At 53.2% G+C, this 57,671-nt stretch carries 53 protein-coding genes (1 of these 53 cut by a window edge); 24 read left to right on the top strand and 29 right to left on the bottom strand.

Annotated features, from left to right (window positions below):
• Window positions 1-227: 227 nt before the first annotated feature.
• The 8 genes from OEL83_03080 to OEL83_03045 all read right to left on the bottom strand — a co-directional run bounded on the left by OEL83_03080 (window position 228) and on the right by OEL83_03045 (window position 8,517).
• Entirely contained in the window at window positions 228-1,358 is a 1,131-nt protein-coding gene (locus OEL83_03080) for a cache domain-containing protein (GenBank protein MDK9706013.1), read from the bottom strand.
• A gap of 142 nt (window positions 1,359-1,500) precedes the next feature.
• Complete coding sequence (locus tag OEL83_03075) at window positions 1,501-1,896, bottom strand: H-NS histone family protein (GenBank protein ID MDK9706012.1); 396 nt, start codon at window positions 1,894-1,896, stop codon at window positions 1,501-1,503.
• Between the two features lie 494 nt (window positions 1,897-2,390).
• On the bottom strand, window positions 2,391-3,605 hold the full coding sequence (gene nrfD, locus OEL83_03070) for a polysulfide reductase NrfD (protein ID MDK9706011.1): 1,215 nt from the start codon (window positions 3,603-3,605) through the stop codon (window positions 2,391-2,393).
• Window positions 3,606-3,623: 18 nt separating this feature from the next.
• Complete coding sequence (locus OEL83_03065; GenBank protein ID MDK9706010.1) at window positions 3,624-4,604, bottom strand: 4Fe-4S dicluster domain-containing protein; 981 nt, start codon at window positions 4,602-4,604, stop codon at window positions 3,624-3,626.
• Between the two features lie 11 nt (window positions 4,605-4,615).
• Window positions 4,616-5,227 carry a hypothetical protein gene (locus OEL83_03060; protein ID MDK9706009.1) on the bottom strand — a complete coding sequence of 204 codons (612 nt, stop codon included), beginning with the start codon at window positions 5,225-5,227 and terminating at the stop codon, window positions 4,616-4,618.
• A 74-nt stretch (window positions 5,228-5,301) separates the two neighbouring features.
• Complete coding sequence (locus OEL83_03055; GenBank protein MDK9706008.1) at window positions 5,302-5,952, bottom strand: hypothetical protein; 651 nt, start codon at window positions 5,950-5,952, stop codon at window positions 5,302-5,304.
• Window positions 5,952-8,270 (bottom strand): molybdopterin-dependent oxidoreductase, encoded by a 2,319-nt coding sequence (locus OEL83_03050; GenBank protein ID MDK9706007.1) that lies wholly within the window; start codon window positions 8,268-8,270, stop codon window positions 5,952-5,954. Before OEL83_03050 ends, OEL83_03055 begins: the two co-directional genes overlap by 1 nt.
• Before the next feature lie 7 nt (window positions 8,271-8,277).
• Window positions 8,278-8,517, bottom strand: coding sequence for a hypothetical protein (locus OEL83_03045; protein ID MDK9706006.1), 240 nt, complete (start codon window positions 8,515-8,517; stop codon window positions 8,278-8,280).
• Between the two features lie 18 nt (window positions 8,518-8,535).
• Here OEL83_03045 and OEL83_03040 point away from each other — a divergent pair, with 18 nt between their 5' ends.
• On the top strand, window positions 8,536-8,793 hold the full coding sequence (locus OEL83_03040) for a hypothetical protein (protein MDK9706005.1): 258 nt from the start codon (window positions 8,536-8,538) through the stop codon (window positions 8,791-8,793).
• A gap of 5 nt (window positions 8,794-8,798) precedes the next feature.
• Here the strand turns inward: OEL83_03040 and OEL83_03035 are convergent, their stop codons facing one another.
• Window positions 8,799-9,596 (bottom strand): sulfite exporter TauE/SafE family protein, encoded by a 798-nt coding sequence (locus OEL83_03035; protein MDK9706004.1) that lies wholly within the window; start codon window positions 9,594-9,596, stop codon window positions 8,799-8,801.
• A gap of 257 nt (window positions 9,597-9,853) precedes the next feature.
• Here OEL83_03035 and OEL83_03030 point away from each other — a divergent pair, with 257 nt between their 5' ends.
• The 4 genes from OEL83_03030 (at window position 9,854) to OEL83_03015 (ending at window position 18,152) form a co-directional block, all read left to right on the top strand.
• Window positions 9,854-11,662: an ABC transporter ATP-binding protein/permease gene (locus tag OEL83_03030; GenBank protein ID MDK9706003.1), complete on the top strand. Its 1,809-nt coding sequence runs from the start codon at window positions 9,854-9,856 to the stop codon at window positions 11,660-11,662.
• Window positions 11,659-13,452 carry an ABC transporter ATP-binding protein/permease gene (locus OEL83_03025; protein ID MDK9706002.1) on the top strand — a complete coding sequence of 598 codons (1,794 nt, stop codon included), beginning with the start codon at window positions 11,659-11,661 and terminating at the stop codon, window positions 13,450-13,452. Before OEL83_03030 ends, OEL83_03025 begins: the two co-directional genes overlap by 4 nt.
• A 148-nt stretch (window positions 13,453-13,600) precedes the next feature.
• Window positions 13,601-17,059 (top strand): response regulator, encoded by a 3,459-nt coding sequence (locus tag OEL83_03020; protein ID MDK9706001.1) that lies wholly within the window; start codon window positions 13,601-13,603, stop codon window positions 17,057-17,059.
• 1 nt (window position 17,060) lies between these two features.
• Window positions 17,061-18,152, top strand: a complete 1,092-nt coding sequence (locus OEL83_03015) for a two-component system response regulator (GenBank protein MDK9706000.1) — start codon at window positions 17,061-17,063, stop codon at window positions 18,150-18,152.
• A 25-nt stretch (window positions 18,153-18,177) separates the two neighbouring features.
• On the opposite strand, the gene OEL83_03010 is transcribed toward OEL83_03015, so the two are convergent.
• The 6 genes from OEL83_03010 to OEL83_02985 form a co-directional block, all read right to left on the bottom strand.
• Entirely contained in the window at window positions 18,178-18,891 is a 714-nt protein-coding gene (locus OEL83_03010; protein MDK9705999.1) for an ABC transporter ATP-binding protein, read from the bottom strand.
• Window positions 18,888-19,682 carry an ABC transporter ATP-binding protein gene (locus OEL83_03005; protein MDK9705998.1) on the bottom strand — a complete coding sequence of 265 codons (795 nt, stop codon included), beginning with the start codon at window positions 19,680-19,682 and terminating at the stop codon, window positions 18,888-18,890. Before OEL83_03005 ends, OEL83_03010 begins: the two co-directional genes overlap by 4 nt.
• Window positions 19,683-19,698: 16 nt before the next feature.
• Window positions 19,699-21,039: a hypothetical protein gene (locus OEL83_03000; GenBank protein MDK9705997.1), complete on the bottom strand. Its 1,341-nt coding sequence runs from the start codon at window positions 21,037-21,039 to the stop codon at window positions 19,699-19,701.
• A gap of 9 nt (window positions 21,040-21,048) precedes the next feature.
• Window positions 21,049-22,224, bottom strand: a complete 1,176-nt coding sequence (locus tag OEL83_02995; GenBank protein ID MDK9705996.1) for a branched-chain amino acid ABC transporter permease — start codon at window positions 22,222-22,224, stop codon at window positions 21,049-21,051.
• A gap of 72 nt (window positions 22,225-22,296) precedes the next feature.
• A complete protein-coding gene (locus tag OEL83_02990) occupies window positions 22,297-23,493 on the bottom strand; it encodes a branched-chain amino acid ABC transporter substrate-binding protein (GenBank protein MDK9705995.1) in 1,197 nt (398 codons plus the stop codon).
• A 316-nt stretch (window positions 23,494-23,809) separates the two neighbouring features.
• Complete coding sequence (locus tag OEL83_02985; protein ID MDK9705994.1) at window positions 23,810-24,370, bottom strand: PEGA domain-containing protein; 561 nt, start codon at window positions 24,368-24,370, stop codon at window positions 23,810-23,812.
• 232 nt (window positions 24,371-24,602) lie between these two features.
• Between OEL83_02985 and OEL83_02980 the strand changes: the two genes are divergently transcribed.
• Together OEL83_02980 and OEL83_02975 are read left to right on the top strand one after the other, a co-directional pair.
• Window positions 24,603-25,007 (top strand): HEAT repeat domain-containing protein, encoded by a 405-nt coding sequence (locus tag OEL83_02980; protein MDK9705993.1) that lies wholly within the window; start codon window positions 24,603-24,605, stop codon window positions 25,005-25,007.
• A complete protein-coding gene (locus OEL83_02975; GenBank protein MDK9705992.1) occupies window positions 25,004-25,261 on the top strand; it encodes a hypothetical protein in 258 nt (85 codons plus the stop codon). Before OEL83_02980 ends, OEL83_02975 begins: the two co-directional genes overlap by 4 nt.
• Window positions 25,262-25,516: 255 nt before the next feature.
• On the opposite strand, the gene OEL83_02970 is transcribed toward OEL83_02975, so the two are convergent.
• Window positions 25,517-25,906, bottom strand: a complete 390-nt coding sequence (locus tag OEL83_02970; protein ID MDK9705991.1) for a sulfite exporter TauE/SafE family protein — start codon at window positions 25,904-25,906, stop codon at window positions 25,517-25,519.
• Window positions 25,907-25,931: 25 nt separating this feature from the next.
• Complete coding sequence (locus OEL83_02965) at window positions 25,932-27,173, bottom strand: sulfite exporter TauE/SafE family protein (GenBank protein MDK9705990.1); 1,242 nt, start codon at window positions 27,171-27,173, stop codon at window positions 25,932-25,934.
• Window positions 27,174-28,047: 874 nt separating this feature from the next.
• Here OEL83_02965 and OEL83_02960 point away from each other — a divergent pair.
• On the top strand, window positions 28,048-28,719 hold the full coding sequence (locus OEL83_02960; protein MDK9705989.1) for a hypothetical protein: 672 nt from the start codon (window positions 28,048-28,050) through the stop codon (window positions 28,717-28,719).
• Window positions 28,720-28,733: 14 nt separating this feature from the next.
• On the top strand, window positions 28,734-29,576 hold the full coding sequence (locus OEL83_02955) for a 50S ribosomal protein L11 methyltransferase (protein ID MDK9705988.1): 843 nt from the start codon (window positions 28,734-28,736) through the stop codon (window positions 29,574-29,576).
• Between the two features lie 50 nt (window positions 29,577-29,626).
• On the opposite strand, the gene OEL83_02950 is transcribed toward OEL83_02955, so the two are convergent.
• Window positions 29,627-30,025, bottom strand: a complete 399-nt coding sequence (locus OEL83_02950) for a GatB/YqeY domain-containing protein (GenBank protein ID MDK9705987.1) — start codon at window positions 30,023-30,025, stop codon at window positions 29,627-29,629.
• 242 nt (window positions 30,026-30,267) lie between these two features.
• On the opposite strand from OEL83_02950, the gene OEL83_02945 reads away from it, so the two are divergent.
• From OEL83_02945 to OEL83_02930, 4 genes are all read left to right on the top strand, one after another.
• Entirely contained in the window at window positions 30,268-30,927 is a 660-nt protein-coding gene (locus OEL83_02945) for an alpha/beta hydrolase (protein MDK9705986.1), read from the top strand.
• A gap of 42 nt (window positions 30,928-30,969) precedes the next feature.
• The gene (locus tag OEL83_02940; GenBank protein MDK9705985.1) at window positions 30,970-31,356 is read left to right on the top strand and encodes a DUF1992 domain-containing protein; all 387 of its coding nucleotides are present in this window, start codon (window positions 30,970-30,972) and stop codon (window positions 31,354-31,356) included.
• Between the two features lie 265 nt (window positions 31,357-31,621).
• Window positions 31,622-31,927 (top strand): hypothetical protein, encoded by a 306-nt coding sequence (locus tag OEL83_02935; protein MDK9705984.1) that lies wholly within the window; start codon window positions 31,622-31,624, stop codon window positions 31,925-31,927.
• Between the two features lie 71 nt (window positions 31,928-31,998).
• Window positions 31,999-32,904: a P-loop NTPase gene (locus OEL83_02930; protein MDK9705983.1), complete on the top strand. Its 906-nt coding sequence runs from the start codon at window positions 31,999-32,001 to the stop codon at window positions 32,902-32,904.
• A 35-nt stretch (window positions 32,905-32,939) separates the two neighbouring features.
• Here OEL83_02930 and OEL83_02925 read toward each other — a convergent pair whose 3' ends face one another.
• Window positions 32,940-33,647, bottom strand: a complete 708-nt coding sequence (locus OEL83_02925; GenBank protein ID MDK9705982.1) for a hypothetical protein — start codon at window positions 33,645-33,647, stop codon at window positions 32,940-32,942.
• A gap of 429 nt (window positions 33,648-34,076) precedes the next feature.
• On the opposite strand from OEL83_02925, the gene OEL83_02920 reads away from it, so the two are divergent.
• Complete coding sequence (locus OEL83_02920; GenBank protein MDK9705981.1) at window positions 34,077-35,687, top strand: YdiU family protein; 1,611 nt, start codon at window positions 34,077-34,079, stop codon at window positions 35,685-35,687.
• A 71-nt stretch (window positions 35,688-35,758) separates the two neighbouring features.
• On the opposite strand, the gene OEL83_02915 is transcribed toward OEL83_02920, so the two are convergent.
• Both OEL83_02915 and OEL83_02910 read right to left on the bottom strand, forming a co-directional pair.
• Complete coding sequence (locus tag OEL83_02915; protein ID MDK9705980.1) at window positions 35,759-35,920, bottom strand: hypothetical protein; 162 nt, start codon at window positions 35,918-35,920, stop codon at window positions 35,759-35,761.
• Between the two features lie 236 nt (window positions 35,921-36,156).
• On the bottom strand, window positions 36,157-37,071 hold the full coding sequence (locus tag OEL83_02910; protein MDK9705979.1) for an AEC family transporter: 915 nt from the start codon (window positions 37,069-37,071) through the stop codon (window positions 36,157-36,159).
• 215 nt (window positions 37,072-37,286) lie between these two features.
• On the opposite strand from OEL83_02910, the gene OEL83_02905 reads away from it, so the two are divergent.
• From OEL83_02905 to OEL83_02875, 7 genes are all read left to right on the top strand, one after another.
• Window positions 37,287-37,496, top strand: coding sequence for a SlyX family protein (locus OEL83_02905; protein ID MDK9705978.1), 210 nt, complete (start codon window positions 37,287-37,289; stop codon window positions 37,494-37,496).
• 86 nt (window positions 37,497-37,582) lie between these two features.
• A complete protein-coding gene (locus tag OEL83_02900; GenBank protein ID MDK9705977.1) occupies window positions 37,583-37,798 on the top strand; it encodes a hypothetical protein in 216 nt (71 codons plus the stop codon).
• Window positions 37,799-38,021: 223 nt separating this feature from the next.
• Window positions 38,022-39,149, top strand: coding sequence for a branched-chain amino acid ABC transporter substrate-binding protein (locus tag OEL83_02895; protein MDK9705976.1), 1,128 nt, complete (start codon window positions 38,022-38,024; stop codon window positions 39,147-39,149).
• 90 nt (window positions 39,150-39,239) lie between these two features.
• Window positions 39,240-40,142, top strand: a complete 903-nt coding sequence (locus tag OEL83_02890; GenBank protein MDK9705975.1) for a branched-chain amino acid ABC transporter permease LivH — start codon at window positions 39,240-39,242, stop codon at window positions 40,140-40,142.
• Window positions 40,143-40,155: 13 nt separating this feature from the next.
• Window positions 40,156-41,385, top strand: a complete 1,230-nt coding sequence (locus tag OEL83_02885) for a branched-chain amino acid ABC transporter permease (GenBank protein MDK9705974.1) — start codon at window positions 40,156-40,158, stop codon at window positions 41,383-41,385.
• Window positions 41,385-42,185 (top strand): ABC transporter ATP-binding protein, encoded by an 801-nt coding sequence (locus tag OEL83_02880; protein ID MDK9705973.1) that lies wholly within the window; start codon window positions 41,385-41,387, stop codon window positions 42,183-42,185. Before OEL83_02885 ends, OEL83_02880 begins: the two co-directional genes overlap by 1 nt.
• Window positions 42,178-42,885 carry an ABC transporter ATP-binding protein gene (locus OEL83_02875; protein ID MDK9705972.1) on the top strand — a complete coding sequence of 236 codons (708 nt, stop codon included), beginning with the start codon at window positions 42,178-42,180 and terminating at the stop codon, window positions 42,883-42,885. Before OEL83_02880 ends, OEL83_02875 begins: the two co-directional genes overlap by 8 nt.
• 57 nt (window positions 42,886-42,942) lie before the next feature.
• On the opposite strand, the gene OEL83_02870 is transcribed toward OEL83_02875, so the two are convergent.
• From OEL83_02870 to OEL83_02860, 3 genes are read right to left on the bottom strand one after another with little or no spacing between them, the layout of a single operon-like run.
• Complete coding sequence (locus tag OEL83_02870; protein MDK9705971.1) at window positions 42,943-45,258, bottom strand: ATP-dependent helicase; 2,316 nt, start codon at window positions 45,256-45,258, stop codon at window positions 42,943-42,945.
• 54 nt (window positions 45,259-45,312) lie between these two features.
• Entirely contained in the window at window positions 45,313-46,782 is a 1,470-nt protein-coding gene (gene lpdA / locus OEL83_02865; GenBank protein ID MDK9705970.1) for a dihydrolipoyl dehydrogenase, read from the bottom strand.
• A gap of 51 nt (window positions 46,783-46,833) precedes the next feature.
• On the bottom strand, window positions 46,834-47,355 hold the full coding sequence (locus OEL83_02860; protein ID MDK9705969.1) for a nitroreductase family protein: 522 nt from the start codon (window positions 47,353-47,355) through the stop codon (window positions 46,834-46,836).
• A 231-nt stretch (window positions 47,356-47,586) separates the two neighbouring features.
• On the opposite strand from OEL83_02860, the gene rsgA reads away from it, so the two are divergent.
• The 3 genes from rsgA (at window position 47,587) to OEL83_02845 (ending at window position 50,547) form a co-directional block, all read left to right on the top strand.
• Window positions 47,587-48,528, top strand: a complete 942-nt coding sequence (gene rsgA / locus OEL83_02855) for a ribosome small subunit-dependent GTPase A (GenBank protein ID MDK9705968.1) — start codon at window positions 47,587-47,589, stop codon at window positions 48,526-48,528.
• 1,208 nt (window positions 48,529-49,736) lie between these two features.
• A complete protein-coding gene (locus OEL83_02850; GenBank protein ID MDK9705967.1) occupies window positions 49,737-50,069 on the top strand; it encodes a hypothetical protein in 333 nt (110 codons plus the stop codon).
• Window positions 50,059-50,547, top strand: coding sequence for an acyltransferase (locus OEL83_02845; protein ID MDK9705966.1), 489 nt, complete (start codon window positions 50,059-50,061; stop codon window positions 50,545-50,547). The genes OEL83_02850 and OEL83_02845 overlap by 11 nt, the downstream gene beginning before the upstream one ends.
• On the opposite strand, the gene OEL83_02840 is transcribed toward OEL83_02845, so the two are convergent.
• The 5 genes from OEL83_02840 to OEL83_02820 form a co-directional block, all read right to left on the bottom strand.
• A complete protein-coding gene (locus tag OEL83_02840) occupies window positions 50,537-51,484 on the bottom strand; it encodes a glycosyltransferase family 2 protein (GenBank protein MDK9705965.1) in 948 nt (315 codons plus the stop codon). The two genes, OEL83_02845 and OEL83_02840, sit on opposite strands and share 11 nt — an antisense overlap.
• 78 nt (window positions 51,485-51,562) lie before the next feature.
• Window positions 51,563-53,407 (bottom strand): hypothetical protein, encoded by a 1,845-nt coding sequence (locus OEL83_02835; protein ID MDK9705964.1) that lies wholly within the window; start codon window positions 53,405-53,407, stop codon window positions 51,563-51,565.
• 115 nt (window positions 53,408-53,522) lie between these two features.
• Window positions 53,523-54,434, bottom strand: a complete 912-nt coding sequence (locus OEL83_02830) for a class I SAM-dependent methyltransferase (GenBank protein MDK9705963.1) — start codon at window positions 54,432-54,434, stop codon at window positions 53,523-53,525.
• Window positions 54,435-54,482: 48 nt separating this feature from the next.
• Complete coding sequence (locus tag OEL83_02825) at window positions 54,483-55,511, bottom strand: acyltransferase (GenBank protein MDK9705962.1); 1,029 nt, start codon at window positions 55,509-55,511, stop codon at window positions 54,483-54,485.
• A gap of 67 nt (window positions 55,512-55,578) precedes the next feature.
• A protein-coding gene (locus OEL83_02820) for a glycosyltransferase (GenBank protein ID MDK9705961.1) crosses the window boundary here: on the bottom strand, window positions 55,579-57,671 show its 3' portion. It continues 1,654 nt past the right edge of the window; the window shows 2,093 of its 3,747 coding nt (coding positions 1,655-3,747); its start codon lies beyond the right edge, outside the window — the gene reads right to left on this strand; the stop codon is at window positions 55,579-55,581.

The raw sequence follows: 57,671 nt of genomic DNA, 5'->3' as shown, positions 1-57,671 counted from the left end.
TGTCAAGACACCTGAAGGAAAGGTCAATTTTTTATCAAGATAAACAAGAAAGGCTTATAGGTGCTGCATTCATACGGAGGGAATAAATGCCTTCTCAATCAAAAAAGAACATTGGGCTTTAGAACGATGTGGAAGGAACCCCGTCTTGCCGAAAACGGCTGGGGTATTTTTCGATGCAGGATTGTCAGGTGGCTGTCTGAATTGAAGAGGAGTTTGCTCGCAAGACGTCAGGTACCATCTCCCTTTTCCACGTGATCACAATATTCGGGGAAATGTTTCTTCAGGCATTTTGGACAGATGGAATGGCTGAACTGCGCCTCGGTGTACTTTGCAACATACGATTCGACCTGGTTCCAATAGCCTTTATCATCTCGGATTTCTTTACAATAGGAACAGATGGGAACGATGCCGCGCAGAGTTTCTATCCTCTTTTGATAGGCATTAACGGAAATTTTGACGAGTACAACAACAATGCAGGTGACAACAATACAGAGGACAAGGTTAAAGAGGAGGGTTGTGAAAATCCGTCGGAGTGTTTCCTGTTCTGATTGCTCGACAACCAGATACCAGCCGAACTCCTTGATATACCGGATATTGGTGTGAATTACATGCCCATCCCGTGTCGAGATAAACGAGCTGTCAGGCAGAGGTGTTAAGGACTTTTGCAGCTGATTGGCAACCTGTAACTGGTCCGCTTGCAGTACCCCATTCTCCAGCTTTGACCCTGCCACCTTAACTACGCCGTTCTGATCGAGAAAATAAATGGTACGCCGGTATTTTTTCTGATACTCCTCAATGATTCTTTTCACGGCATTGACCGCCAAGCCAACGCCGGTGACACCGATAAACCGGCCATTATAATCAAACACCCGGTAATTGATAAAGATCGTCATCGCATCCTTATTGGCCAAATCGGGATCAACATTGATCTCGTAGTCATCGCTCATCTCCTTGACCCGAAAGTACCACCTGTCTCTCTCCTCCTCCGGTGCTACAGTTTTGAGAATCCCATCACCACGGTAATATTTCCCTGTTTTCTCTGACACCAAAAAACTGGTGAATGTGGAGTATTTCCTTTGAATTTCCTGGAGATACTGGGCTATCTGCTGCACCTCAACCTCGCCTCCAAGCAGCCAGTTTCGCAAAAAGGTATCAGTGGCCATAAAGGACGAAATAAAAATCGGCCGCAGCAGATCCCGCTGAATCTCCGAATAAATATTGTCACTGGTGAGGGGTAGCTCGTTCTCGGCGATCTCTAGCCGCAACGAGGCCCGGGAGACGAAATAACTGGCGAAACTGGTGAAAAGAAATCCAACAACAAGGAGGACACTGATAATCGGCAGGAGTTTTTTATTCACACCGTTTTCCATGACAACCAACAGATTATCTTGTCATTTATTGAAATTAGCAATGCATCGGAGTTAAAGGTTTTGTTATTAGCCCTGAGGAATTTCAAGGGGCGAAGTATCTCTCCATCCCCTTGACTTTTGGCAACAAAGACTATTCGATCAAGAAGGTATCAAGCGACTCGCCCGCTTCCACGCGTGCCTTGAAAATGTTAGGCATCCGCCCTTGACCTGTCCAGGTAATACGCTCACCGATTTCATTGTAAACTTCATATTTCGGCTTGCGGGGGGCCCGTTTTCCAGGTTTTTCAGCTGGGGTCTCGGATAATTCGCCTGGATTAATTCCATCAGCCGCCAACATTTCCCGATATTTCCGAATTTTCTCCAGCCGATCTAGATTTTCTTGCTTCTCAGCCATCTCCTCGGAAAGTCGTTCCTCAATAATCGTTTGCAATTTTTCTTTAATCTCTTCCAGTTGCTGAATACTTAATTCTTTGACGGTACTTTTCAGGCGGCGGGCGTGGGAGACAATTCTTAGAAATTCGCTCATGTTGTATTCCTCATTATATAATTACTTGAATCTAAAACGTTGCAATTAATTTCTCCGCTATTATTAGTCCAATACTTCGCCATGTCCAGTTTTTTTTTCTGCATCTAAAATCTTCAATGCAATTTTCAGTCGATTTAGCTGATCACAAACACTTGACAGTTTAATACATCTATATGATTTTTATATAGATGTTTATACAATCCAAAGGTTATTGTTAGTTAACATATTTCTCTTTCAAGCCACATCAAATACTTTCAGAGGCCTTACAAAATTCACTCTCTGGTAGAGGTGACATACATTGAAAAGTGCAAATTGGCAGAGTGAGCCGTTGTCGTATCGCTGGAAATTTTAAAACGGCTAGTTTAGGTCGTAGGCGATTTCGAGATAACGCAGGCAACAATTCAGCATGGTAACAGAGTCGAATCAATACCACGAAAGAGTCAGGCACACAACAAACCCGCGCCATTGTTATAGTTGCCTCTGCGGGAAAAAGACTATCCCTCGTAGCGTTCCTCAATAATAAGTGCCGCCCGGATCAACCATGAAACCACGGTGATTCCTAGGGCAAGAATGCCAAGGGTCACCGACAGCTCGACCCAGGTGGGGAGATAATCTACCACTTCACCAAGTGGTGAGGGGATAAGCCCTGGGACAATGAGTCCAATGCCCTTTTCCATCCAGATGGCGACAAAGAGACAGACGCAGGCAGGGAGCAGAACCTTCGGGTTGTTTTTGCCGGGATTAAAGGCGAGTACCAGGGTGGCGAGTACATTGACACAGACCGAGGTCCAGATCCACGGCACCAGCGAGGTGTGGCCGTCCATACCGAAAAACAGGTAGACGGCGGCGCTCGAATGATGGGTTGGGAAATAGAATTCCTTGAAGATCTCGGAAAACAGCATGAGCAGGTTGATGATTGCCGAAATGACGATTATCAGCCGCAGTTTATTGAAGACACTACGGTCGATCTTGTAGGAGGTGAAGCTGTGAATTACCGCCAGGATCAGGGCGATCAAGGCAGGTCCCGCGGCAAAGGCGGAGGCGAGAAAGCGCGGTCCCATCAGTGGGTTGTTCCAAAACGGCCGGGCCGGCAGCCCCTGGTACAAGAAGGCGGTGACCATGTGGATCGAGAAGGCCCAGAAGATCGACAGAAAGACAAAGGGCCGGTACAGCTTTTCGTTGGCCTTGCGCCCCATATAGTGGCTGTAGAGGATATAAGCGGGCACCAGGCCGTTCAAAAGCAGATAACCGTTCAAAACCAATACGTCCCAGGCGAGGATTGACGAAGGAAAGTTAAAAAGCCCGATACCGGGAATAAGGTGCCAGGCCTGCAACGGTCCGCCGAGATCAACAACGATAAAGGACAGGCACATGACCAGGGCCCCCACCGCCACCCCCTCGCCGATGATCACTACCCGGTGGAAATTGGGGTCATGGAAGACATAGGCGGGAAGGATGAGCATGACCGCGGCCGCCGCCACGCCAACGAGAAAGGTGAAGTTTGAGATATAAAAGCCCCAGCTGACGATATCGTTCATGCCGGTCACCGATAGGCCGAAGCGCGCCTGGAAGGAATAGGCGTAGATGCCCAGACCGATGCAGCCGAGGGTAAGCAGACGGAACAGCTGAAAGCCGATGCCGCCCCGCAGGTTCCAGCGAAAGACATCAACGATAAAGGTCTTCAGGTTTTTATTCGGATGTGTGCTCATAACCGTCCTTTTTTGCAATCAATCGATGAAATACCAGAATTTCGGCTCGGTACCGAGTTCTTCCTTCATCCGGAAGACCTTCTTGTGCTTGAGTACGTAGCGGATCTCACTGTCCGGGTCGAGGAGGTTGCCGAAGACCCGCGAACCGGTCGGGCAGGCCTCGACACAGGCCGGCAACCGGCCCTTGCGCGTCCGCTGGATACAGAAGGTGCACTTCTCCATCTTGCCGACCGGCCGCAGACGGTTGCCGAGATAGTGCTGCTTGGTGGTGATCTCGTCCCGGGGGATCTCGGGCTTGCCCCAGTTGAAGCGCCTGCCGAAATACGGACAGGCTGCCTGGCAGTAGCGGCAGCCGATGCACCAGTCGTAGTCGACGACGACGATGCCGTCCGGTTCCTTCCAGGTGGCCTTGGTCGGGCAGGCCTTGGTGCACGGGGCGTTTTCGCAGTGGAAGCACTGGGTGCCCATGTAGAACTTGTTGTCGACCGGCACCTCGTGGAAGAACTTGCCGTCACCGGTACTCGGATCGAGCTGGCCAGGTTCCATTTCAAAGATGCGGATATATTGGGTGTGGGTCTTCCTGTCGAGGTTGTTTTCCTTGATGCAGGCGGTGACGCACTCCATAAAGCCCTCGCAGCGGGTGATGTTGAAGGCATAGCCGTAGAGCACCTTTGGCAGCGGCGGCTCACTGCCGATCTGCAGATCGAGGTCGTCGTTCAAAGCCGCCAGCCGCTCCAACCGGTCGACGGTCGCGTCCTTTTCTTCCTGGGTCATCAACCGGTAATTCTTTTTGAAGAACTCTTGCCAGCGCAGGCGCATCTCACCGTTTGCCGCGGCGTCGGCACCGGGCACGCAGCCGGTCATCAGCGCCGCACCGGCCGCCGCGGCGCCGATGGAGAGGTTCTTGAGAAATGCCCGGCGGCTGCTGTCGCCCGACAGGGATTCGGCGGGACAGCTGGGATCCTTGTCGTTTTCGTGGTCGTTATCAGGTGTACGCATGGGATCCCCCGTCAATTCGTCGGCACCGAATAGGTGGCCGGAAAACGCTTGGCAAAGCGCGGTGCATGTGGGTTATGGCAGGTCGTGCAGTTGAACACCACCCGGTCCCCTGCCCAGTATTCCACCCGTTTACCATGGGCACCGCCAAGCCAGTCGCGCTTCTGGCGGAAATGGCATTGGCCGCAGAGCTGGTAGCTGTGGTCATAGTCGATCTTGTTACCCTTTTTATCTTCGAGAAAATCGCGGTCTTCCGGGTGGTGGCAGTCAACACAGGCAAGGCCGCTGCCCTCCTGGCCGTGGCGGACGACAACGTCGCCATGGGTAAGGTTGGTGGCGTTTTGTGCCAGGACCGTCTTGCCGTCGTGGCAGCTGCTGCAGACAAAACGGCCGATTTCCTGCTTACGCGCCAAAACCCGGAAAGGCCCGCTCTGCCCCTCTTCCTTGGCAAGCACCGTCGGCTGGACAACCTGCTGCACCTGCTGGACACCACGTCCGTCATACTTATCGGTCGCCGCCTTTACCGTGTCGAGAAATGTGGTGTCGCTGGCCGACCCCTGGCCGGCTATAGCCAGCATCAGGGCCACGAGCAGCACCGCAATTGTATTGTAACTCATTGTTTTCATAGTAACCCGCCTGTAGCCTCATCTCTGCGAGGCGCTGCAAACCAACAGCCCGACAAGTCCCGGGCTCCCCTGCCCTACTTCCTGGTAAACTCCCGGAAGGGCTCCTGCTGGCTGGCCGGCACGTGACACTGCCGGCAGTTGCCCCGCGACACATGCTCGACACGGATCTCCGTCACCGCCCCAGGTCCGGTGTGGCAGGCGATGCAGTTTTCGCGCAGCTGCAGAGTGTGCGGCACCGGCGGTGGTGAGCCGCCAAGGAACGTTCGGCCGAGTCGCGGTGTCTCGATCGACTGCCAGGTGCTCGCCACAAAGGGTTCATCCGTCACCTTCTGGGTATGGCACTGGTAGCACAGGGTGTTTTCCGGGTGCGGGGTCACCGGCGCGAACTTGCCGAACTCGGCGCTGTAGCCGCCCTTGCCATGGCAGGCCAGGCAGTCGCTGGCGGTGCCGCCGACGGTCAAGTCGGTCTTATGCGGGATGCGCGGCGGCGAGCCGGGATACTGGCGCAACTCGTAGAAGCCGACAAGATTGCGCCCTCCCGAATCGGCATTGGTATAGGGTTCGGGCACCGTGTTATAGGCGTTGAAGAGTTTGTCGCCCTGGTGGTCAAAATCGCCGCCCTCGTTACCCGCGGCAAAGGCCCCATTCCCGGCGAAACAGAGAGATGCCAGGCACCAGAGGGCGGCGGCACACATTCGCCGCTTTCGCTGAACATGTCTTTTCATCACGCTTTCTCCAGTCTGACCGCACATTTCTTATAGTCCGGCTGCTTGGAAATCGGGCAGAAGGCATCGAGGGTAACCTCGTTGATAAGATAGCTCTCGTCAAAGAACGGCACGAAGACCATGCCTCGCGGTGGCACGCCACGGCCATTGATTTGCGCGGGCATGACAATGCTCCCTCTGCGGGAAATGATCTTCACCTTCTCACCGTTCACCACCCCCAGTTCGGCGGCGTCCTCCGGATTGAGCTCAACATAGGACGAGGGCACGGCGTTGTGGAGCACCGGAACGCGGCGGGTCATGCTGCCGGTATGCCAGTGTTCGATGACCCGGCCGGTGTTCAGCCAGAAAGGATACTCGCCGTCCGGTGACTCGGCGGCCGGCTCGTAGGGACGGGCCCAGATCCAGGCACAGTCGTCCTTGTTGCCATAAAAATGGAAGTCCTTGCCGTTGCTGCAGGCCGGATCGTACTTGGGGTTGAAGCGCCAGCGGGTTTCCTTGCCATTGACAAAGGGCCACTGCACTCCGGAACGCTCGCGCAGCACCTTGTACGGTGCCATCTCGTGCTTCGGCCCGGCGTGGAAGCGGCGGTATTCCTCCCAAATCTTGCCGATATACTCGTCCTGTCCCCACGGAAACTGCTTTTCAAAGCCAAGCCGCCTCGCCACCTCGATCAGCTGCCAGGTATCGGACATCGCCTCTCCCGGCGGATCGACGATCTGGGCGAAATGCTGGGTGCGCCGTTCGGAATTGCCAAACATCCCCTCCTTCTCGACCCACATCGCCGCCGGCAGAATGACGTCGGCGACGTCGGTGGTCGGCGTCGGATAGACGTCCGAAACGACGACAAAGCGGTCCTCCTTCAGGGCGCCGTTGCGGTAGCGCTTGAGGTTGGGCATGGTGACCATTGGATTGGTCACCTGGATCCAGATGAATTTGATATCACCGCGGTCAAGGGCCCGGAACATCTCCACCGTGTGATAGGTTGGTTTTGGGTCGATGTTCCCCACCGGCACATTCCAGATCTCGGCGGCCATTTGCCGGTCGTGTTCGTTCATTACCGTGCCGTGCGGCAGGGCATGGGTTAAGGTGCCGACCTCGCGTACCGTGCCGCAGGCGCTCGGCTGGCCGGTCAGCGAGAACGGTCCGTTGCCCGGTGTGGAGATCTTGCCGACGAGGAGGTGAATATTGTAAACAAGGTTATTGATCCAGGTGCCGCGGGTGTGCTGGTTCATACCCATGCACCAGAAGGAGGTCACCTTCAGGGACGGGTCGCCATACAGGGAGGCAAGGTACTTGATGTCCTTGGCCGAGACCCCGGAGATCTTCTCGACCTTTTCCGGGGTATAATCGGCAAGGAATTTCTTAAACTGCTCAAAATCGATATTCTCCATCTGATCGGTGAAGGCAAAATGGTCCTCGGTGCCGTAGCCGATATTGGTCTTGCCCTTGTGGAAGGAGACGTGATCGGCAAGGAAACTGCTATTCACCCAGCCGTTGGCGATAATTTCATGACAGATGGCATTGGCCACGGCCAGATCGGTCTGCGGTTTAAAGAGGATCGACTTGTCGGCCGCCAGGCTGGTACGGGTGCGACGGGTAGCGAAGTCGATGATTCGCACACCCTTGCGGCGCTTGCGGTTGGCGATCATTCGCGAGAAGAGCACCGGATGCATCTCCGCCATGTTGTTGCCCCAGGTGACAAAGACATCGGCGTTGTCGATATCCTCATAGCAGCCCATCGGTTCGTCGATACCGAAGGAGGTCATGAAGCCGGTGACGGCACTCGACATGCACAGCCGGGCGTTGGCCTCGACGTTGTTGGTGCCGAGACAGCCCTTGAAGAGTTTCGAGGCGACGTAACCATCAGGGATGGTCCACTGCCCGGAACCGTAGACCGCCACCGAATCCTTGCCGTATTTGTCGCGGGTTTCCTTCAGTTTCTGGGCCACCAAGTCGAGGGCCTCGGCGATTGGCACCTCGACCATCTCGCCGTTTTTCCTGATCTTTGCCTTAGTGATCCGGTCGGCGCCATACAGAGCCTGGACGGAATGGTAGCCCTTCATACAGCACAGACCCTTGTTGACGCTGCAGTTCGGGTCACCCTTCACCGCCACCGCCCGGCCGTCGACGACGCCAACCAGCACGCCGCAGCCGGTGCCACAAAACCGGCAAGGCGCCTTCTTCCACGAGACAACGCCGGAATTGCCGGTAATCTTTGGCCAATCGGCAAAGCTGACTCCGGGGAAAAGCGCCCCCGCCGCCGCCATGGCACTGCTTGCCGCTGCACTGAGAACAAATTGTCGTCTGTCGAGTTTCATGATCACCTCATTTTCCCTGTTTTTCATCGTAGCCAAAGGCCAGGCTGAGAGACTGCAGGTGCTGCAGCCTCTTCAGAGCTTCCTGGAGAGCTTCTTCGGTGGTTTCGTCCGGTGTGTCGGTAACAAGAACTACTACGTCGCGGTTCGCGGCGGGAATAACATGACAATGGGCAAGAGACGCGAGTTCGGCACGAAGGGATTCCTTGGCCCCACCCACGGGGATGGCGAGATAACTGAAGATCGGCATGGCACCTCGTGTGGTTGAATGGCGAAAGAACTGCGAACCTGTCACATGTCCTCGATCCTGACACACTGCCCCGGTGAATTCCTTGACCTAGGTCAAAGAGAGACACCTGATGAACTCTTTTGCTCGTTTTCAATGAAAATCTTATTTATTTTCCTGAAAATGTTCCAGAGAATAATTGATAAAAGGCAAAAACTTTCAGCCGGCAAGGAAAGATATTTGGCGATGCAAACTGCGGAAGAAACGGGGAAACCGCGACAATCACCGCTTTCCCGGTGAGGATCCTAGAGAACGCTGACCAGCATCTTGGTGGCGACAACAAAGAGGAGAAGGGCAAATATCTTCTTCAGCTTGTCGACAGGCAGGCTGTGGGCGAGCTTCACCCCGAGCGGCGCGGTAAGGACGCTTGCCGCGGCAATGCCGACCAGGGCGGGGAGAGAAACGTAGCCAATGGAATAGGCAGGCAGTCCGGGGGCGTTCCAGCCGCCGACGATATAGCCGACGGTGCCGGCGACGGCGATCGGCAGGCCAATTGCCGCCGAGGTGCCGATGGCGTTATGGACCTTAATATTGCACCAGAGCATGAAGGGCACGGACAGGGTGCCGCCGCCGATACCGACAAAACTCGACACGGCGCCGATGATATTGCCAACGGCAAACATCCCGGCCATACCCGGCAGGTCACGGCCGCCCTTGGGTTTCTTGCCGAGAAGGATCTGGATGGCGACGAAATAGAGAAAGATAACGAAGAAGACCTTCAGAAAGTTGGAAGAAAGCGACGATGCGTAGAAGGAACCGAGGAAGGTGCCAACAAGGATGCCGACGACGATCTTCCGCACCACGTCCCAACGTACCGCGCCGCGGCGGTGGTGGGCCATAAAGCTCGACACCGAGGTGAACATGATGCTCGCCATGGAGGTTGCCAGGGCCAGATGCATGATAAGTTCCTTGGGGAAGGCATTCAGTTCAAAGACATAAACGAGCATCGGCACGATCACCAGACCGCCGCCGATTCCCAAGAGACCGGCAAGGATCCCGGCAACCCCGCCAACCAGGCAATAGAGTACAAGTGTCGTAAGCATCTTTTTTCCTTTCGAGCATATTGTTCAGGTGCCACCCCGGCGGTGGCGAAGCCGGTTACTCTACCCTCGACCCCGAAAATTTGCAAGACCCGGCCTGGGCCGCCGAAGCACCGGACGCCATCGACTTGCCGGGAAGCCTGCCGATTTCCCAGTGACTTTCCGGCAAACGGTTCTTATTATCTCCCATGGTCAAAAAACCGTAGATGGCGTACTACCTTTCTCTCAACCTTTTCGCATTTGAGCATCGGGGCGAACGTTTGAACAGCACTACCTCCAGGCCGGATCGCCGCGACAGCAGTAAACGGATGGCCTTTCCCCAAATTCGCGACCTTCTTTTCCCCTCTTTCCGCCGTCATGGTCTGCGCGTTGCCGGCGGTCTGGCGGCGCTTATCCTCGTTGACTTTCTCCAGCTGATCATTCCCCGGTTCATCAAACAGGGAGTCGACGACTTAGAAAAAATGGCCATCACCCCGGCAGGACTGCTGCGCCTGGCCGGAATCATTCTATTGATCGCCGTCGTCGTCGTCGTGCTGCGTTTTGCCTGGCGCTACCTCATTATCGGCTCTTCGCGCCTCCTTGAACAAACGGTGCGCAACCGGATCTTCAGCCACATCCTCAAGATGGATGCGCCATTTTTTGAAAAACACACCACTGGCGACCTCATGGCCCACTCGAGCAACGACCTGTCCGCCGTGCAGATGGCCTGCGGCATGGGCCTCGTCGCCGCCGTCGATGCCTTTATGATGTCGCTGGCCGCCATTGGGTTCATGGTTGCCATTCACCCCCTGCTCACCCTGCTCGCCCTGCTGCCCATGCCCTTTCTGGCGGTTGCCACCCGCATCCTTTCCAGTAAGCTGCATCGCCGTTTTGCCACGGTGCAGGAGCAGTTCTCGGCACTCACCGAATTTTCCCGGTCAAACCTCGTCTCCATCGGCCTGATCAAGGCCTATACCATGGAGGACTTTCAGACCGGCAGGTTTGACCGCCTTGGAAAGCAATACGTGCGCAGCAACCTGCGGGTCGCCACCATCCAGGGTCTGATCACCCCCCTGGCGACCCTGGTGGGCAGCGCCGGTATGCTGATGGTCCTCTACTTCGGCGGCAGCCTGGTCATCGAGGCGAAGATCACCCTCGGCGATTTCGTCGCCTTCATCACCTATCTCTACATGCTTATCTGGCCGATGATGGCCATCGGCTGGGTGGCCAATCTGGTGCAGCGCGGGCTGACCTCGCTTGACCGCATCCACGGCCTGGTCACCAGCCAGGCCCTGCTGCCCGACCCAATCCCGGAAAGTGAGCTGAAACCCTTGCCGCAGCCGGGCTTTCGCCTCAGCAATCTGACCTTCACCTATCCTTCGTCGGTGGCGCCGGCCCTCTTAGGAATCTCCCTCGACCTTGGCCCCGGCATTCACGGGGTCACCGGCCGTACCGGCTCGGGGAAATCGACCCTGTGCCGGCTGCTCACCCGGCTGTATCCGGTAGCCGACGGCATGCTCAGCCTGGGTGGCCTGGAGGTGAATCACCTGCCCCTGGCCTTTGTCCGCGCCCATATCGGCTATGTCAGCCAGGAACCCATCCTGTTCTCCGATACCATTGCCGCAAACATTGCCCTCGGCAGGCCGGAGGCGACCCGTGACGAGGTGGTTCGGGCAGCCGGCAATGCGGCGATTCACGACGATATCATGGCCCTGAAAGACGGCTACGACACCCTGATCGGCGAACGCGGGGTGAAGCTGTCCGGCGGCCAGCGCCAGCGTCTGGCCCTGGCCAGGGCCCTGCTCTGCGACCGGCCGCTGCTGATCATCGACGACGGCCTGTCAGCGGTCGATGTGGCCACCGAACATGCGGTTTTTTCCGGCTTGCGCCGACATTTCCAGGGAAAAACCGTGGTTATTGTCTCCAACCGCATAAAACTCCTGTCGATGACCGACCATATCATCATCCTCGCCGACGGCCGGGTGGAAAGTGAGGGCGACCACGACCACCTCCTCGCCGGCAACTCCCTGTATCAGGCGATGTTTGAAAAGCAGATGCACCAGGAAGCAGCTGGGGAGGTCACCCCATGATGGATTACGGCTACAGTGAAGAAGGCCGCCAGGCCTCCCTCGGCGATCTGACCCTGTGGCGGCGCATCCTGCAGTTCTCCGCACCCTACCGGATCGGCCTGATTGCCGCCGTGGTCATCTCCTTTCTCATCACCTGGGCAACGCTCGCCCTGCCCTGGCTGGTGCAGACCGCCATCGACCAGTCCATTACCGCCACCACTCTGCCGACAGCTGAGCGGCTGGCTGGTCTTGCGAGAAATGCCTGGCTGTACGGCATACTCATCATCGCCGTATTCCTGGCGACCTTCTGCCAGATCCGCATCCTTGAATGGGTGGGGCAGTGGGTCATGCACGGGGTCAGGCAGACCCTCTTCAACCACCTGCTGCACCTCGATCTGCCGTTCTTCAACACCCGGCGCACCGGCCAGCTGGTGACTCGGCTGACCAACGATATCCAGAACATGAATGAGATGTTCACCTCGGTTATCGTCTCGCTCTTCAACGACCTGCTGCGCCTCATCGGCATCCTCGTCCTGCTGTTCTGGATGAACCCGCGGCTGGCAATGGTGATGGCCATTTTCGTCCCCATCGCCCTGCTGATCACCATACTTTTTGCCAGGCTCGCCCGGGAGTGTTTCCGGGGCATCCGCAGCCAACTGGCCAAATTGAACAGTTTCCTCTCGGAGACCCTGTCCGGCATCGCCATCATCCAGCTCTTTGGCCGACAGAAAACCTCGCGGCGGACCTTTGAAGACCTGAGCGCCGGATATCTGCGGGAAACCCTCAGTCAGATCAGACTCTTCGGCACCTTCATGCCGCTCACTGAGTTTCTCAGTTCGGCGGCGGTGGCCCTGATCCTTTGGTACGGCGGCGGCGAGGTGCTGCAAAAGCGCTTGACTCTCGGCGAACTGGTCGCCTTTATCTCCTATATGCGGCTGTTTTTCCAGCCCCTCCGCGAGCTTTCCCAGAAATATTCGATTGTCCAGTCGGCCATGGCCTCGGCCGAACGGATCTTCCAGCTCCTCGATACGGCAAGCGGCATCCCGCAAGCCAAGGTCCCGGCGCGCATCGAAAATCTGCGGGGCAACCTGGAGTTTCGTCATCTCCAGTTCGGTTATGAACCGGACAATCCGGTGCTGCTCGACATCTCCTTCAGCCTGCGGCCCGGACAGACGGTCGCCCTGGTCGGCACCACCGGCTCCGGCAAGACCACCCTGGTCAACCTCCTCCTCCGCTTCTATGACCCGCAAGAGGGGCAGATCCTCATCGATGGCCGGGATATTGCCAGCCTGGGCCTCAAGGACCTGCGCACCCTGATCGGGGTCATCCTCCAGGATGTCTTCATCCTCCAGGACAGCCTGCTTGCCAATATTGTCATGGATACCGGCTGCGACCGGGCGCAGGTGGAAGAGGTGCTGACCCGCACCGGCATGGACCGCTTCGTCAACAAACTGCCGCAGGGCCTGGACACCCTCATCGGCGAGGGTGGCACCGAGCTGTCCACCGGCGAGAAACAGCTGCTGTCCTTTGCCCGGGTACTGTGCCGCAACCCGGCCATCCTCGTCCTCGACGAGGCGACGGCGGCGATTGACACCGAATCGGAAAACATCCTCGAGCAGGCCATCGCCGACAGTTTTACCGGCCGCACCTCCCTGGTCATCGCCCACCGCCTTTCGACAATCCGCCGTGCCGATCATATCATTGTCATGGCCCACGGCCGGATCGTCGAACAGGGCAGCCATGAAGAACTCCTGTCCCACAACGGCCACTATGCCATGTTGGTGGCCATGGACCTGCAAAACGGCAGCTGATCCCTCGCCGGACCATTTCTCGTTTGCATTCCATCCGCTTTTTCCGATAGGATTAGCGGAGGACGCCTCGTGGCCGCGATAACTGACCGGCACTCCTCCCACCTCCCCCTGGCCTGTGCTGTATCCACGTACTCACGGAGGTTTGGCTATGCATGGCTTATCCTTTCCGCAGTTGGCGAAACTCCATCCCTTTCACTTCGCCGTCGATTCCCGCCTGATAGTCGTACAGGAAGGCGAAAGCCTCCACACCGTCGTGGGCTCGGCGATCGGCACTCCCCTTGCTCAGCTCTTCACCTTTCTGATGCCGGTGGTCGCTCCTGACTGGGACTCCATTCACCTCCATGCCGACAACACCTTTCTTCTCCAGGCCATCGATCACCCTATCCAGTTGCGGGGAAAATTTTTCCCGGGCCATGACCGTCAGCTGCTTTTTTTCTTCGGTGAACCTGCTGGGCCCGCAACCATTGACGATGAGGTGGACGATACGGTGCAGATGCGCCTGCAGCTCCTCTCCAAGGTCTTCATGAGCGTCTCCGACCCCATTCTCATTGAAGACCTCGAAGGCAATGTCCTGGAAATGAACGATGAAGCGGTACGCGCCTACGGCTGGCAACGACAGGAGCTGATTGGTAAGTCGCTGAAGACCATTCTGCCGCCCAAGCAGCATGCACGCTCCGACACCTTGCTGCAACGCTGCCAGGCAGGTCTTGAAATTAACAATATCGAAGGGGAAAGATGGACGAAAGATGGCCGGATCATCCCCGTCCTCCTCACCATGACCCTGCTCCGTGACCAGGGCGGACGACCGACCGGTATCGTCACCATCGCCAAAGACATCAGTGCCCGTAAGCAAAAAGAGCAGGAGTTGGAAAAACAGCGGCGGCTTCTCGAAGACCAGGTCGCCCTGCGCACTTCGCAACTGCAGGCGGCGGTGGAATCGGTGGAAAAGGCCAACAGCGAACTGCAGCAGGTTCAGGAAAGGTTGTCCATCGCCCTCGACTCCGCCCAGATCGGCATCTGGGAATTCAACGCCAAGACCAAGGTGGAGACCTGGGATGATCGGATGTATGAACTGTTCGGCGTCGACAAAACGACCGCCGCCAACCCCCACCAGGAGTTTGCCAAGGGCGTCCTGCCCGAGGACCTCATCAAGCTGCAGGAAGAGATTCGCCTGACCATGCGTGGTGAGATAGATTACGACACGGTCTATCGGGTCCGCTGGCCCGACGGCACCCTGCGCTATATCAAAGGTTCGGGACTAGTTATCCGTGACAGCGACGGCGCACCGATCAAGGTCATCGGTGCCAACTACGACATCACCGAACTGAAAAACTACGAAACCAACCTGCACATCGCCAAGGAGGCGGCTGAGGCCGCGAACATTGCCAAAAGCGACTTTCTTGCCCGGATGAGCCACGAGATCCGCACACCGATGAACGCGGTCATCGGCATGACCCATCTCGCCCTGCAGACCGACCTCACCGCCAAACAGCGCGATTACCTGCAAAAGGCCCACGGCGCGGCTATTTCCCTGCTCGATATCATCAATGATATCCTGGATTTTTCCAAGATCGAGGCAGGCAGGATGGAACTTGAGGCCACTGATTTTTCAATCGACGAGGTCCTCGAACAGCTCTCCAACATCTTCGCCATGAAGGCAGCAGAGAAAAATCTTGAGCTGCTTTTTCATGTCCACCCCGAGGTCCCCGCCTTTGTCTGCGGCGACCCCCTGCGCCTTCGCCAGATCCTCATAAACCTCACCGGCAACGCCCTGAAGTTTTCCAGTCAGGGCGAGATCGTCGTCGCTATCAAACTCCTTGAATCGAGCGAAACTGCAGTTCGTCTGCACTTTTCGGTGACCGATACCGGCATCGGCATGACCGAGGAGCAACTGCAAAAACTCTTCACCTCCTTTTCCCAGGCTGACGGATCAACCACCAGACGGTATGGCGGCACCGGCCTCGGGCTGGTGATCTGCAAGCGCCTCGTCCACTTGATGCAGGGCGACATCAAGGTTACCTCAAGTCCAGGCCAAGGAAGCACCTTCTGTTTTACCGCGGTTTTCACCCCCTCGCCCAAATCAAGCCAGCAGGAATTTGCCATCCCCGATTGGTTTAGCGATCTGCGGGCGCTGATCGTCGATGATAGCGCCGTGTCCAGGCGCATCCTCGGTTATGCCCTCGAATCCTTCAGGATACCGTTTACCGCGGTTAATTCCGGGGAAGAGGCGCTTGCGGCTATAGATGCCGCCGCGGACGCCCGATACCGCCTCATCCTGATGGACATGGAGATGGCCGGGATGGACGGTATCACTGCCTCTAAAAGGATTTTTGCGAAATACCAGGGCGAGACCGCACCGAAGATTATCATGGTCACCGCCTACGGCCAGGAAAGGCTTGCCAAAGCCGCCAGCGCCGCCGGTATCCACGGCTTTTTGGTGAAACCGATTTCAAAGGCGGCGCTCTTTGATGCGATTCTCGAATGCTTCGGCTTCGCCCCTGAGCGACAAGCATGTGCTCGCCCGGGGGATGCTGCCTTTCAGCAAACCAGGTTCATTGGCGGCAGCCGCGTTCTCCTGGTGGAAGACAACCCCATCAATCAACAGCTGGCCGCCGAACTCCTTCTGCAAGCAAACCTCCAGGTAACCCTTGCCGAAAACGGCGTCCAGGGAGTCGCCGCTGCGACATCCGAACGTTTTGAGCTGATCCTCATGGATATCCAGATGCCGGAGATGGACGGCTATACCGCCTCCGGGATGATCCGAGCAGCCGGCAATACCCTTACCCCGATCATTGCCATGACCGCCAACGCCATGGCCGGTGACCGGGAGAAAAGCCTTGCCGCCGGAATGAACGACCACCTGACCAAGCCGATCGACCCGGCTGAGCTGTATGCGATCATCGCCAAGTGGATCGCCCCCGTGGACCAGACACAGCAAGGCAGTCGGCGCAGCACTTCGCCTCCGGATGCCATCCCTTTAGAGCCGCGACTGGCGACCATTCCCGGCATCGACACCTCGGCCGGCTTGCAAAGAGTCAACAGCAGCCCGCAACTCTACAGGCAGCTGCTGGAAAAATTTATCGAAGACCACCGCTCCGACGCGGAAAAAATCGCTGAATACCTGCAGACCGGCGACACTGCCACCGCCCTGCGCACCGTCCATACCCTGAAGGGAATTGCCGGGACACTTGGCGCCTTAGCTCTCCAGGAACAGGCTGCCGCCCTCGAACAGGCCTTGCTGCAGGACGACCGGGAACACTACCCGCTGCTCCTCAGCACATTGACAAGGCAACTCCAGGAAACCTCGGAGCATATCGACAGCGCCCTGGCAGCAACCGCCATTGCGCCGGCCCAAACCATGGATCTACAAGGGGGGACTGAACACCAGCTGCGTGCAATTCTGCAACGCCTCGAAACACCTATCAAGAAACGAAAGCCGAAACCGGCTATGGAAATCCTCGCAGAATTGCAGGATTTTCACTGGCAGGAAGAGTACCAGAAGGAACTTGCCCTCCTTGAAAAGCTGGTAAAGAAATACCAGTTCAAGGAGGCAGGAGCAATCCTTGAACGGTTATTTCTTTCATTAAATGCTGAAAGCGGAGGATGATATGGCCGAATATTCACAATGTTCCATATTGATTGTCGACGATACCGAAGAAAATGTCGACATCCTCGTCTCGGCCCTTGGCGATCTCTACGACATCACCGTTGCCATTGATGGAGAAACCGCCCTGGAAATCCTCGAAGACTTTACCCCGGACCTCATTCTCCTCGATATCATGATGCCCGGCATCGACGGCTACGAGGTCTGCGAGCGACTCAAACGGCAGACCCGCACCCTGAAGATCCCCATTATCTTCCTCACCGCTCTCAATGAGCCGGAAAGCGAGGAAAAAGGCCTTCGCCTCGGGGCGGTCGATTACATCACCAAGCCGTTCAATCCATTTTTGGTCAAGGCGCGGGTGAAGAATCATCTCGAATTGAAGATGCACCGCGATAACCTTGAGCAACTTGTACAGCAGCGCACAGCCGAACTTGAACTGACCCAGGAGGTGACCATTGAGAGCATGGGCACCCTGGCGGAGTACCGGGACCCGGAGACCGGCGGCCATATTCAGCGAACCAAACATTATATCAAGGCCCTGGCCAGGCAGCTGAAAAAGAGCGGCAAATACGCCTTCTTCCTCAATGACCAAACCATTGAAGCCCTGCATAAGTCAGCGCCTTTGCATGATATCGGCAAGGTCGGCGTGCCCGACCATATTCTTCTTAAACCCGGGAAACTGACAGAAAGCGAATTCGAGGAGATGAAAAAGCATACGATTTATGGCCGTGACGCCATCTCCAAGGCCGAAAAAAAACTCGGCGACGGGTCGTTTCTCCGTTATGCATTGGAGATTGCCGAGAGTCACCAGGAAAAATGGGATGGCAGCGGCTACCCAAACGGCTGGGCGGGAGAGAATATACCCTTCTCCGGGAGGTTGATGGCGGTCGCCGATGTCTACGACGCCCTGATCAGCAAGCGAATATATAAGGCGCCGTTCAGCCATTCAAAGGCGGTGGCGATAATACTTGAGGGCCGGGGCAGTCACTTCGATCCGGACATCGTCGATGCCTTTGCCGAAGTGGCCGAGGAATTCCGGCAAATCGCTTTGGAACACGCCGATTTCCCCGAAGAGCGGGAGGCGCTGTTGGAATAAGGCCCCCCCTGGGGCTGCGGCAGTCTCAGGACATGCCCAGGTAAGCCTTCTGCACCGCCTTATTATTGCGGAGATTCTCGGCCGAATCGGTAACAGTAATTTCGCCGGTCTGCAGGACGTAACCGCGATGGGCGATGGACAGGGCCATCAGGGCGTTCTGTTCGACCAGGAGAATGGTGGTACCCTGGTCATTGAGTTTTTTGATGATATCGAAAATCAGCTCAACGAGGATCGGCGCAAGGCCCATCGACGGTTCGTCAAGCATGAGAAGGCGCGGGCTGAGCATCAGGCCGCGGGCGATGGCCAGCATCTGCTGCTCGCCGCCGGACAGGGTTCCGCCGAACTGATCAATGCGTTCCTTGAGGCGGGGGAAGAGAGCAAAGCCATTGTCCATCCGCTCTTCGACGAGCCGTGAGTCCTTGACCGTGAAGGCTCCCATCTCCAGATTTTCCTTGACCGTCAGTGTCGGGAAGATGCCCCGTCCTTCCGGGACATGGACCATGCCCTCCTGGACAATCTCGTGCGGTTCCATCTTCGAGATATCCTTGCCGTCAAAGAGGATCCGGCCATTTTTCGGATGCATCATCCCCGAGATTGTCCGCAGCGTTGTGCTCTTCCCTGCCCCATTGGAGCCGATCAGGGTGACAATCTCCCCTTGATTGACCTTCACGGACACCCCTTTAATTGCATGGATATGCCCGTAATAGCTATGAATATTCTCAATCTCCAAGAGACTCATTGCATCTTCTCCTCATGCTGTCCGGCAACGGCGCCGCGACCAAGGTAGGCCTCGATCACCCGGGTATTGTTGCGTATCTCCGTGGGCGTGCCCTGGGCGATTTTCACACCGTAATCCATGACGCAGATGTCCTCGGATATATTCATTACCACTCGCATATCGTGCTCGATGAGGAGGATGGTAATGCCCTTTTTGTCTCGGATATCGCGGAACAGCTGGACGATGTCCTCGGTTTCCTGCGGGTTCATGCCGGCGGCCGGTTCGTCAAGGAGCAATAGTTGTGGTTCGGCGGCGAGGGCCCGGGCGATTTCCAGCCGGCGCTGGGCACCGTAGGGAAGGTTCTTTGCCAGTTCGTTCTCGACGCCGTACAGGCCGACATACTGCATCAACCGCAAGGCCTCGCGCTCCGCCTCCTCTTCTTCCTTGGTAAAGGCCGGTAGCCTGAACAGCGTCGCGATGGCCGATTGTTTGAAATGAATGTGCATCCCGACCATGATATTCTCGATAACGGTCATGTCCGGAAACAGGCGGATGTTCTGAAAGGTCCGGGCAATTCCCCGGGCGGCTATCTGGTCCGGCCGTAGTCCGACCAGCGATTTGCCGTTAAAGGTTATCGATCCGCCATCCGGCTTGTATATCCCGGTGAGGGTATTGAAAAAGGTGGTCTTGCCGGCGCCGTTCGGGCCAATGATCGATACTATCCGACCTTTTTCGAGGGAAAAGGTGACCTCACTGATCGCCTTTAATCCACCAAAGGTTTTGGTAATATTTGTGATTTCCAGTAATGCCATGATTGCTGTTCTCCCCCTATTTGGTCTCGTCCAGGGTCACTTGTCGTTTGCGTCGTTTGGCGGGAATCAAACCGGCAGGCCTGAAGATCATCATCAAAATGAGAATGAGACCAAAGAGCAGTTTCTGATATTTTGCCGGATCAAGCTGGGTCGACAGATCCTTCCAGGCAAAATTAATAATGGGAATGACCGCATTGCTCTGCCGGAGGTCGTTGAGATACAGGGAGAAGCCCTGGAGTACCTGGAGGTTGAGGATGGTCACCGTTGCCGCCCCGAGGATGACCCCGGGGATACTGCCGGAACCGCCGAGAATAACCATCGACAGCACCCCGATCGACTGCATGAACGAGAACGATTCCGGGCTGATGAAGGTCCGGCTGGCGGCGAGCAGCACGCCCATGACCCCGGCAAAGGAGGCGCCGACGGCAAAGGCGGTCAGTTTCATCCGCACCAGGGGAATGCCCTGGGCGATGGCGGCGGTTTCATCCTCACGTACCGCCGTCCAGGCCCTGCCGAGCTTTGAATCGTCAAGCCGCCTGGTAACTGTGACGATGACAAGAATCACTATCAGGGCGAAGATGTAAAACATCAGATTATACAGATTGGCAGGCGTCACCGGATGCCCGACCAGTGGACCGAAAAGGGTGTTGAACCAGTCGACCGCGAAGTCCGGCATGGTTGGACGCTGGATCGGGGTAATGCCCTGCGGGCCATTGGTGAAGTTGAGGGGCTTGTCAAGGTTATTGGCAAGAACCCGGATAACCTCACCGAAACCAAGGGTGACGATGGCCAGGTAATCGCCGCGCAGCCGTAAAACCGGGAGACCGAGGAGGATACCGGTAAGGGCGGCGATGATGATGCCGACCAGCAGAAACATATAGAAGGCGTCACCGGGCAGGAGAAAGGGCAGGTCGGACGGCTGGGTGCCGGGGGCGTAATGCAACACGTAAAATTGCTGCGAACCAAAAAAGGCCCACAGATAGGCGCCGACCGCGTAAAAGGCGACATAGCCGAGATCGAGCAGGCCGGCAAAGCCGACAACGATATTCAGCCCAAGGGCGAGTGCCGCAAAGACGCTGATCTGAAAGATGACCTCAAGATAAAAGATATTCCTGACACCGACCACTGGAATGATGCCAAGGGCCAGGACCGCCCCGACAAATATCTTGAAACGACCGTCAGCCTTGAGAAAATACAACGACAAAAACGAGGTGAGAAGCACCAGGAAGGCCAGATTCGATCGCTGCTGGGTATAGACCAGGAAGGTCCCGGTACCAACATGGGCGAGAATAAGGAGGTATGCCAAAGGCCCCTGGTTTATTTTATCGAACACTGCCTTGAAATACGACGAAACCATGCGAATCTCCTATGCTTTCTGGCCGACATTTTGCCCCATCAGGCCTTGCGGCCTAAAGATCAGGACAAGGATGAGGATACTGAAGGCAAAGATATCTTTGTATTCAGAGCCCGCCGCCCCCATGGTGAATATCCCCATGTAGGAACCGGCAAAGGTCTCCAGCATGCCGAGGATAATGCCCCCGAGGAGCGCGCCGGTCATATTGCCGATACCACCGAGAACGGCAGCGGTAAAGGCCTTCAATCCGGGGAAGAAGCCGATAAAGGGATCAATCCTGGTGAATTTCAGGGCGTACAGCACACCGGCCGCGCCGCCTAGAAGCCCACCGACAAGAAAGGTCAAAGAGATGATCCGGTTGACATGGATCCCCATGAGGCTGGCGGTTGACATATCCTGGGCGACAGCGCGAATGGCCTTGCCGACCCGCGTGGCATTGACCAGGTAATTCAGGCCGACGAGCATAAGGACCGCGGCAACAATGACGATAATCGATTTGATGGAGATCCCCAGGGTAAGCTTCGAGGCGCCCAGGACCATTTTGCCGAAGATTATCCTTTCATCGAAGTTGCCGAAGGTCGGCATGATCCGGTTGAACTGGCCGGAGGTCAAGCCCTCTACCAGGCGAATGACATCCTGCAGCAAAAAGGAGACGCCGATCGCCGAGATCAGGGGAACAAGCCTGGATGCCCCACGCAGTGGGCGATAGGCTATACGTTCAACAGCCACCGCCAGGCCGCCGGCGGCGAGCATTCCCAGAATAATTGCCAAAATCAGATAGGCGTAGGCCATAAACAGTGAGGCCCCGGTCAAGGCCCCGGCCGACTGCAGGAAGATGAGAAACTCCACTCCGATAAAGGCGCCGACCGCAAAAATTTCACTGTGGGCGAAGTTGATAAACTGCAGAACCCCGTACACCATGGTATAGCCGAGAGCAATGGCGGCGTAGACAAAACCGATAGTCAACCCGTCGATTACCACCTGGGGAAGATTGATGAGGGTGTAGGTGAACACGGTCACGTTCAGCTTGTCCATCAGATGGGCGCCGACGGCGGTCCGGTCGAGGACCAGGGCGAGTGCCACAACAATTGTGGACATAACTGCAGCGCTGCCGACGGAAAATGCCAGCAACTGGCCAATTGGCCGTATTAATTCATATACATTTATTTGTCTCAGGAATCGTTTCATAATCACTCCCCAGAGTTGATAAAGAACCGGCCCTTTAAACAGCAAAGGGCCGGGACAAAAACCTAGGAAGCCTTATTTGGGAGGCGCAATATCAAGGGTCTGAACTATTGCGTTGGTGTTCCACTGGGCAGGATCAGCCGATTTCACCTGGAGGATGAAATAACGGGCGACTTCCGGATCGCCGATACCATTAAAGGTATAGGTGCCGGTGATTCCTTTGAAATCCTTCAGAGCACGAATTGCCTTGGCAACGGCCTCGCGGGTCGGAACCTCGTTTTTATTGGCAACTGCGGCATTCTCGATGGCCTTCAAAGAGATGGCCATGGAGTCATAGCCCTGAGCGGCAAAAGGCTGAGGAGCGGCCTTATATTTGGCGGTAAAATCACTTATAAACTTGGCGGTTCCGGGGTAAGCGGAAGCCGGACCGGATACGTCGGAGTAGAAGGTGCCACCACCGGTGATCAGATTCTTCTCGCCAATCTTGGCGGCATCTGCAGAGGCGAAGCCGTCATCGCTCATGAAAATGCCTTCATAGCCTTTTTGCCGGGCCTGTTTGAAAAGAAGGGCAGCCTGGGGGGCCATTCCGCCGAAGTAAACGAGATCGGGATTACCGGCGATGATCGGGGTGAGGAGTGCGTCGTAGTTGGCTTTTTCTTCAGTGCCTTCAAAACCGAGGACCTTGATCTTGGTCTCTTCAGCTCTTTTCTTGAAGAATTCAGCGATACCTTGGCCATAAGCGGTCTTGTCATGAACAACGAAGGCAGTCTTTACGCCCTTGGAGGTAGCGAAATCGGCACCGACTACGCCCTGGACGTCGTCACGTCCAACGATGCGGTTTACTTCCAGGTAGCCACGGGTGGTTACCTTCGGATTGGTGTTGGCAGGAGAAACGTTGGCAAGACCTGCGGTATGATATACCTCGGAAGAGGGGATCTGGACGCCGGAGTTGTAATGGCCGACGACGGCAAGAATTGCCGGATCGGAAACGATCTGCTTGGCGTTGGCAACACCGTTATCGGGATTTGCCTGATCATCAAAAGGAGCCAAGGAAACCTTAAAACCAAGAGCGGTCAAAGGACCACTCAATTGCTCCAGGGCCAGTTCAGCACCGCGCCTGATGTCCACGCCGATGAGTGACTGGTCTCCGGACAATGGTGACTGGGTGGCGATCTTGACAATCTTGTCAGCCGCGCCCGCAGGTCCGCATAAGGCCAGGGTCATCCCCGCGGCCACCATCAGAGATAATACCGTATTTCTTCGTTTCGACATGCTTTTCTCCTCCTGAGTTGTAACAACTTTTTGTTCGGTTAACCATGCGTGCAGCGGTGGAAAACTCTTATCGACATCTCCCTCGCCATGAACCATGGCATCCTCAACGGCCCTGTGTTCTGGCCAATTTCCTGAAGGGAAAATCGGTATACTGAAATTGGATACAGTCCCAGCAGACACCGACTATCCTCCTTTGCTCAAGCGACACGAATGCTAGCTGATTGATCCGGGAGACGCAACTCATTTTGCGGATTTTCACCCTGGGGCACGGTTTTTCTTTCGATCGAGGCGAAGGTCTTGGTCATCAATTAAAGTATCACTTAATTTTTAGATCAAAATGCAGATTGTCCGGAAAGATAAATACCTTACCATCGTCCTTAGGCAGGAACTCTCGAAGAACAATCATTTCCTGCCGATATCCTTGCATGTCTGCAACAAAATTAAAGACCCGGGGCTTGCCGGCCGCCTCCTCTACGATGGTCGTAAATGGCGTTTTACCAAGCATCTCACCGTTGAGGCTGATGGCAGCCCCACTCGGCTCAGAGCTTATAGCAATTGGAAATCTCTTGCGCTCCTCAAGAACGAAGTGGAGTTTGTCCGGGATGATGTCCCGTATTTTCTGATAATAAAACAGTTCCTTGAACACCTTTTCCACGGGCTTATAGTTCTCTTTCACAACCCGAAAAGAATAGTAGTTATAATCCCCGCTCTTCTGTTCAACGACAACATCAAGTGGTGTCTCGCCCATAACTTTTTCGTTATAAAACACCGTGCCGCCGGGTGGGTCAGTGCTGATCCGCACCAGCTGAGACCCCTGCCCGCACCCGGAAAGAACGAGTAAAACCGCCGCAAGGCACCACCATTTCACTCTTGCCACACCAAACCTCCTTTTTTTTGCCGTCGCTACAATTCCGAGAAAACCCGTCGACCAACCGGCTGCCATAATTATCTTGCCTTTCGCCGCAAAGAGAATCACTGTAACCTGGCAGGGCCATTGTAGTCAATTTTGGTTCTCTGAGAAAATTTATTTGCATGTTTCTACGAGGATTTTTTTACCAGCAACCGAATCCCTTGAACAAATCCGGGGAAATTCTCCCTTCGCCCAGACTATGACACAAACTCCCTACACAGTAAGCGACGAAGACTTTAAAAAGGTTATCGCCGACTTCTTAGACCAGGGGCATGTCGAAAACATCGTCGCCATGTTCCGCCGTGAACCGCTATATTATAGCTGGATCGGGGACATCCTCCGCGACGAACGGTTCAGCGTTCGTCTCGGTGTGGCCGTCCTTTTCGAGGAGCTGCAGCAAATCCAGCCCGACATGCTGCCGCTTGCTATCCCTTCCCTTGCCGAACTCCTCCTTGCCCCTGAGCCGCTGCTCCGCGGCGAGGCCATTTCTCTTCTTGGGCTAATAGGCGGTGCGGCGGCATTGGAACTGATCGGTCGGTACCGCGACGACCCCGACCCACAGGTGCGGGAGATGGTGTGCTTGGTCCTGGAGGAACAGCCGTGAGAGATAAACAAAGTGGAGGCAGCGCACGGTCACGGCGCCTGCCCTGGTGGCTGAGCGTCCTGCTGGCAGCAGGTGTCTATTGTGGCCTGAAGTACGGGGCACCGGCCATACATTCGGCCAATCCATTTATACAACAACTGCTTGATGCGGGGCCGTTTTTTGCGCCTATCCTGGCCATCCCTTTACTTCTTCTTGCCGCCAAGCAACTCTACGACACAGATCCCCCGCAGGGCGGAGAACCACCAGCGGAGTAAGCCGCCCCTGCGACGTGGTTATCCCGTTTCTAAATCAAGATGAGAACGAAGCTGCAAGCGAGTAGTGACGAAACAGCACAGAGAACAGTATGGAGAGGAGCCGCACAGAGCAGCAGCTGGAGGTACCGCTTGATTGACAATTAGAATTGCTGCCTGGTAGCGAATTGACGTCCAACAAAGAAAACATCAGTATTCGGTGAGGATGTGGACGCAAGACGCCAATCCTCACCGAATATCACAGAAAAACTTAAAGCCTTAATACAGTCCCAACAGATTGAGGGCCAAGAGAACAAGGCCCACGCAGGCAACGCGCTTTACCACCAGCGGGCTGACTCGTTTGGCGATCTGCGGAGCGATGTAGCCGCCAAGCAGGGCTGCGGGAAACATCGCCAGGAAAAAAATCAGGTCAAAGTTGCCAAATTGATAATGGCGCATGGTACTGACCGTGGTGCTGAAAAAGATGGCGAGCAGAGAACTGCCAACCACCAAATACATCGGCAGGCGCAAAGCCACCGACATAAGCGGCACCATAAACGGCCCGCCGCCAAAGCCAAACATCGAAGACATGACAGCAATGATAAAACCGCCGATACAGCCGACAAACATATTTACTTGAAATTCCTGACCCCAGAATTCTACTTTCATATCGGATTCCTCCTCGAATTATCCCTTACTTTTTACCTTTGGCGGCATCTTCTGCGCGTTTCTTAAACTCTTTGAGAATGGCTTGTTCCTTTTTGTTTTTCGCCAGATATGCCGGCATGGTCTGCCAAAGCATAAGAGCGGCGAGAACAATCAGTATCCAGCCAAAGGCAAACTTGAACTGATCAAGGGTAATCATCTCGGTCAGCTTCGGACCAATGAAAGCGCCCAACAACATCGAACAGCCGATACCGCAGCCTAGTTTCCAACTAATGAAATTAATCTTCGAGTAGTTGAAGATTCCGCTGCCCTGAGAAAAGAGCACCGTCGGTGTCACCGTACCGGCAACGATGGTGTGCGGCAGGGCTGGGAAGAGGGCGAGAAGCAGAGGATTCATAATGAAACCGCCGCCAGCCCCCATGAGCACGCCGAAGATGGCAACAGCCAGAGTGAGAAAAAACGGGTAAAACAGATTCATGCTGGTACCGGCATTCTCAAGATACATCGTCGGGAAGGAAATTTTATTTTCAAAGGTCGCCGGTTCGCTTTTCGCCTTCTTATCTACCACTGCGACAATATTGTATTTCCCGGGGGCAAGGCCATCGCGGATTTTGATATCGGCGGTGTAGGAACCGTCGGGTTTGACATCGACTGCCGCGGCGACAACCTTATCAACGCTTTGGAAACGGGCCTTGACCAACTGCATTGACCGTTTTTTGCCTTCCTTTTCATCCATCGTCTCCAGCAAATCACCCCGGCTGCCGATAACACTTGCCATGAGGGTCGATTGATAGCGTTCGGCTTTCGCCTTGGCCGGCACATTATAGGCGACATCCGCCCCAAGATTTTTAAGCAGGGCTGAATAACTCCATTTCTTACCTTCTTTTTTAGCTGCATCGATAACCGGCTGAAGATCTTTGGGAACAAAAGTCTTGTAGTAGGACGGCATCTCGTTAGTTATGTAGAAGATATACGGCCTTTTGCCGCTGTCCTTGTCTACTTCACTGTCGAAACGGCTAGCTCGCACTTTATGGTCTACGGACCAGACCTCGAGAAAAACCGGCTTTCCGGCCGGTGCCTTGCCACTGACCTTGATGACGCCGCCATTGTTCAACTCGGTCTTGTCAATGCCAATGGTTGGTGCGGCTACCGCTTCCGGTGCCGCAGATGGCGCTGCGCTGCCGGTCTCCGCCGCATTAACGGCATTCGTGCCGAGAAACGCTACCATTGCCATGAAAAGCCACGGTAAGAAACTCATCCTCTTTTGCATACCTTTTGTCTCCTGTTTGTTGTTGACCCCGCACAATCACTCTGTGTTGGAATTTCCGGGGAGCCCCTTTGGGGCGCTATTCCCTTTTATTCGCCGGCCATCCTGCCGTTTCGCGGCAGAATTCCCTTTTAAAAACTGCAGTTCGTCCCGCCAGTGAACCTCGCGGCTCCCTGCTGCAAAAGCAAGCTCTATGCCAGTGCCGCCACATTGCCAAGAAAATGAATTTGCTGGATCGTTTACCACGTCAACCACCTTACAATGCGCTCGGCAAGCCTTAGAAATTGTCCTCTAATTGATTGTTTCTAAAAGAAATTGATTATTTGACAGTGCAATGATACCGCAGAACGCGCCGAACCTGGCCGCCGTCAACGGTCCAACCTGGCACCCGGCAATTCTCCCCCACCTGCAACACAACTCATGCAGTTGCCAGCAAGTCCTTCGCCATGAATGACCGGCAAAAAGCTCTAACAGGCCATGGCAACTCATTTTTTGCACTGCAACTAGAAAGGTGCATCAGGCAATTCCCGCAAAGAAAGGCCGTCGAGCCGGCCTCTCTTTTTCCTCCGGAGAGGTGATTCGTCTGGTGATATTTTTGCCTGTAGCGAGTATATGAGGGAAACACCATGCGACCGGTATTTGAAATGCGGGCGAGCGCCCGCAACCCAATGGCTGTAATCCCCTTCCACAACAGAGGGGGACTCTGTCTAGTACCCCCTTGAGGGGTATAAGTGCCTTGGTGGTGGCGAAGTCATCGTTGCTTTCTCATCCTCAAGCTCTTGTTTTTATGACAGTTTTTGTGGAGTAAAGCACTAAATGACGAGGGCGCCGAACCGGTTGCCCTCGGGACAATCAGCAACAACAGAGAAAGAGTATCATGAAAAATCAGGACGAACTTATTGCCCAACTGGCGGCAATTTTAACGACCGGCGAGAAAGTGCTTGCTACCGAGACCACCGGCAGCCAACAAAAGAGTCTGGTGAGCGAGGAGAAATTCCATGATTTTCGCATCTCCGCCCTTTCCTATCTCAGCCGGGTCTTTGGCCCCGACAGCACCTATCACCAGAGCTTCAAGTCGGAGGTAACTCACTCCACCGCCAGCAGGACCCGGCGAGGCATCGGCATCCTCACCGCCGCCGAAAAAGACCTTCAGGGTGATTGGCTGGAGACCACCAGGGGAGCCATATCCCGCGACGTGTTGACTGACATGCTCCGTCAGGCCCGGACGCAGATGGAGGAAAGAAATCTCCGGGCGGCAACGATTATCGCCGGGGCGGTCCTAGAAAAACATCTACGCGACATCTGTATCGCAGCCGGCATAAAGATCCACAATGAAATTCAGGGTAAGGCGGTCGGCAAGAAGGGACTGCAATTGACCGGAGAGGCATATAAACGGAAGCTTTACGAGCGACAGGAAAATAAAGAGGTGATTGCCTGGCTGGAACTCTTCGCCAAGGCCGCCGAGGCGAAAAGCGACGACCTCCCGGCAGAGCAGGTGAAAAACATGGTAAGCGGCGTCCTCAGTTTTCTTACCAAAATAAGACACTGAGCGGTCAGCCCGCCATGCCACACCAACAAGAATTTCTCCGCCCCGACACCCTGCTGTACATCTATTATATTGATGGGATCATTCCCGCCCATCACCCCATTGCTGCCAAAGGTTTTATCGGCAACTGGGTCGAGGACAACTTCAGCTTCCTGTTCTTTACCCAACCGGCGCACCAGCTGGTGGAGCGAATCCTCGCCGAATTTCCCGGGCGCACCCTCCTTGACGAGTACGCAATGACCTACCTCCAGTGGCAGGGCGGCACTATTGAACCGTTGCGTATCGGCCGCTTTATCCTCAACCCGACCTGGATTAAGGCCTCCCCCGGGAAAAACGACGTGGCGATCACCGTCGATTCCGGCGTGGTCTTCGGCAACGGCAGCCATACCACGACCCAGGCCTGCCTGGAGGCCATCGATATTGCCTGTGCCGGCAACAAGGTGGGGAGCATGCTCGATCTCGGCACGGGGACCGGCGTCCTCGCCCTCGCCGCAGCCAAACTCGGCTGCAAGAAGATAGTCGCCGTCGATTATAACTACCTGGCAGCGAGGACCGCCCGCCGCAACGTCCTCCTTAACCAGCTGGAAGACCGCATCCTGGTGGTCAACGGCAGGGCCGAGGAGCACACCGCCATTGCCACCGATCTGTTGGTCGCCAATATTCACTACGAGGTGATGAAGGACCTGGTACGCACCGACGGTTTTCTCCGCCAGAAATGGTTCATCCTCTCCGGCCTGATGAACAGCGAGGTCGAGAAAATCCTCGAATATCTCGCGACCCAGCCGGTTCTCATCCTCAAGCGCTGGAATCAGGACGCAATCTGGCACACCATTTTGGGGATCACCCAACCGTCCCCCTGACCTCCGTTACGGGGAAAGCCCGGAAGGCGCGGCGGGAGTCGGATATCGGTTCAGGAGTAACTGAGCAGGATCTTTTTTACCACATTTCCGTCAGCGGCACTGCCGAAGTGGTTCATGATCGGACGCATCGCCTGCATCCGGTTGGCGAATGTGGAAAAGTCGATATTGCCGTCAATCCAGGCGCGAATCTCCTCTTCGCTTGCCGCCTGCGGCAGATATCCTTCCATTATGACCAGGAAGGGGCTGCTGTCTTTCCCTTGGGCCGCCAGCAACTCCCGCTCCGACTTGATAAGTTTTTTGACGATGGCGATAACTTGGTCATCGCTCAACTCTTTTTCCACCTGCCGGCCAAACTCGCCGATCAAGACGCGGATCGCCCAGGTCCGGTCGCTGTCCTTGGCCTTCATGGCCACCTTCAATTCATCCTGCAGTTGCTTCTGTAAACTCATAATTGCTCTCCAAAGATATCAAAACGCCTGGCAACACCGATTTTGTCCCGGCCCAAAGAGCAAACGATACCACCTTCACACCGAGAAAAACAGCACTTTCCCAAGTCCTCCGCGAAGGACTTGGCACCGGTACACCTCACCCAGGTCTACCGGCAAAGGGTTCTGGAAAAGCTGGCTAAACAAGCGCAAGATATGCTACCATGAGGACATTTAACACTTACTGCCCATCACAGGAGGAGCCAATGACACTCTTACCGGCCATTGAAATGGAAACCCGGCCCAATCCCGACAGTGCGGTTATCTGGCTGCACGGCCTGGGCGCGGACGGCAACGATTTTGCTCCGATCGTCAGTCAGCTGCGCCTGCCAAAAGAACTGGCCATACGCTTTATCTTTCCCCATGCCCCGAGCATGCCGGTAACCGTCAATGGTGGCTTTGTCATGCCCGCCTGGTACGATGTCTTTGAGATGCAGATCGACCGCAAGGTTGACCTGCCGGGAATCCTCGCCTCGGTAAAGGCCATTGGCGGCTTTGTCGACCGGGAGCTTGCCCGCGGCATCGCCTCGAAACGGCTGGTAATCGCCGGCTTTTCCCAAGGAGGGGCGGTTGCCTACCACCTGGCACTCAGCCACCCAGCACCTCTTGGCGGCCTGCTGGCGATGTCCACCTACCTGGCCACCGTCGAGGTACTGACCTTCAGCCCGGCTAACAAAGCAATCCCCATTGCCATCCATCACGGCACCTACGATAAAATTGTCCCCGAGGTCCTCGGTAAAAAGGCAGCCGGTCGCTTGAAGGAGGAAGGCTACCGGGTCAGCTACCAAAGCTACCCCATGGAGCACTCGGTCTGCCCGGAACAGATAGACGACATCTCCAGGTGGCTGCAGGGCGTGCTGCGCTGATAGCCATAACCCTATATCCCCCGGAAACCCATTGGAGACACCATGGATCCGTTGTCCTTTATTGCTGAACAGAAAATTGCCCAGGCCATGCAGGAGCGTGATCTGAACTCGCCGAAATGGAAAAACAAACCCCTTCCCCTTGATGACGACCGTTTTGTTCCTGACGACCTGAAAATGGCCTATAAAATCCTCAAAAACGCCGGATTTCTGCCGCCGGAAATTGAGCAACGCAAAGAGGTGAAAAAACTTGAAGACCTCATCGCCTGCACCGAGGATGAACATGAACGGCTCAAGCAGATGAAAAAGCTCAACGTCCTGCTCATGAAGATAGATGCCCAACGCTCCTCGCCGGTCAATATCGCCGAACAAAGCGATTATTATCAAAAGGTGGTCGAACGAATTACCCTGCACTCAAAATCGAAGAAATAATTCGCACCTCCCGCCAAATCCTGAGTTACGGAACAAGGAGCCGTAAGAAAATATCTAAAAAACATGACCTTATTTCCTTACACGTTCTAAATATTCCCACAGAAGCTACCGAGAAGAAATCGAATGCCGGTGAAATGCCCCCCGGCGTCGGCTCTTTTTTGCCGAAAAAGTGACGCGGCAACTTTTCTTTGATACAATTTATAGCGAAACTGAAGATCGACCGGCAGATGCACAAGCTGCCCCCATCCCCGTCGGCGAGGACGGCATGCAATTTTGTAAAGACTGCGGAGGAGTGCTCAATCTCTTCGGAAAAGACGACAGAGAGCTCTGCCCCGCCTGTATCCAGAACCGGAAACCGGTGCCCACGCCACCTCCGGCGCCGCCCCGCGAGGAACCTGCTGATTTCCTAGAAGATACGGTTTTGTCTTTAGAAAATGGCAAGATGGTTCTCCGCTCCAAAGAGGGTTGGGAACTGTGGAGTGCCATGCCGGGAACCAGTACCGAACTGAAAACAGTGCTTTCCCAGGCGCGGCGGATTTACGCCATCCGCCTGCGACGGCAGAAAAATTAGGAGCCGCAACGCCAGCGAGCCGGCCTTTTACCAATGGCTGAGCACAACCATTCACGGGAGTCTATGAGGATATGTCGGTTTCAATTTCAATAGGATCAGGAAAGGGCGGCACCGGAAAGACCGTTGTCATGGTCAACCTTGCCTTAATGCTCGCGAAAATGGGCAAGAAGGTCTGCCTGGTCGATCTCGATCTGGGTGGCGCCGATGCCCATGTCCTGCTCGGACTCTTTGATCCGAAGAGGACACTTACCGACTTTCTCACCAGAAAGGTCGATTCCCTTGCCGATGTCGTGCACACCTTCTATTCCTTCAACGGCCTGCAGTTCATTCCCGGAACCGGCAACACCCTGCAGACCGCCAATATCAGCTATCAGGAAAAACAAAGACTGCTCCGCGCCCTGACAGCGATTGAGGCGGATGTCCTGCTCCTCGACGTAGGTGCCGGCACCGGCTACCATGCTCTTGATTTCTTTATGTTTTCTGACCTACAGATCTGCGTCACCCTGCCCGATCCCACATCGATTATGGACATGTATACCTTCCTGCAGCTGGCAACGGTTCGGAAGATGCTGAGCTCCTTCCTGTCGCAAAGCGATGTCGGCACCGCCTTAAAATCCCATAGTTTCAAGACCCTCACCGAGGTCCTCGACCTGGCCGAACAGACAAGGGAAGGGGCGCGGGAAACGGCCCAGGAAAGCCTGCGCTACTTTCACCCCCTGCTGATTGTCAACCGTGACAGCGATGGCGGCAGCGTCAATAAAAGCAAGCTCCGCAAGATGGTGACAAAATACCTCGGCATAGACATCCCCGAGCTTGGTAATATCCCCGAAGACGGAAAAATCGACGAGGCCCTCAAATCCTACCTGCCGATCTGCGAGCTGTATCCCACCGCGCCGGCAGCCATTGCCCTGGCGGCAATCGCCGACAAACTCGACAAGGTCATTGGTCTCTTTGCACCAAAACCTGCTGTTCCATAAGCCACAGGCAACAGCTGCCTGCCAAGGGACAAAACTTACATAGCCCGCGAATCCCGGGTTGTCATGAGAAGAAAAAGGCCTACGGGGATGTAGGAAGAAAGGGCCAGGGCGGCGATATGGGGAAAGATCACCTCGGTCTCCGGCGAGTAGATGAGCAGGTAGGCGACAAGAAGCGGCATCTTGTCGAGTTGAAAAAAGGCAAAGAGGCCAAGGACAAAACGACGCATAAGATCGGGATGGCGTTCGGAACCGCCCTTTGAGGCCCGGTAAAAAAGCCCGCAGGAAATAGCCACTCCAACCAAAAACAGCGAGGTACCAAAAAGCACCTCGGAGGTCAACGCCGCCGTGTCGGCTGTCCGTCGCACCGCATCGGACGGAAACCAGTATACCGACGAGGCAAACATGCTGACCAGATAGCCGACGACAGCGCCGAACAGGTATTTGAAGTGAACAACCGAGACTTCCTCCGCTTCGGCGGGCTTTGCCTTCGCCAGAAAAAGCACCGCGACCATCCCAGCTAGAATTACGGCTATCACGAAATACGGCCAGGCGGGAACCCGCTCATAAACCGGCAAAAAAAGCCGGTCGGCGTTGACCGGCATGGTAAACAAGACCCCGAGCAGCAGGGAACACACCGCCCCGAAGCCGAGAAGAAAGGCGGTCATCAATTTTGCCAGTCCGGTCAGGTAGCTGAGTCCACCGACCAGAGAGGCGAAAACGGCAACAAAAATTCGAACGATCATCGTTTACGCAACTCCTCCGCCATCCCCATAAAGGCCATCAATCAGGATATTCACACCAGGTACGATCATCTTCCGGAAAGTGCATTCCGGGCAGCCGGCAACATCGAAAAGACACACTTGACAAGCGGCACTCGCTTGCAAACCCACCGGAATTCCGCCCACCTTTACAATAAATACCTCTTGTTACGGATTGTGGCAACCCTTTCCGGAACGGCACGGGAGCGAACCATGCCAAGACTGCCAGTGATTTCCGGTAACAGGTAACCTTGATACCACTCCGTGGCATGCTTAGAGTCTTGCCGTATAATTCCGCTGGCAAAGAGAGCCTTCTCTAGGATTTTTATACCACAAGGGCATAAGTTTCGTTTGAGCAGACAAGCTGCTCAACTCAGCTTTAATAATCGCCATTGTCACCGTAAGGAAGAGCAAATGAATATGCCGATCCACCACACTACCCTTGAATCTTTGACCTTTGATAACCGCTTTGCCCGTGAGTTGCCGGCCGATCGGCAAACCGGCAATTTTTGCCGCCAGGTGGAGGGAGCCTGTTATTCACGGGTGATACCGGCCAGGGTGGCAGCCCCGAAACTGGTCGCCTACAGCCGTGAAGTAGCAACGGCAATCGACCTGGATGAAGCGGCCTGCCTGTCCACGGATTTCACCGCGGTCTTTTCCGGCAACAAAGTTCTTCCCGGTATGGATCCCCTGGCCATGTGCTACGGCGGCCATCAATTCGGCAGCTGGGCCGGGCAGCTGGGCGACGGCCGGGCGATCAACCTCGGCGAGGTCGTCAACCATCGCGGTGAGCGCTGGGTCCTGCAGCTGAAGGGGGCGGGACTCACCCCCTATTCGCGTCGCGGAGATGGTCTGGCCGTCCTCCGTTCGTCGATTCGCGAATTTCTCTGCAGCGAGGCAATGCACCACCTCGGAATACCCACCACCCGGGCCCTCAGCGTCATCGCCACCGGCGAGCCGGTGCTCCGCGACATGTTTTATGACGGCCACCCGAAGAATGAGCCGGGGGCGGTGGTCTGCCGGGTCGCTCCATCCTTTCTCAGGTTCGGAAATTTCGAGATCTTTGCCGCCCGTGGTGAAACAGCCCTGCTGCGGCAACTGGCCGATTACACCATTCGCACCGATTTTCCAGACCTCGGTCCCCCGTCACCGACGACCTACGCCACATGGTTTACCGAGATCTGCCGGACAACCGCGGCGATGATCGTCCACTGGATGCGGGTCGGCTTTGTCCACGGGGTCATGAATACCGACAATATGTCGATCCTCGGCCTGACCATCGACTACGGCCCGTATGGTTGGCTGGAGGGTTTTGATCCCGACTGGACGCCGAATACCACCGATGCGCAAGGCCACCGCTACAGTTTTAACAATCAGCCACATATCGGCCAGTGGAACCTCCTGCAGCTGGCCCAGGCCATCTACCCCCTGGTGGGCAGCGTCGAGCCCCTTCAGGAGGCTCTGGTCGAATACAACAACCTCTTTCTGCGCGGCTGGAACGAGATGATGGCGGCAAAACTCGGGTTGACCGGATTCGATGGGGCAACCGACGACCGGATCATCAAGGATCTGGTGGAGATCCTCCCGTTAGTCGAGACCGATATGACCATTTTCTTTCGAAGGCTCGCCGCCCTGCCGTCAGACCTGGTGATCCGGGACGGCGACAATCTGCCGGCGGTCCTCCTTGACGCCTATTATCAGCCGGAGGCAGCCGACGGGGCATATAGGGCAAAAATGGTCACATGGCTGAACACCTATCTCAGCCGGCGGCGCAGCGACCGTGGCAGCGACGAAGACCGGCGGCTGCGGATGAATGCCGTCAACCCCAAGTATGTCTTCCGCAACTACCTTGCCCAGCTGGCCATCGATAAAGCGGAAGGCGGCGATTACGCCCTGGTGGCTGAACTCCTCGATGTGCTGCGTCATCCCTACGACGAACAACCGGACAAAGAGCATTACGCCGGAAAGCGCCCGGAGTGGGCGCGTAACCGTGCCGGCTGCTCAATGCTGTCGTGCAGCTCGTAGATACCAACAAAAAAGGGCCTTTCCCCGCTCCTCCGGGGAAAGGCCCTTTTGCCGTCCGACCTGCCTACAGGTCAATTCCAGACCACCTGAGTCTGTAGATACTCCTGTTTTTGCCGCCAGCTGAGCTGGTCAAAAGTATCTCGGTCCTTCTTCTGGCGCCTGTTGAGAGCGCATACATATTGCCGACCGTCCTTCACCTTTACCAGGATAAATGCCTCGTATGTGCCTCTCATTTTGCGCTCCTCCATGTTTTCCGGAACCGTCTGTTGCCGCTATTGCAATCGGCTGCCTCCGCTTCCCCCTCACCTCCTGCAATTATATATCCCATTGTCATGAAGAGCCAGTCCCCGGATGAGAAATAGTATTGATTTAAATACCTTTTACCGAACGACACATCGGTCCGTACGCCCTCGGCCAAGCCCTTTCCAGGATAAAACAACCGAGTATTGCATACATGGAAAACAGCAGATCAAAGAAGCAAGGCAACCGAAAGGGAGATGAAGGAAAGAACAGTGGAGAGGACGATTGACGCGGAAGCGAGATTGGTATCGCTGCGCATCTGCGAGGACAAAACATAGATGGCGGTTGAGGCGGGCAGGGCAAGGAAGATCATGCCCACCTTGAACGGCAGGCCGGTAACGTTAAAGAGGGCAAAGAACACCCAGCCGAGTGCCGGCAACACCGCCAGTTTCAAGACCGCTGCCAGAAGCGCAGGTCCAAGATTGCCTCTAACCCCGGCAAAGGACAGGCTGCCGCCGATGGAGATCAGGGCCAGTGGCAGGGCCACCGAGGAGATCAGGCTGAGGGCGTTATTGATGAACACCGGGAAACTGCCGAACAGCCGCGAATAGACAATACCTGCCAGGCACCCGAGAATCAGCGGATTGGATATCAGCGACCGGCCGACTATGATGATCCGCCGGCGCAGGCCGACATTGACACCGGAAAACCAGATGCAGGTGGAAACGGCGAACAAATTGATGAGCGGAATGGAGAAGCCGATCATGATACCGAAATACTTCACCCCTTCCGCCCCAAGGCTGTTGAGAATGACCGCGACTCCAATATAGGTGTTGAAGCGGTAGCAGCTCTGGGAAAAGGAACCGGCCTGAAAATCGGAGATGGGCAAAAGTTTGATGACCAGGGTGCTGAGCACATACATGGCCAGCAGGGCCGAGAGGCAGGCCAGGCAAAAATCCCAGTCGATCCCTTGGTCAAGCGATGCCCCGCCGATCTTCCAGAACAGCATGAGGGGGAAAAAGAAATAGTAGATGAGCCGGTCGGAGGTGTTGAGAAAAAGCGTATCGGTCAGTCCCCGGCGCTTGAGTACCGCACCGAAGAGGAGAAGGACGAATATGGGGAAAAGTGAGTTAAGGACAATCACGACAGGCTCCGGAAACAAGGGATTTTGGCCTTATCCCTTACACCTTTTACCGGGAATTCACAAGCAATGGCACTTCCCCCGGTACCCCCGCGGCAAAAAATATTTCCTTGCCTTTTGCCGGAAAGGGTTACTATAGTTTCCCGCCGGGGAAGGTGACCGGATAGCCGCTGCAATCCGGCACCCAGCAACAAAAATCAACCAGCAGCCCGTGGGCAATGCCAGACGACATCACCGTACGCATGCAGATTCTTGAGGAAAAATTCGCCCATCAGGAGCGATTGGTCGATAGCCTCAATGAGGTGATCATCGACCAGCAGAGACAGCTCGACCGGATTGAAGAGCATCTCCGGCAAGTCCTGGCAATGCTCGAGGCCGCCTCAGACCATTTACCAGAAGGCCAGGAGCCGCCGCCCCCTCATTACTAAGGCCCGCACAGGGATTAAAAAATGCTTTTTGGGGTGGCCTACTCTGACCACGACACAACACATCAACAACAGCATGGAGACCCGTTTTGGCACAGAAAACCATAGTTCATAAGGGATATCACGGCACTATTGAGGTAGATACCCGAGATTATTCTTTGTACGGCAAGATTCTCTTCATCGACGAAGATCTCCTCTATAAAGGTCACAGCTTTGAAGAGCTTGAGAAAAACTTCCGAGAAGCTGTTGAAGGCCATATCCAAAACTGTATGGAAAAAGGCAAACATCCACCATTTACTGAATAAAATCTGAATATTACCAACACTCCCCTTTTCGATTATGTACCATTGTGAGAATGATTGTTGAGAATTGTCTGCCAATAAGCTTTTTCACTTTCAATTTCGCGCAAGGACGCGTAAAAGACATCTAGCAATTTTTGGGGTTTTCTACCCGTCTTTTTCCCGTAGCAGGACGCCTTACAGCGAAAATGGGGCGGGGCAAAAATGTCACTTTTCCGATGGAGGAAACATGAAACTGATACAAAGCGGAAAGATGGTTGCGGCGATGGCGCTGATGCTGACCTTTTCAGCACCAATCCCAGCAATGTCCGGCGATACCATCAAGATCGGTGTGGCCGGGGCACACAGCGGCGACCTCGCCACCTATGGTCTGCCGACCGTCAATGCCGCCAAGCTGGTTGTCGACCAGGTCAACGCCAAAGGCGGGATCAAGGGCAAGAAGATCGAGCTGCTCATCGAAGACGATGTCTGCAAGCCGGAAGTAGCCACAAACTCAGCGACAAAGCTGGTTTCCCAGGGCGCCGAGGTGATCATTGGCCATATCTGTTCCGGCCCGACCAAGGCGGCACTGCCGATCTACAAGAATGCCAACATCCTCGTTATTTCCCCTTCTTCGACCAGCCCGGACCTGACATATAGCGGCGAGTATCCGAACTTCTTCCGGACCATTGCCCCGGACGACACCCAGGCCAAGGTTGATGTGGAATTCGCCCTCAACAAACTGGGCTTCACCAAGATCGCCCTGGTCCACGATAAGGGTGACTATGGCAAGGGCCTCGCTGAGTTTGCCAAGTCGTTCATTGAAAAATCCGGCAAGGCCCAGGTGGTACTCTTTGAGGGTGTAACCCCCGGTGCCGTCGATTATTCGGCCATCGTCCAGAAGATCAAGCAAAAGGACGCCCAGGCGGTAATTTTTGGCGGCTATCACCCGGAGGCCTCGAAGATCGTCAGCATGATGAAGAAAAAACGTATGACAACTGCCTTCATCTCCGATGATGGCGTCAAGGTCGATACCTTTATCAGTGTCGCCGGTGCCGACGCCGAGGGTGCCTATGCCTCCGGTCCGATGGATACCACCAAGAATCCACTGTCCATCCAGGCCAAAGACGAACATAAAAAGGCCTTTGGCACCGACCCCGGTTCCTTCTTCGAGAATGCCTATGCGGCGACGCTGGCCCTGGTCAATGCCATCGACAAGGCCGGCTCCACCGACCTGGCCGCCTTGAAAAAGGTCTTACAGACTGAAAAGGTCGATACCCCGCTCGGCAGCATATCTTTCAACGAGAAAGGTGACGCCATCGGTGTCGGCTTCTCCGTCTATCAGGTTAAAGACGGCAAGTTTATCGAGTTGAAGTAGTTTTCTCACAGTGTTTTTCCGTTGCCTGAAGCAGACGGTGCAATTCCCGCCGACCGTCTGCTTCAGGTTCTTTTTTATATAGCCCGGACTATGGATTATTTCATCGAGCTACTCTGCAGCGGACTGACCCGCGGTGCCATTTATGCCCTGATCGCCCTGGGCTATACCATGGTCTACGGCATTATCGGCCTGATCAACTTCGCCCACGGCGAGATCTATATGATCGGCGCCTTTACCGCCTATATTGTCGCGACGGTGCTGACCATCTATGGTTTTCCACTTTTAGCCATCGTCGTCCTGGCGGGACTCGCGGCGGTGGTGTGGTCCAGTGCCTATGGCTACACCGTCGAAAGAATTGCCTATAAACCCTTGCGCCATGCGCCTCGGCTGTCGCCCCTGATCAGCGCCATCGGCATGTCAATCTTTCTGCAGAACTATGTCCTGCTTGCCCAGACCCCCGATTTTCTGCCATTCCCAACCCTGATCCCGGACTTCCCCTTTATGGAACCGATTGCCCATATCATCGGCTCCACCGATCTGGTTATTCTGCTTACCACCACCATCATCATGATCGCCCTGACTGTCCTGATCAAAGGGACCAAGATCGGCAAGGCCATGCGGGCGACCGCCCAGGACAGGACCATGGCGATGCTGCTCGGCATTGATGTCAACAAGATAATTTCCGCGACCTTCATCATCGGCTCGGCACTGGCCGCGGTGGGAGGACTGCTGATCGCCTCGCATATCGGCCAGATCAATTTTTCTATCGGATTTCTCGCCGGCATCAAGGCCTTTACCGCGGCGGTGCTCGGCGGCATCGGCTCGATCCCCGGAGCAGTCCTCGGCGCACTCGTTCTCGGACTGACGGAGAGTTTTGCCACCGGCTACGTTTCCAGTGATTATGAGGATGTCTTCGCCTTCTCCCTCTTGGTCATCATTCTCATTTTCAAGCCGTCCGGCCTGCTCGGAAAGGCGGAAACCAAAAAGGTTTGAAGGGAGGAAAACCATGTCGCCGTTGAAACACACACTGAGGGGCCTGCTGCTTTCTCTCTGGTTTGCCGCTTTGACCTTCCCGATCATGGTGATCAAGGTCAACCCGGTGGAAGGAACCGTCACCTGGCGGTGGCAAAACGCCCTCTTCGTCGCCGGCGGGGTGTTTTTCATCTATCTGCTCGTCCAGCTGGCCTTGCGTCATAAAGCGGCGTCGAAAAAGGCTGGCGCCAGCGATGATACCGGCGAACAGGAATCCTTCATCCACCGCATCCTGCAGGACCAGAAACAAAAATACCTGCTCGGCGGCATCCTGCTCGCCGTGGCAGTGGCCTTTCCGACCTTTTCCTCGTCGTACCAGACCACCGTCATGACCACCGCCCTGATGTACGTCGTCCTCGGCCTTGGTCTGAATATCGTCGTCGGCATGGCCGGCCTGCTTGACCTCGGCTACGTCGCCTTTTATGCCGTCGGCGCCTATTCCTACGCCCTGCTCAACCATCATTTCGGCCTCGGCTTCTGGGCGGTGCTGCCCATCGGCGGCGGACTCGCCGCGCTGTTCGGCATTCTCCTTGGTTTTCCGGTCCTCCGCCTGCGCGGCGATTATCTGGCCATCGTCACCCTCGGGTTCGGCGAGATCATCCGTCTGATCCTCGAGAACTGGGGGGAATTTTCCAAGGGTCCGAGCGGGATTTCCAATATTGCCCGCCCCGGTCTCTTCGGCATCGAACTGAGCCTCGATTCGGCGATCATTTATAGTTACTACCTGATGGTTCTCTTTGTAATCGCTACCATCTTCATCGTCAACCGCCTGCAGGATTCCCGTCTTGGCCGGGCCTGGATCGCCCTGCGCGAAGACGAAATCGCCTGTCAGGCAATGGGCATCGACAAACGCAAGACCAAGCTGGTGGCATTCTCCCTCGGGGCCTTCTGGGCCGGGATCATCGGCGTGGTCTTCGCCGCCAAGACCACCTTCATCAACCCGGCCAGCTTTACCTTCCTGGAGTCGGCGATCATCCTGGCCATTGTCGTCCTTGGCGGCATGGGCTCAATCGTCGGAGTCATCCTTGCCGCCCTGATCCTCATCCTCCTCCCGGAATACCTGCGCGAGCTGTCACAGTACCGGATGCTCGCCTTTGGCGCCATCCTTGTGGCGATGATGGTGTTCCGGCCGCAGGGACTCATTGCCAGCATTCGCAGAACCTATAAATTTGAAAAACCGGCACCTGCCGGCAAACCTCGCTAATGGAAACGGATACCACGCCAATACTCAACATCAGCGGTCTCACCATGGATTTCGGGGGCATTCGCGCCCTCGACAGGCTCGACCTCAATGTCCGTGCCGGCGAGATCGTGGCGCTCATCGGACCGAACGGGGCCGGCAAGACCACCTTTTTCAACTGCCTCACCGGCATCTACACGCCAACAGCCGGTGAGCTGGTCCTCACCCCACCCGATAGTTCCAAAAGTATCAACCTGAAGGGGCTGAAACCGAATCAGGTAACGGAAAAGGGTCTGGCCAGGACCTTCCAGAATATCCGCCTGTTTTCCCAGATGACCGTCCTGGAAAACGTCATGATCGGCAGACATTGCCGGACCAAGGCCTTCATCGTCGGCGCCATCCTGCGCAATGCCGCCACCCGCCGGGAAGAGCAGCAGATTGTCGAAATGAGCTATGCCATCCTCGAAAAGGTCGGCCTTGCCCACCTCGCCGGTGAGTTTGCCAAAAATCTGTCATATGGTGCCCAACGACGACTGGAGATCGCCAGGGCCCTGGCCACCGAGCCCTTCCTGCTGCTCCTTGACGAACCGGCGGCCGGCATGAACCCCCAGGAAACCCACGAGCTGGATACCCTGATCCGGGAAATCTCCGCCGACGGCCATGCCATCCTGCTCATCGAACATGACATGAAGCTGGTGATGAGCCTGTCGGACCGGATCTTCGTCATGGACTACGGCAGGAAAATCGCCGAGGGAACTCCTTCCGAGATACGTGCCAACCCGGCGGTGATCAAGGCCTATTTAGGTGAGGACGTCGATGCTTAAACTGGAAAACGTACAGGCCGGTTACGGCAACATCCTGGCCATCAAGGAGATGAGCATCGACATCAACGAAGGCGAGATCATCACCCTGATCGGCGCCAATGGGGCAGGCAAAAGCACGACATTGATGACCATCTCCGGGGTCGTGCCAGCCCGGGGCGGGAGAATCCTCTATCAGGGGCGGGAGATCCATAAGGAAACCCCCGACGCCATCGTCCGGATGGGTATCAGCCAGGTCCCCGAAGGACGCCATATCTTTCCCCAGCTGAGCGTTCAGGAAAACCTCGACATGGGCGCCTTCCTGCGTAACGATAAAAAAGAGATTAAACGCGACCTCGACTATGTCTTCTCGCTCTTTCCTATCCTTGCCGAGCGGCGAAAACAGGAGGGCGGCACCCTGAGCGGCGGTCAGCAGCAGATGCTGGCCATGTCCCGGGCTCTGATGGCCCGCCCCAAGCTGCTGCTGCTCGATGAACCATCCATGGGGCTGGCGCCGCTGGTGATCAAACAGATCTTCGAGATCATCAAACAGATCAATGCCGAAAACCGCACCACCATCTTCCTTGTCGAACAAAACGCCAACCAGGCCTTGAAGATCGCCCACCGGGGATATGTTATCGAAAACGGCCGGATCGTCTTTGCCGGAACCGCCCAGTCCCTGGCAAGCAACAGCGATATCCAGAAGGCCTATCTGGGAATTTAAACGATTGATGGGTTGGTGCACCCCTGCCACTGCGCTGTGCAACCCTAAGGTTCTTCGTTACAAGGATTGCAGACGGGCGTAGGCGGCAAGGAGGATGGTCTTGCCATGATCCTCAAATTCCACCTTCAGGCGCCCCTGCTTCCTGTCCATGATCTCGGTCACCGTCCCAGCGCCGAAGAAACCGTGCCAGACCCGCAGCCCTTCGGCTATATCACCAATCTGAAGAACCTTGCCTGCGCCCCGGTCCACTGGCTCGGCTGAAACGGTATCTCCTCTGCGCAAGGCCAGAAGTTCCGGCTCACGCCCCACCGCCTTAAAGTATTCTTCGGCTATATCGATATCGCCGGCAAGGGAGACCTTCTCTGCCGCCACCAGACCATGCAACACCTGGCCAAGATCCGCGGAAAGTCCCGGATTCGCCTCATACAGAAAACGGCTGGTGCAGGCCGGTGGACCGGGATACCTGGCGCTGCCTTTTGCCATGCTGCGCTTGAAAGCGGCATCGGTCGGATGAATACAGACCACCCTCTCAATGACCCTAGTCATCGCCACGTAAAACAGCCGGCGCTCGTCTTCCAGCTCCACCGTCGCGCCCTGCTCGCGGTAAAAGGGGAAGGAGCCTTCCTCCAGGCCGGGAAGGACCACCAGGGGCCATTCCAAGCCTTTTGCCCGGTGGACGGAGGTGATCAGCAAACTGCCCGCCGCCCCGCTCTGTCCGGCCTCGCGCAGTCCGGCAATTTTTGCCAACAGCTCCACCACCGACAATTGCTGGCCGGCGGCAAAATCGATAAATGCCTGGCAGGTTTTCACCCGGTTTTCAGCGGTCGCACTACGCGCCGAAAAGGTATCATAAAAATCGTAAAGCTTCAGTTTATCGACGATGGTCTTCAGCAACCCGGCAGCCGATCCGGAGTGCGGCATCTTCGCCAGTTGGCGCCAGTTTTCGGCGGTTTCAACAAAGCGTTTCTTGAGAAAGGGTGGCAGATCCCGGTCACTCCAGGCAAGCAAGGTCTCGGGGGCGGCGGTCGGATCCTCGGCAATAGCCTGGGCAAGCCCCTCCAGTTCCTCGCGTTTGACGCCCATATGCGGCTGGGAAAGCATGGCATGCAGGATGCGGACCCGGTTTGGCAAATCCTCGGCACCAAGGGTTCCGGAGACCAGCTGGAGATATCCGGTCAGTGCCAGAATCTCCGGACAATCGAACACCTGGTTGTTGCCCTCAAGACGATACGGTATGCCCGCTTCAAGAAGGGCCAGTTCGACCGGCACACTTTGGGCAAAGAGCCGGACGAGCACTACAGCCTCGGCAAGGGACCGTCCCTGCCCCGACCACTCGCCAAGGATGGTCAGCACCGGATGGCCAGGCCTTGCCGAGGTTGTGCCGGCAAACTTGTCCGCCTCTTCAAGGCAGGTGATCGCGGTACAGGGTGTCCCCCCGTGGGAGATGCAAAATTTCCGGTCGCGCTTACGGTTATTGGCAATGAGGTGGTTGGCGGCAAGGGACAGGGCGTGGCCGTAGCGAAAGGTATAGGAAAGCAGATAGTTGGCAGGGTTGACGAAATCCAGCTGGAACCTGGTGGTAATATATTCCGGCTGGGCGCCCCGCCATTCATAGATGCACTGATCGACGTCGCCGACGACCATCACCTTCGCCCGCTTGCCGGCGAGGATCTTCAAAAGCTGCTGCTGGGCCTCGTTGATGTCCTGGTATTCATCGACGATGATATGCTCGACCCGGTCGGCAACCCAGGCGGCGAGATGCGGGTCAGCGCGCATTGCCAGGAGCGGTTCGTAGATGAGGTCGGCATAGAATCTGATCTTTTGTTCGCGCCGCACCTTTTCAAAGAGCTCAAAGGCCTGGACGAAATAGCCGTAGCGAGCAGGCAAACCGAGGCCCGCCAAGACCTGCCCGACATCAAGCACCGTTCCCTTCACCCGGTCAAGAAAGGTGAGAAACTCTTCGACCTCCTCCCCGGAAGGCCACCCCTCAAACTCCTCCTTGTACAACTCAGTCACCACCTGCCGGGCCAAGCGTTCAAGGAGGTATTCGTCGGTGACCAGGCGATAGGCCGGCAGGGCGCCGCGCTTGGTAAAGCTGTTGACCAGCCGCAGGCCAAGGGAGTGGAAGGTGCGCACCTCCGGTAAAGGGCAATTAAGGCCGCCGAGATTTTTGGTCATTGCCTCGGCAAAGCCGTCCCGCGCCGATTTATTGAACATCAGCACCAGGATCTCACCGGCCGGTGTGCCATGGCGGAGCAGATGGCCGATCCGCTCGACCATCGTCGTGGTCTTGCCGGAACCGGCTACGGCACTGACCCTGGCGTGACCGCCGCCATGACCTACAATGCGCAGTTGTTCTTCGGTAAGATTCATCGACGGATAACGAACAAGGGGCACTTTGCGACGGGTGCCGACTGGAACCCGGAACTATCTTTGTTTAGGCGGCAGGGCATCGGTAATTGAACCATCGACAATCTCGGCGGCAAAGGCAAAGGTTTCGGCAAGGGTCGGATGGGCATGGACGGTGCGGCCGATATCCCGGGCGGTGGCGCCCATTGCCAGGGCCAGCACCGCTTCATGGATCAGCTCACCGGCATTCATGCCGCAGATTCCGGCGCCGAGGATCCGGCCATTTGCTTTATCGAACAGGGCCTTGGTCACCCCCATCTGGGCGCCGACGCTGAGGGCCCGGCCACTGGCACCCCAGAGGAATTTGCCTTTATCGAATTCGATATTTTTCGCCTTGGCCTCCTTCTCCGTCAGTCCAACCCAGGCAATCTCCGGGTTGGTGTAGGCGACGGAGGGGATGGCACCTGGGTTGATGGCAAGCTCATACCGCAAGTGCATAAGTTTCGTCTGAGCAGACGAGCTGCTCAACTCAGCTTTATACCCGGCAATTATCTCGGCGGCCAATTTGCCCTCATGGGACGCCTTGTGGGCGAGCATCGGTTCACCGACGACATCGCCGACACCATAGAAATGAGGGATATTTGTTACCTGGCGTTCGTCTACCTGAAGAAAGCCACGTTCGTTCAGTTGCAGGCCGATCTCGACAAGTCCCATGCCGGCAGTATTCGGACGCCTGCCGACTGCGATGAGTACTGCGTCGAACTGGCCGCCCTCCGGGACATTTGTTCCTGCGAATTGCGCTTCGATGCAGTCGGCGGCGAGAAGAATCTTTGTCACCTTGGTCTTGGTGAAAATGCTGTAGTGCTTTTTCAATTTCAGAAAAAGCGGCTGGACAAGGTCCTTGTCGGCGGGAGGGATAATCTGGTCAAGCATTTCGACGATGGTGATCTTCGCGCCCAGGGCACTGTAGATTTGCGCCATCTCGAGACCAATGATGCCGCCGCCGATGATCAGCAGCCGTTCCGGCACGCTCTTGAGATGCAGGGCCGCCGTCGAATCCCAGATGCGCGGATCGGCAGGGATATCCGGCAGGACGAAAGGACGGGAGCCAGTGGCGATAATGGCATTGCGAAACTGCACCTCCTCCTGCTTGCCTTCGGCCCCGGTAACGACCAGAGAGGACCGGCTTGTAAAGCAGCCATAACCGTTCAGGCGGGTGATCTTTCGTGCTTTGCAGAGGCCGTCAAGACCTGCGGCCAACTGCTGGATCACCGCATTTTTCTTTGCTAGCAACCGCCCTAAATCTATCTGCGGCCTTGGGAAATCTATACCGTACTCGCTCGCCTGACATGCCTCTTCGATGGCTGCCGCAGCGTGGAGAAGTGTCTTCGAGGGAATGCAGCCGACATGCAGACAGGTCCCGCCAAGAACCGGCTCATTTTCCACAAGACAAACGGCCAGGCCAAGATCAGCAGCACGAAAGGCGGCGGTATACCCACCAGGGCCCCCGCCCAGCACCAAGACATCGTATACTTTTTCTTCGCTCATTTTCGGTTCCTAACGGAGAGAATCGAATTCATATTCCGCCTTTTATCGGGATCAGGGGGTTAGATACCTAACCCGGTCGTACAACAATGACGACTGCGGATGCCCGGTGGTTTCCCCCTTGGGGTAGCCTATGGCAATCATCGCCTCAACCACCATGGTATCCTGCAAGCCCAGGAGTTTTTTCACATATTCCTCCGCCGATACCTGGTTGTCGTGCTCCCGCATTCGCACCTGCACCCAGCAACTCCCCAGACCAAGATCCGCCGCCGCCAAATGAACGATCAGGGTAGCAATAGAACAATCCTCAATCCAGACATCGCATTTTGCCGGATCGGCACATACCACTATGGCAAGCGGCGCATTTTTCATAAACGTCGACCCATGAACCTTGGCTTTGGCCAGGTCCTGGATGACTTGAGGATCGGAAACCACTACAAACCGCCAGGGGTTGAGACTGCGGGAAGACGGAGAACGCAGCATGGCCTCAACCAACAGGTCGACTTTTTCTTTCTCCACCGGTCGCTGAAGGAATTGCCGGATGCTTCTGCGTTTTCGTAAAAGATCAATAAACATATCTGTTCCTCAGTTAGAAAAAGCAGCTGAACGCTGGCTGTCGAAGATATGGACGAAGAGCAAATAATCTTAACTCTGTCCAAAAAGAATGTATAATACCCAAATTATTTTATCCATCAATGACCAATCAAGCAGATGGCTGATTGCAGGACCTTTGCATCTGTACCGTTGAGAAAGTCCTCACCCTTGCAACCGGGCAAGACAGCCAAATAGAACATAACAAGGAGCATTTTGGAAACAACGCAGATGACCGGCACCGGCGAGGAAGGACTTATCGTCGCCCATTATGGGGTGGCGGTAGAGGTCCTCTTTGCTGCAAATAGTGAGCGAAGGATGATCCGGGTCAAGCGCAACTCGGGTCATGTGGTCGGCGACAAGGTGACGGTCAAGGAGGATGTCCTCACCCGGCTTCCCAGGACATCGGAAATCTCCCGCATGGACGCCCGCGGCGGCTCCCACCTGGTGGGAGCCAATCTTGACATACTGGGCATTGTCGTTTCTTGCGAACCGCTGCCGCCGCCGGGCTTTATCGACCGGGCAATTGTCGCGGCCCGAAAGTCCAGTATCCAACCAATACTGATCATCAACAAATCAGACCTTCCCTGCTTTGCCGCCTATCACGCTGCAATTGCCCCGACATATCAAGAATCGACCAATATCTTTGTGCTCAGCGCAGCTAACGGCACTGGCCTGGCCGCCTTGAGCAATTTCTTCAGTGAAGGACACAGGGGCATCTTCATCGGCCCTACCGGAGTCGGCAAAAGCTCCATCCTCAACAGCCTCCTTCCGGATATCGATCTACAGGTCGGTGAAATCAGCGAAAGCAAAAAGCGGGGAAGGCATACCACGACCGTGTCCACCCTCCACTATCTCAATGGCGGAGGGGAAATTATCGATTCGCCCGGCTTTAATGATTTCGGCCTGATCGATGTCTCACCAGCAGCCCTCGCCGCCCATTTTCCAGGGTTTGAAAAGGCCGGAAGAGAGGGATGCCGGTTCAGGGACTGCAAGCATAAAGCCGAGCCGGGCTGCGCAGTCACTTCTTTGCTGCACAAGAAAGAAATTGATGAGAAACGCTATACAGTATACCTGCAGATACTTACCGAGACTGAAGCGTTACCAACTGATTCAAAATACCGGGAAATGCGTCACCGGCGGAAGAAGAATGGGTGAGGCAAAACTAGGACAACAGATGCGACAAATCTTTTTCAAAAGGAGCATTACCTTCGCTCATCTACAACAGCGTTTACATCCTTCGTTTAACGACACCACGATGGTTTGGTATATCCAAAACATCTTTCTTATAAATATGACCATTCGCTGACACATTCCTTTGAAGCCACGACTTAACGTGCTGAACTAAATTCCATAACTTCTAAAGCTATGTTTCTCAGTGACATCCCTGTTTTGCGAAGTGTAAAAATCTGGTATCTTGGTCCTTGGGTGAGTTGCAGATCGAGTGTTCTTTGATTTTACACTAACGACATGGCGTAAGAGTGACAGCCAAATAAAAATTTCAACTCACCTAATTTCCCAATTTGAGTCTGTAGCACTTATTGTACTGCTACCACAGAAGTAATAATCTTCAAAAGAAGCGTATTAGGTAACCCCACCCAGGGAATCCCATCCTTTTCTACCTAACTAACATGTTTAAAATAACACCCTATGTATAGGATACCTATTAGGGCAGAATCGAGAGATCAAATACTTAAATATATCCTCATCAGCGCAACCGGATATATTTTTGTTTTTTCCGGTCTATTTATCTTTATCGAATTGTTCAAATTTAATGAGAAATTATCATTTTGCATAATTTATGGAATATGTTACATATTCCTTTATTATATTCAATTGAAGGTTCTTTTTAACTCGCAACATGATCATAAAAAATTTCTAAAATTTGTATTCTATTTAATTTTCCTATATCTATTGGCAAATTTATTATATAATTCACTTAATTTTCTTAATTTCCACTACCTTCTCTCTACTGCAATTTCAGTCACAATCTTAATACCGATTCGTTTTATAATAATCAAATATTATGTTTACAAAAATTAACTCCCGGCCAAACATAGTTCACCCATTTTTATAAAACATACACTCTACAGGGTTAATTGACATATGACTGAATTAATATGTCTTACTCTTGCTCTTAATGGTAAAAAGCTAAGATGAACAGCTTTATTTACAAAATTGATTACATATCTCAAAAGTTCTTCACATCTCTACTCTTCACCATACCTGTCCTCAAATCTATCAAGATACTTTTCCATAGAATTCGGTTCAACACAGGAAATATTAATATCTCTACCGACGTTGTTATAACTAACTTTGACAAACCAAATCCATCAAGTGGAATAATCTTTCATGGCAACTGTATCTTGTCACGGCACATTGAAATTGACATCTCGGGTGGAGTTGAAATCGGCAATAATGTCTGCATTTCAGACAAGGTCACGATCCAAACCCATAAGCACGAGTTTGATGGCTTCAGCATTTTTGACAACATTACCAGTCAATCGCCTTTGCGCATTGAAGACGAGGTTTGGATTTGCAACAATGTGATAATCACAGAATCTGTTAAACATATTGGCAAAGGAGCGATCATTTCTTCCGGCGCCGTTTTAACCAAAGATGTCGAACCTTACAGTGTAATGGCCGGAATCCCTGCGAAACACATTAAATATAGAAAAGAGATACCCTATGAACCATAAACCGATCTGGAACTCCGGATTCTCAAAAATATATTTCAAAAAAGCTATAAAATTCTTCCTCATTCACATATCGAAACAATTTTTTATAGCTCCTGGTTTAAGAAGTTATCTCTTAGCTGCCTGCGGAATTAAATTTTATGACCGGAAAAGCACGTTCATCGGATCGGATGTTTTGTTTGATACAACAGAAGGAACAACAACAACAATAGGAAAAAACGTTGTTATAACTAATGGCTCAAGAATAATAACGCACTACCCTATACTGTCGAGAACAGGTATCAAAGAATACAGGAAAGGCGATGTGGTAATTAAAGATTATGCATTCATCGGCATGAACACGCTCATTATAAAACCGGTCACAATCGGACTCTCGGCAGTTGTTGGCGCAGGATCGGTGGTAACCAAGGACGTACCAGATTATTCGATTGTTGTCGGTAATCCGGCGTCTGTAATAGCTACAATTGATACTACTCCTTAAACTTCATACTCTTAAGCAAATACATGATCTTTTCCTGATTATCTCGAATTCTTCCAAGAATATCCGCAATAAGCGCCAGGACAAAAAAGATTACTGCTACAATCTCAGTCAAGACAGACAAAATCCCAAGGCCTTTATAGGGACTTATCGTACCGATAAGTAACCAATGCAGAGCTACAAAAACCCCAGGGATCAACCCAATAATAAAAACAACGGCTGCTATAGCGCCAAAAAAGTAAAACGGTTTATAGTCTTTTAGCGACTTTAAAATTATCTTTCCTGTCTGCACACCATATTTCAGAAGACTATTGGCCACTCTTGAAACGCGATCATCAAAATACTTGACTGAGACAGGTATTTGCTCAATACAAAAACCCTTGTTAACAAGATCTAAAATAGTTTCGTGTGTATATGTAAATTTTCCTTGCAAATTCAGACTTAGAAGGCATTCCTTGGAATACGCCCTGAAGCCGCAAGAGGCATCCTCAATTTTTTCTCCGCAAGCCCAAGAAACGATTCGATTCACCTGCTGATTCCCCCAATATTTTATCTCAGGCATATTTGCGGGCTTAGCATTTGTAAATCTTTTTCCTATACAAAAGTCTGCGACGCCCTGAACTATGGGTTTTATCATTTGGGATATTTGCCCTACATCGAATTGTCCGTCAGCATCAATACTGCAAAGAATATCAACCCGCCTTTCCAAAGCGACACGAACCGCAGTTTGAAAGGCTCCACCGACACCTTTATTGGATTTATGACTAACCACAAAGGCACCAGCGGCCTCTGCTTCCCCTGTGGTATTATCGCTGCTCCCATCATTGACGACTAAAACCTTAACATCTTCAATTCCTACAAATGATCCTGGTATACTTGCGATGACCTGCCTGATTGTTTTAGCCTCATTAAAGGCTGGAATATATATCAATAGATTCATTTTTTACAGGTGAATTGAATTATTAAAGATTACAACAGTAGGAGAAAAATGGATTTCTTTACTATCCAATCAATCACGCTAATCCCTCTTTATTTCGGCAAAAAAGATATCTTTATCTAGCTGGATTAACTCTTCGGTCGTCCTATTTTTAAATGTATTCTTCATAGCATCGTCAGGCTTCCACAAAAGTACATGCGTAGGCTTGGTGTTTTCAAACAGTTTATTGACATCTTTATATGGAAATGTACCGATAAATTTGTCGACTTTATACGGTAGGAGAAAATACTTAATTATATTGTGAGAATGTCTTCCACTAACAAACCTTTGATCATCGACAGGGCTATAAATAGCTATCCTGGCCTGGCTATCTCCCACCTTTATTTTTATTTTTGTTGCAATGCTCTGATAAGACGGGAGAATAATTTCTGCTGCAATTAGTTTTTTGCTTCCAAGTCCTCTTAACTGGATGCAAGTTGAAATCGTTAAATATACTCCGCTTGCACAAAGTAACAGTACAAATGCTGTAGAAAGATAACCTCTGTCGTTAGTCCTGTTTTCAGTAATAAGAAGCAAAGGAAAAATTAATAATCCAGCGGTAATGTATCGCTTCAAACTATTTGAGTGAAAGCTTGTTGGGTGAATAAAATAATAGGCAACACCAGCTCCTGACACAAGGAGGAACGCCAAGAAAATCGCGAGATTTCTTCCAGTAAAGTACTGACTACGCAAAACAAACAAGACAAACAAGCAAAGCCCATATATCAAGTATTCGAATGAGGAATAAAGATAAACAAGAATTTGCAGCAAACGATTCGACAAATAAGAAATTGTCAGTTCAACCGATGGGGAGTAAAAATTTAACTCTTGGGGCAGATATAAATTGATATATTTTTTATAATAAAGAGTGGAACCTATATATAAGCAGGCAAAAAGAAGAAAGCCTAAATTAACTTTTGTGGTAAGGCTTTTACTTAGCTCTTGTAAAGAGCAATGTGTTCGATAGACCTCGTAAAGCAAAAAGACGACAACCAATTCAAGAACATAAATTATATTTGTCGGCTTGATTGCCAAGATCACAATTAAAAAAAATATTATTGCAGATGTCCTCAAGTTCCCCTGAGCGATAAAAATAAGAGTAGCGACAATGGTGATATAAAAGCATACTGCCAGGTCAGCATAAAATGTCATAGCTAAGAACTGAGTACTGAACGCGAAACAAGTCAGATAAATTCCTGTAAGATACGAGATATATCGGGGACAGTGCAGAAAATAGCCCCCAACCAATATTAACCCAGAGAAAAGATACAGGGCGTTAAATAAAAAGTTAAAATTTTCAGCACATAAATTATAGAAATTATACAACAGAACGGCATGCAGAGGAATAAAGGAAGGGTAGTTTACCAGTGAAAATAATTTTTCAGAATTGGAGGGGAGTGCGCCGTTTAAAAATATCTCTTTAGCATTCACTAACCAAAACGTAAAATGATCCCATGCTAAGGCCTGTTGTCTAAAGCTAAAAAAAATGTAGCACCCAAGAATTGTCAAAGCCGGAAGAAATAAAACGAGATGAGAAGGACTCACCCGTGGTAGGTCAGGAAGCGGACGTTTCAGCAAAAACCAAGAAGTGATTTGCTGAAAAAGAAGAGCAATACCGATTGTCTTTGAATCAATTGCGCCTCCGAAGTTGCCCCAGGTTAAAAGAATTATGCATGTCGTGCTCAGACCAAGAATTATCGGCAGACATGTGTATACAAATAGCCAATTTTCTTTAAATAACGGTGCAACGTACCAGTTTAGAGATACTCCAGACTGATACAGTATGGCAATCAAGGCAAAAAACCACAAAGGGCTAGCCAAGGTTGGCTCATCAAAAAAAATAAAACACGTCAATATCAGGATGATACAACGCAGAGCGATAGCCATTGTATATTTTTTTCTAAAATGATTATTTTTAAGGCCAAACGTGGCAGCATAAACACTTTCATGAACTTGTTAAAAACGCCAGCGACAAATTTCCACCAATCATCTTCTCGTAATTCTATTTCCTCTGTATCCAAAAGCTTCCCCCGCCTCCAAACTCGGGATATCGGGAAAAGCTTTCCTGGACAGCGGCCTTATGACGAGTTCCCATAAAATGGGCAGCCCAAACGACCTTCCAATCAAAATTGTACTGTAAAAATGCACGCAGCAAGTATTGCTCGTTCCAATTTCTCCCCTCATCAATAACCCAAACCTTAGGATATTCATCCGGCAAAAAAATATCATGAAAATGGACTAGCACACCCTGTTTGAGTCGTGGCAAGACCTCAAAAAGCAAATAATTTACATCACTTCCAACTTTTGATACATGCGATGAATCAATTACCAAGATGTCATTGGCATCCAGCCTATCAAAATATTCCAGTTCAACGTCTTCCACTCTTTTTTGTACAAGACCGGTGATTCCAGGAACCCCATCAATAAGGAATTGCCTTGGAAAGGGTTCAATACAGTAAAAATCAAGATTTAAGTTCAGGATCCGTCTATTAACTTCAGCAGTAATCAATGATGAATAGCCACTGCCAATTTCAATTACAGATTTTGGCCGATAGTGGCAAAGCATTGTGAAAAGGACTTCTGCATCCAATACCGGAAACTGATCATTACTATAAAAATAGATAGCGCCATCATCCGGTTTTTCGGTTGGAAAGTCGATTTTCGCGGTATAAGGCTTTAGTTTGAGGAGCAAGTTTAACTGCTCCTGAATATTCATTTCAATTCCTGGCATCAAATCCGTCTGTGCCCAGATCCTTCCCTCGCGATTTCGGATATCGATAGGGTCAGCTACCGGCGAATAAAAATGACCAAGCGGAAACAACATCCGAATACCAGGCTTATTTCCATTATTTAGTTCACTAACATCAATAGAAGGAGTGCTATCAAATATTTTAGTGAAGATTTTTTTAAACATGTTTGCTTGTCCAAGAGAATTTTTTGCCGTCCTGTTATAGGCAATTGTTCAAATAGGGCGGGGTGGCTTCAATTTGAGAGCAGGCCGCTCTATCCAATGCCATGATAACCCTGCCAGAATGACAGTAATAATCCCTGTGACGATAAGATAGATCTTTAAAGGCATGTGTGGCCAAAAATGGGCGATAGTCTGCTGGACAGGAAAGGCATAAATATATATGCCATATGAATAATCATACTTTGCAAATCGGCTGAGAATTGGACTGTGCGCCATACCAAAAGCAATCACAAGAAATGGAAGGATTATCCAACTCGCAATAACAAATAATTGAGGCCAGCGGGTGAGCATCAGCCAGATAATTACTGCTCCTAAAACATTACTAACCGTGAATAACCTGCTAATGTTGTACTTAAATGCGGCGGCACCAACCCAGAAATATGCTCCGCAAATTAATACTTGGCGGAAGTCAGTGCGATAGATCACTAACATTTTTGGAGTCTCCATCGCCCATAATTTTGCTAATACCACAAAGCACAAGGCTACAATAGCCCACCCAAATTTAGGAATGCGAGCTACACCGACCAGCGCCAAAGCGAAGTACATCGAAAACTCTGCCGGCAAACTCCACAAAGAACCATTTATTGCATTTGGATAATGATTTGTTGTGAATACTCCTGGTAAATTATAGGACATATACAATGCGATATTGGAGAAATAATTTCGGGTCTGCACATGTGAAAAATATTCAAAAATCGGCAATTTTGTCAGAAGTGGACCCAACATTAAAACTGTCAATGTAATGCAAACCACTAAACCAGGAAATATTCTTAGAGCTCGCCGCTGCAAGAATCGAAAAGGATGGGGATCACTTACCCAACTTTGAGCCACCAAGTAGCCACTGATGGCAAAGAAAATATAAACCCCAAGTGCTCCTAATGATGCCCAACTCATAAATGACGGAGCCGGCAATCCTAGAAAAACAAATGAATGGCCATAAAGAACTAAACCTGCGGCAAGCCACCGTAATACTGTAAAGTTATTTTGATGGATCTGGTGCGAGGTGGTATTATTGATCATTCTTATGCACGGTTTATGTAAAAAATCTCTTCAATTGACAAATTCCAAACGCCTACCTTCTCAGCATTTATTTCAGTATTCTATGTTTTTCCTGTATACGTTCATAATAATGGTCAAGATTATTTTTTCTCTTATCATACATATCCTTTTCAAAAGGTATTCGATACAACGATGTGGTCTTTGCAATTCTTAGAAACTTGTAGTTCCGCATGTATCGTATCCAGAGGTCCCAGTCCTCAAGATATTCGAGATCGGGATCGAGTCCACCGAGATTTTCAAAACATTGCCGACGAAACAGTACTGCCTGAATTGGAAAGTGGTTCCGTTCAAGTATGGTAGTGCTATCAGGTTCCACTGTATGCGCAACCTGATAATGCCTGTCATAATAGCTCGATCCATCCTCCGATTCGGTCGTTGACACACAAAAGGCTGACGCCCAGACAGCATCATTCTCAGGATTTTTTAAAAGAGCGTTGAGCAGCGTTTCCACGTGATCACAATACAACAAATCATCCTCATCAAGAAAATTAAAGAAATCACCGCTCGCTATTGATAAACCGATATTTCCTGCCTGGCAACGCCCCACCTTAGCAACCGGCCGATAAACAACATTATGCCCCCGAAAAGAAGACACGAGGTCCTGGGCAAAGCTCGAGCCATCCTCAACGACGACGATTTCCACATTTCTATACGTTTGATTTATGATCGAATAAAGAGCGCGTTCAAGATAATGAAGACGTCCTATCGTGCGCACGATAACAGACACTTTGGCATTTGATTCCACAACTGCACTGGCAAAGAAATCCCCCTCACGACGGACTTCATAGTCATTCCCTTCGAAAAATGGCTTAAAGAATTGGTTCGACTCGCATCTGGTCGATCTAAAGATAGCACTTGTCCTATCCACCTCGGTGAGTTTTTCATGCAACTCATGGGGTGCGTATTTCCCCACATACCGGAAGAAGCGGAGAAGCAAATCCCGTCCGACCTGAATATCCAAATCTTTACCAAAACGATTACGCAAAAAGTAATTATGTAGAGCACCAAAATACTGTGCAATTGGCTTAGTTTCTCCCGCCCGACTGTAGCAGTGATGAGTAATGGTGAGCGAAGGACAATACAGCAGACGATAGCCCTGGGCCCTGAGTCGCCAGCTTAAGTCAACATCCTCACAATACATGAAAAGATTGGCATCGAATCCTTTGACAGCTTCGAACGCCTCTCGCTTTACAGCAACTGCGGCACCGCTGAACCAGCTTGTTTCCAGTGAAACCGGGTCGTAACATTTAGGGTGCTCATAGGGCAATTGACGAAATTCCCAGGCAGCCACATCGTTTGCCGATCGGTTTATAATGTCGCTCAATTTCATTAATGCCTGAGGGTCGTGCAACTCCGTATCAATATTCAAAAACACTAGATACCGATTGGATCCAACCTCAGCACCTTGATTATTTGCAACGCCGAAGCCAGCATTCGTTGAATTTTTTATGATTGTAATGTGTGAAAATTGATTTGAAAATTCCGATATTTTATTTACCGTATCATCTGTTGAGGCGTTATCAATTATGGTAAGAGTTATAGTTTTTTCATGTGGCAGCAATGATCTCAGGCAGTTATCAATCCACCTTCCTGAATTAAATGTCACGAGGACCAAATCAAAGAACAAGGTCTCTTCCGAGTCGATGGAGGTTTTTTCTGCAAGGGACAGGGCAAAGGGCCTTACTGAGGCCGAACTTACTCCTGGCCTGACAAACCCTGGAATAACAGTCGGAGTGAATGACAGTCTTTTTCCTTCAACAACCCCATACTTCATATAGTGATGCAGTGGATTCATGCCACTTTGAGCAACGTCAGGATACGCGGCCAAATACCAAATCCCATTAAAAAAGGGTCCAGGATTTCGTCCTTCTTTCTCTCCGTGCTTCATGAAATGCAACAATGGATTCATACCGCTCTTTGCCACATCGGGATACACATGCAAATACCAGCGAGTGTTGAAATAGGGGGTGGGGTTCCTCCCCTCCTCAACACCACATTCTATAAAGTGTTGCAACGGATGCATCCCGGTCGCGAATACCTCGGGGTATTCGCCAAGGTACCACCGTGTATCAAAATACGGGTTAGGATTCCTCCCTTTTTCCAACCCATGTTTTATATAAT

This window comes from Desulforhopalus sp. (assembly GCA_030247675.1).
GTDB lineage: Bacteria > Desulfobacterota > Desulfobulbia > Desulfobulbales > Desulfocapsaceae > Desulforhopalus_A.
Note: the sequence above shows the minus strand (reverse complement) of the source record. Positions and strands in the feature narration are given on the sequence as shown.

Bases quoted from the DNA above. Each gene is read 5' to 3' on its own strand.
- OEL83_03075 (MDK9706012.1), bottom strand. From the start codon at position 1,896: ATGAGCGAATTTCTAAGAATTGTCTCCCACGCCCGCCGCCTGAAAAGT.
- nrfD (MDK9706011.1), bottom strand. From the start codon at position 3,605: ATGAGCACACATCCGAATAAAAACCTGAAGACCTTTATCGTTGATGTC.
- OEL83_03065 (MDK9706010.1), bottom strand. From the start codon at position 4,604: ATGCGTACACCTGATAACGACCACGAAAACGACAAGGATCCCAGCTGT.
- OEL83_03060 (MDK9706009.1), bottom strand. From the start codon at position 5,227: ATGAAAACAATGAGTTACAATACAATTGCGGTGCTGCTCGTGGCCCTG.
- OEL83_03055 (MDK9706008.1), bottom strand. From the start codon at position 5,952: ATGAAAAGACATGTTCAGCGAAAGCGGCGAATGTGTGCCGCCGCCCTC.
- OEL83_03050 (MDK9706007.1), bottom strand. From the start codon at position 8,270: ATGAAACTCGACAGACGACAATTTGTTCTCAGTGCAGCGGCAAGCAGT.
- OEL83_03045 (MDK9706006.1), bottom strand. From the start codon at position 8,517: ATGCCGATCTTCAGTTATCTCGCCATCCCCGTGGGTGGGGCCAAGGAA.
- OEL83_03040 (MDK9706005.1), top strand. From the start codon at position 8,536: ATGGCGAAAGAACTGCGAACCTGTCACATGTCCTCGATCCTGACACAC.
- OEL83_03035 (MDK9706004.1), bottom strand. From the start codon at position 9,596: ATGCTTACGACACTTGTACTCTATTGCCTGGTTGGCGGGGTTGCCGGG.
- OEL83_03025 (MDK9706002.1), top strand. From the start codon at position 11,659: ATGATGGATTACGGCTACAGTGAAGAAGGCCGCCAGGCCTCCCTCGGC.
- OEL83_03020 (MDK9706001.1), top strand. From the start codon at position 13,601: ATGCATGGCTTATCCTTTCCGCAGTTGGCGAAACTCCATCCCTTTCAC.
- OEL83_03015 (MDK9706000.1), top strand. From the start codon at position 17,061: ATGGCCGAATATTCACAATGTTCCATATTGATTGTCGACGATACCGAA.
- OEL83_03010 (MDK9705999.1), bottom strand. From the start codon at position 18,891: ATGAGTCTCTTGGAGATTGAGAATATTCATAGCTATTACGGGCATATC.
- OEL83_03005 (MDK9705998.1), bottom strand. From the start codon at position 19,682: ATGGCATTACTGGAAATCACAAATATTACCAAAACCTTTGGTGGATTA.
- OEL83_03000 (MDK9705997.1), bottom strand. From the start codon at position 21,039: ATGGTTTCGTCGTATTTCAAGGCAGTGTTCGATAAAATAAACCAGGGG.
- OEL83_02995 (MDK9705996.1), bottom strand. From the start codon at position 22,224: ATGAAACGATTCCTGAGACAAATAAATGTATATGAATTAATACGGCCA.
- OEL83_02990 (MDK9705995.1), bottom strand. From the start codon at position 23,493: ATGTCGAAACGAAGAAATACGGTATTATCTCTGATGGTGGCCGCGGGG.
- OEL83_02980 (MDK9705993.1), top strand. From the start codon at position 24,603: ATGACACAAACTCCCTACACAGTAAGCGACGAAGACTTTAAAAAGGTT.
- OEL83_02970 (MDK9705991.1), bottom strand. From the start codon at position 25,906: ATGAAAGTAGAATTCTGGGGTCAGGAATTTCAAGTAAATATGTTTGTC.
- OEL83_02965 (MDK9705990.1), bottom strand. From the start codon at position 27,173: ATGCAAAAGAGGATGAGTTTCTTACCGTGGCTTTTCATGGCAATGGTA.
- OEL83_02960 (MDK9705989.1), top strand. From the start codon at position 28,048: ATGAAAAATCAGGACGAACTTATTGCCCAACTGGCGGCAATTTTAACG.
- OEL83_02955 (MDK9705988.1), top strand. From the start codon at position 28,734: ATGCCACACCAACAAGAATTTCTCCGCCCCGACACCCTGCTGTACATC.
- OEL83_02950 (MDK9705987.1), bottom strand. From the start codon at position 30,025: ATGAGTTTACAGAAGCAACTGCAGGATGAATTGAAGGTGGCCATGAAG.
- OEL83_02945 (MDK9705986.1), top strand. From the start codon at position 30,268: ATGACACTCTTACCGGCCATTGAAATGGAAACCCGGCCCAATCCCGAC.
- OEL83_02940 (MDK9705985.1), top strand. From the start codon at position 30,970: ATGGATCCGTTGTCCTTTATTGCTGAACAGAAAATTGCCCAGGCCATG.
- OEL83_02935 (MDK9705984.1), top strand. From the start codon at position 31,622: ATGCAATTTTGTAAAGACTGCGGAGGAGTGCTCAATCTCTTCGGAAAA.
- OEL83_02930 (MDK9705983.1), top strand. From the start codon at position 31,999: ATGTCGGTTTCAATTTCAATAGGATCAGGAAAGGGCGGCACCGGAAAG.
- OEL83_02925 (MDK9705982.1), bottom strand. From the start codon at position 33,647: ATGATCGTTCGAATTTTTGTTGCCGTTTTCGCCTCTCTGGTCGGTGGA.
- OEL83_02920 (MDK9705981.1), top strand. From the start codon at position 34,077: ATGAATATGCCGATCCACCACACTACCCTTGAATCTTTGACCTTTGAT.
- OEL83_02915 (MDK9705980.1), bottom strand. From the start codon at position 35,920: ATGAGAGGCACATACGAGGCATTTATCCTGGTAAAGGTGAAGGACGGT.
- OEL83_02905 (MDK9705978.1), top strand. From the start codon at position 37,287: ATGCCAGACGACATCACCGTACGCATGCAGATTCTTGAGGAAAAATTC.
- OEL83_02895 (MDK9705976.1), top strand. From the start codon at position 38,022: ATGAAACTGATACAAAGCGGAAAGATGGTTGCGGCGATGGCGCTGATG.
- OEL83_02890 (MDK9705975.1), top strand. From the start codon at position 39,240: ATGGATTATTTCATCGAGCTACTCTGCAGCGGACTGACCCGCGGTGCC.
- OEL83_02885 (MDK9705974.1), top strand. From the start codon at position 40,156: ATGTCGCCGTTGAAACACACACTGAGGGGCCTGCTGCTTTCTCTCTGG.
- OEL83_02880 (MDK9705973.1), top strand. From the start codon at position 41,385: ATGGAAACGGATACCACGCCAATACTCAACATCAGCGGTCTCACCATG.
- OEL83_02875 (MDK9705972.1), top strand. From the start codon at position 42,178: ATGCTTAAACTGGAAAACGTACAGGCCGGTTACGGCAACATCCTGGCC.
- OEL83_02870 (MDK9705971.1), bottom strand. From the start codon at position 45,258: ATGAATCTTACCGAAGAACAACTGCGCATTGTAGGTCATGGCGGCGGT.
- lpdA (MDK9705970.1), bottom strand. From the start codon at position 46,782: ATGAGCGAAGAAAAAGTATACGATGTCTTGGTGCTGGGCGGGGGCCCT.
- OEL83_02860 (MDK9705969.1), bottom strand. From the start codon at position 47,355: ATGTTTATTGATCTTTTACGAAAACGCAGAAGCATCCGGCAATTCCTT.
- OEL83_02845 (MDK9705966.1), top strand. From the start codon at position 50,059: ATGAACCATAAACCGATCTGGAACTCCGGATTCTCAAAAATATATTTC.
- OEL83_02840 (MDK9705965.1), bottom strand. From the start codon at position 51,484: ATGAATCTATTGATATATATTCCAGCCTTTAATGAGGCTAAAACAATC.
- OEL83_02835 (MDK9705964.1), bottom strand. From the start codon at position 53,407: ATGGCTATCGCTCTGCGTTGTATCATCCTGATATTGACGTGTTTTATT.
- OEL83_02830 (MDK9705963.1), bottom strand. From the start codon at position 54,434: ATGTTTAAAAAAATCTTCACTAAAATATTTGATAGCACTCCTTCTATT.
- OEL83_02825 (MDK9705962.1), bottom strand. From the start codon at position 55,511: ATGATCAATAATACCACCTCGCACCAGATCCATCAAAATAACTTTACA.